53 protein-coding genes, 1 tRNA gene and 2 pseudogenes (1 of these 56 running past the window's edge) are annotated in these 57,671 nt (G+C 45.5%); 29 read left to right on the plus strand and 27 right to left on the minus strand.

The annotated features are described in order from the left end of the window. The 4 genes from BMX44_RS17170 to BMX44_RS02635 form a co-directional block, all read right to left on the minus strand. Nucleotides 1-152 (minus strand): methane monooxygenase/ammonia monooxygenase subunit C (locus BMX44_RS17170; protein WP_281246235.1); only part of this gene is annotated, 152 nt, incomplete at its 3' end. Nucleotides 153-523: 371 nt separating this feature from the next. Then, complete coding sequence (locus BMX44_RS02625) at nucleotides 524-910, minus strand: response regulator (protein ID WP_177167647.1); 387 nt, start codon at nucleotides 908-910, stop codon at nucleotides 524-526. An 807-nt stretch (nucleotides 911-1,717) separates the two neighbouring features. After that, the gene (locus tag BMX44_RS02630; RefSeq protein ID WP_090627706.1) at nucleotides 1,718-2,512 is read right to left on the minus strand and encodes an inositol monophosphatase family protein; all 795 of its coding nucleotides are present in this window, start codon (nucleotides 2,510-2,512) and stop codon (nucleotides 1,718-1,720) included. A gap of 2 nt (nucleotides 2,513-2,514) precedes the next feature. Continuing rightward, complete coding sequence (locus BMX44_RS02635) at nucleotides 2,515-3,072, minus strand: thioredoxin family protein (protein ID WP_090627708.1); 558 nt, start codon at nucleotides 3,070-3,072, stop codon at nucleotides 2,515-2,517. A 174-nt stretch (nucleotides 3,073-3,246) separates the two neighbouring features. Between BMX44_RS02635 and BMX44_RS02640 the strand changes: the two genes are divergently transcribed. The 4 genes from BMX44_RS02640 to BMX44_RS02655 all read left to right on the plus strand — a co-directional run bounded on the left by BMX44_RS02640 (nucleotide 3,247) and on the right by BMX44_RS02655 (nucleotide 6,440). Continuing rightward, entirely contained in the window at nucleotides 3,247-3,990 is a 744-nt protein-coding gene (locus BMX44_RS02640) for a 16S rRNA (uracil(1498)-N(3))-methyltransferase (RefSeq protein ID WP_090627710.1), read from the plus strand. 78 nt (nucleotides 3,991-4,068) lie between these two features. After that, nucleotides 4,069-5,409 carry an amino-acid N-acetyltransferase gene (gene argA, locus BMX44_RS02645; protein WP_090627712.1) on the plus strand — a complete coding sequence of 447 codons (1,341 nt, stop codon included), beginning with the start codon at nucleotides 4,069-4,071 and terminating at the stop codon, nucleotides 5,407-5,409. 96 nt (nucleotides 5,410-5,505) lie between these two features. After that, entirely contained in the window at nucleotides 5,506-5,778 is a 273-nt protein-coding gene (locus BMX44_RS02650) for an oxidative damage protection protein (protein WP_090627714.1), read from the plus strand. A gap of 17 nt (nucleotides 5,779-5,795) precedes the next feature. Further along, nucleotides 5,796-6,440: a CYTH domain-containing protein gene (locus tag BMX44_RS02655; protein WP_090627716.1), complete on the plus strand. Its 645-nt coding sequence runs from the start codon at nucleotides 5,796-5,798 to the stop codon at nucleotides 6,438-6,440. Between the two features lie 119 nt (nucleotides 6,441-6,559). Here the strand turns inward: BMX44_RS02655 and fba are convergent, their stop codons facing one another. The 10 genes from fba to aroA form a co-directional block, all read right to left on the minus strand. Next, the gene (gene fba / locus BMX44_RS02660) at nucleotides 6,560-7,624 is read right to left on the minus strand and encodes a class II fructose-bisphosphate aldolase (RefSeq protein WP_090627719.1); all 1,065 of its coding nucleotides are present in this window, start codon (nucleotides 7,622-7,624) and stop codon (nucleotides 6,560-6,562) included. Between the two features lie 109 nt (nucleotides 7,625-7,733). Further along, entirely contained in the window at nucleotides 7,734-9,197 is a 1,464-nt protein-coding gene (gene pyk / locus BMX44_RS02665; RefSeq protein WP_090627721.1) for a pyruvate kinase, read from the minus strand. Between the two features lie 17 nt (nucleotides 9,198-9,214). Continuing rightward, on the minus strand, nucleotides 9,215-10,393 hold the full coding sequence (locus BMX44_RS02670; protein ID WP_090627723.1) for a phosphoglycerate kinase: 1,179 nt from the start codon (nucleotides 10,391-10,393) through the stop codon (nucleotides 9,215-9,217). A gap of 171 nt (nucleotides 10,394-10,564) precedes the next feature. Further along, on the minus strand, nucleotides 10,565-11,566 hold the full coding sequence (gene gap / locus BMX44_RS02675; protein WP_090627725.1) for a type I glyceraldehyde-3-phosphate dehydrogenase: 1,002 nt from the start codon (nucleotides 11,564-11,566) through the stop codon (nucleotides 10,565-10,567). Between the two features lie 64 nt (nucleotides 11,567-11,630). Next, nucleotides 11,631-13,646 carry a transketolase gene (tkt, locus tag BMX44_RS02680; protein ID WP_090627727.1) on the minus strand — a complete coding sequence of 672 codons (2,016 nt, stop codon included), beginning with the start codon at nucleotides 13,644-13,646 and terminating at the stop codon, nucleotides 11,631-11,633. Between the two features lie 604 nt (nucleotides 13,647-14,250). Continuing rightward, nucleotides 14,251-14,457 (minus strand): LapA family protein, encoded by a 207-nt coding sequence (locus BMX44_RS02685; RefSeq protein ID WP_090627729.1) that lies wholly within the window; start codon nucleotides 14,455-14,457, stop codon nucleotides 14,251-14,253. 120 nt (nucleotides 14,458-14,577) lie between these two features. After that, on the minus strand, nucleotides 14,578-14,862 hold the full coding sequence (locus BMX44_RS02690) for an integration host factor subunit beta (protein WP_090627731.1): 285 nt from the start codon (nucleotides 14,860-14,862) through the stop codon (nucleotides 14,578-14,580). A 9-nt stretch (nucleotides 14,863-14,871) separates the two neighbouring features. Beyond that, complete coding sequence (gene rpsA, locus BMX44_RS02695; protein WP_090627733.1) at nucleotides 14,872-16,581, minus strand: 30S ribosomal protein S1; 1,710 nt, start codon at nucleotides 16,579-16,581, stop codon at nucleotides 14,872-14,874. Nucleotides 16,582-16,706: 125 nt separating this feature from the next. Next, entirely contained in the window at nucleotides 16,707-17,387 is a 681-nt protein-coding gene (gene cmk / locus BMX44_RS17175) for a (d)CMP kinase (RefSeq protein ID WP_245738800.1), read from the minus strand. A 9-nt stretch (nucleotides 17,388-17,396) separates the two neighbouring features. Continuing rightward, entirely contained in the window at nucleotides 17,397-18,710 is a 1,314-nt protein-coding gene (gene aroA / locus BMX44_RS02700) for a 3-phosphoshikimate 1-carboxyvinyltransferase (RefSeq protein WP_245738801.1), read from the minus strand. A 346-nt stretch (nucleotides 18,711-19,056) separates the two neighbouring features. On the opposite strand from aroA, the gene BMX44_RS02705 reads away from it, so the two are divergent. Further along, the gene (locus BMX44_RS02705) at nucleotides 19,057-19,311 is read left to right on the plus strand and encodes a hypothetical protein (RefSeq protein ID WP_245738802.1); all 255 of its coding nucleotides are present in this window, start codon (nucleotides 19,057-19,059) and stop codon (nucleotides 19,309-19,311) included. 119 nt (nucleotides 19,312-19,430) lie between these two features. Here BMX44_RS02705 and BMX44_RS02710 read toward each other — a convergent pair whose 3' ends face one another. From BMX44_RS02710 to BMX44_RS02725, 4 genes are all read right to left on the minus strand, one after another. Then, nucleotides 19,431-21,965, minus strand: a complete 2,535-nt coding sequence (locus BMX44_RS02710) for a DNA topoisomerase III (RefSeq protein ID WP_090627735.1) — start codon at nucleotides 21,963-21,965, stop codon at nucleotides 19,431-19,433. Between the two features lie 145 nt (nucleotides 21,966-22,110). Further along, nucleotides 22,111-22,569 (minus strand): Smg family protein, encoded by a 459-nt coding sequence (locus BMX44_RS02715; RefSeq protein WP_090627737.1) that lies wholly within the window; start codon nucleotides 22,567-22,569, stop codon nucleotides 22,111-22,113. A 164-nt stretch (nucleotides 22,570-22,733) separates the two neighbouring features. Next, nucleotides 22,734-23,834, minus strand: coding sequence for a DNA-processing protein DprA (gene dprA / locus BMX44_RS02720; RefSeq protein ID WP_090627739.1), 1,101 nt, complete (start codon nucleotides 23,832-23,834; stop codon nucleotides 22,734-22,736). A gap of 129 nt (nucleotides 23,835-23,963) precedes the next feature. Then, nucleotides 23,964-25,001 (minus strand): LysM peptidoglycan-binding domain-containing protein, encoded by a 1,038-nt coding sequence (locus BMX44_RS02725; RefSeq protein WP_090627742.1) that lies wholly within the window; start codon nucleotides 24,999-25,001, stop codon nucleotides 23,964-23,966. Nucleotides 25,002-25,103: 102 nt separating this feature from the next. On the opposite strand from BMX44_RS02725, the gene def reads away from it, so the two are divergent. The 6 genes from def (at nucleotide 25,104) to BMX44_RS02755 (ending at nucleotide 31,964) form a co-directional block, all read left to right on the plus strand. Beyond that, a complete protein-coding gene (gene def, locus BMX44_RS02730) occupies nucleotides 25,104-25,607 on the plus strand; it encodes a peptide deformylase (protein WP_090627744.1) in 504 nt (167 codons plus the stop codon). A gap of 81 nt (nucleotides 25,608-25,688) precedes the next feature. Further along, nucleotides 25,689-26,642: a methionyl-tRNA formyltransferase gene (fmt, locus tag BMX44_RS02735; RefSeq protein ID WP_090627746.1), complete on the plus strand. Its 954-nt coding sequence runs from the start codon at nucleotides 25,689-25,691 to the stop codon at nucleotides 26,640-26,642. Continuing rightward, entirely contained in the window at nucleotides 26,639-27,916 is a 1,278-nt protein-coding gene (rsmB, locus tag BMX44_RS02740; RefSeq protein WP_090627748.1) for a 16S rRNA (cytosine(967)-C(5))-methyltransferase RsmB, read from the plus strand. Before fmt ends, rsmB begins: the two co-directional genes overlap by 4 nt. Nucleotides 27,917-27,922: 6 nt before the next feature. Continuing rightward, the gene (locus tag BMX44_RS02745; protein ID WP_245738803.1) at nucleotides 27,923-28,528 is read left to right on the plus strand and encodes a DUF4390 domain-containing protein; all 606 of its coding nucleotides are present in this window, start codon (nucleotides 27,923-27,925) and stop codon (nucleotides 28,526-28,528) included. After that, nucleotides 28,525-30,678: a sensor histidine kinase gene (locus tag BMX44_RS02750; protein WP_090627750.1), complete on the plus strand. Its 2,154-nt coding sequence runs from the start codon at nucleotides 28,525-28,527 to the stop codon at nucleotides 30,676-30,678. The genes BMX44_RS02745 and BMX44_RS02750 overlap by 4 nt, the downstream gene beginning before the upstream one ends. 23 nt (nucleotides 30,679-30,701) lie before the next feature. Beyond that, complete coding sequence (locus BMX44_RS02755; RefSeq protein ID WP_177167657.1) at nucleotides 30,702-31,964, plus strand: sigma-54-dependent transcriptional regulator; 1,263 nt, start codon at nucleotides 30,702-30,704, stop codon at nucleotides 31,962-31,964. Between the two features lie 88 nt (nucleotides 31,965-32,052). On the opposite strand, the gene BMX44_RS02760 is transcribed toward BMX44_RS02755, so the two are convergent. From BMX44_RS02760 to adk, 3 genes are all read right to left on the minus strand, one after another. Continuing rightward, complete coding sequence (locus tag BMX44_RS02760) at nucleotides 32,053-34,110, minus strand: sodium-translocating pyrophosphatase (protein WP_090627754.1); 2,058 nt, start codon at nucleotides 34,108-34,110, stop codon at nucleotides 32,053-32,055. Nucleotides 34,111-34,260: 150 nt separating this feature from the next. Continuing rightward, complete coding sequence (locus tag BMX44_RS02765; protein ID WP_090627756.1) at nucleotides 34,261-35,520, minus strand: 6-phosphofructokinase; 1,260 nt, start codon at nucleotides 35,518-35,520, stop codon at nucleotides 34,261-34,263. Between the two features lie 181 nt (nucleotides 35,521-35,701). After that, the gene (gene adk, locus BMX44_RS02770; RefSeq protein ID WP_090627758.1) at nucleotides 35,702-36,358 is read right to left on the minus strand and encodes an adenylate kinase; all 657 of its coding nucleotides are present in this window, start codon (nucleotides 36,356-36,358) and stop codon (nucleotides 35,702-35,704) included. Between the two features lie 247 nt (nucleotides 36,359-36,605). On the opposite strand from adk, the gene recA reads away from it, so the two are divergent. The 7 genes from recA to BMX44_RS16725 all read left to right on the plus strand — a co-directional run bounded on the left by recA (nucleotide 36,606) and on the right by BMX44_RS16725 (nucleotide 41,616). Beyond that, complete coding sequence (gene recA, locus BMX44_RS02775) at nucleotides 36,606-37,640, plus strand: recombinase RecA (RefSeq protein WP_090627760.1); 1,035 nt, start codon at nucleotides 36,606-36,608, stop codon at nucleotides 37,638-37,640. Next, nucleotides 37,637-38,101, plus strand: coding sequence for a recombination regulator RecX (gene recX, locus BMX44_RS02780; RefSeq protein WP_090627762.1), 465 nt, complete (start codon nucleotides 37,637-37,639; stop codon nucleotides 38,099-38,101). The genes recA and recX overlap by 4 nt, the downstream gene beginning before the upstream one ends. Continuing rightward, nucleotides 38,098-38,454, plus strand: a complete 357-nt coding sequence (locus BMX44_RS02785) for a hypothetical protein (protein WP_090627764.1) — start codon at nucleotides 38,098-38,100, stop codon at nucleotides 38,452-38,454. Before recX ends, BMX44_RS02785 begins: the two co-directional genes overlap by 4 nt. Nucleotides 38,455-38,465: 11 nt before the next feature. Continuing rightward, a complete protein-coding gene (gene alaS, locus BMX44_RS02790) occupies nucleotides 38,466-41,066 on the plus strand; it encodes an alanine--tRNA ligase (RefSeq protein ID WP_090627766.1) in 2,601 nt (866 codons plus the stop codon). 107 nt (nucleotides 41,067-41,173) lie between these two features. Beyond that, nucleotides 41,174-41,320 carry an addiction module protein gene (locus tag BMX44_RS17515; protein WP_425433707.1) on the plus strand — a complete coding sequence of 49 codons (147 nt, stop codon included), beginning with the start codon at nucleotides 41,174-41,176 and terminating at the stop codon, nucleotides 41,318-41,320. Nucleotides 41,321-41,327: 7 nt separating this feature from the next. Further along, the gene (locus BMX44_RS17375) at nucleotides 41,328-41,453 is read left to right on the plus strand and encodes a P-loop NTPase family protein (RefSeq protein WP_281246232.1); all 126 of its coding nucleotides are present in this window, start codon (nucleotides 41,328-41,330) and stop codon (nucleotides 41,451-41,453) included. Continuing rightward, nucleotides 41,446-41,616, plus strand: coding sequence for a hypothetical protein (locus tag BMX44_RS16725; RefSeq protein WP_177167648.1), 171 nt, complete (start codon nucleotides 41,446-41,448; stop codon nucleotides 41,614-41,616). The genes BMX44_RS17375 and BMX44_RS16725 overlap by 8 nt, the downstream gene beginning before the upstream one ends. A gap of 208 nt (nucleotides 41,617-41,824) precedes the next feature. Here the strand turns inward: BMX44_RS16725 and BMX44_RS02800 are convergent, their stop codons facing one another. Together BMX44_RS02800 and BMX44_RS17070 are read right to left on the minus strand one after the other, a co-directional pair. Then, nucleotides 41,825-42,418, minus strand: coding sequence for a class I SAM-dependent DNA methyltransferase (locus tag BMX44_RS02800; RefSeq protein WP_090627767.1), 594 nt, complete (start codon nucleotides 42,416-42,418; stop codon nucleotides 41,825-41,827). 101 nt (nucleotides 42,419-42,519) lie between these two features. After that, a complete protein-coding gene (locus BMX44_RS17070; RefSeq protein WP_218143910.1) occupies nucleotides 42,520-43,371 on the minus strand; it encodes a hypothetical protein in 852 nt (283 codons plus the stop codon). 447 nt (nucleotides 43,372-43,818) lie between these two features. Between BMX44_RS17070 and BMX44_RS02815 the strand changes: the two genes are divergently transcribed. From BMX44_RS02815 to BMX44_RS02820, 3 genes and pseudogenes are all read left to right on the plus strand, one after another. Further along, the gene (locus tag BMX44_RS02815; RefSeq protein WP_143056872.1) at nucleotides 43,819-44,595 is read left to right on the plus strand and encodes an integron integrase; all 777 of its coding nucleotides are present in this window, start codon (nucleotides 43,819-43,821) and stop codon (nucleotides 44,593-44,595) included. A gap of 15 nt (nucleotides 44,596-44,610) precedes the next feature. Next, nucleotides 44,611-44,814 (plus strand): annotated as a pseudogene (locus tag BMX44_RS17520) (tyrosine-type recombinase/integrase); the annotation flags it as partial. A gap of 156 nt (nucleotides 44,815-44,970) precedes the next feature. Next, nucleotides 44,971-45,231 (plus strand): annotated as a pseudogene (locus BMX44_RS02820) (GTP-binding protein); the annotation flags it as partial. A gap of 83 nt (nucleotides 45,232-45,314) precedes the next feature. Here the strand turns inward: BMX44_RS02820 and BMX44_RS16425 are convergent. Continuing rightward, nucleotides 45,315-45,656: a hypothetical protein gene (locus BMX44_RS16425; RefSeq protein WP_143056873.1), complete on the minus strand. Its 342-nt coding sequence runs from the start codon at nucleotides 45,654-45,656 to the stop codon at nucleotides 45,315-45,317. A 129-nt stretch (nucleotides 45,657-45,785) separates the two neighbouring features. Between BMX44_RS16425 and BMX44_RS02835 the strand changes: the two genes are divergently transcribed. Next, the gene (locus BMX44_RS02835) at nucleotides 45,786-46,274 is read left to right on the plus strand and encodes a TIGR00645 family protein (RefSeq protein WP_090628145.1); all 489 of its coding nucleotides are present in this window, start codon (nucleotides 45,786-45,788) and stop codon (nucleotides 46,272-46,274) included. A 351-nt stretch (nucleotides 46,275-46,625) separates the two neighbouring features. Here BMX44_RS02835 and BMX44_RS02840 read toward each other — a convergent pair whose 3' ends face one another. The 3 genes from BMX44_RS02840 to BMX44_RS02850 all read right to left on the minus strand — a co-directional run bounded on the left by BMX44_RS02840 (nucleotide 46,626) and on the right by BMX44_RS02850 (nucleotide 48,805). Then, entirely contained in the window at nucleotides 46,626-47,249 is a 624-nt protein-coding gene (locus tag BMX44_RS02840; RefSeq protein WP_090627776.1) for a PEP-CTERM sorting domain-containing protein, read from the minus strand. Nucleotides 47,250-47,703: 454 nt separating this feature from the next. Then, nucleotides 47,704-48,123, minus strand: a complete 420-nt coding sequence (locus BMX44_RS02845; protein WP_245738804.1) for a nitrosocyanin — start codon at nucleotides 48,121-48,123, stop codon at nucleotides 47,704-47,706. 597 nt (nucleotides 48,124-48,720) lie between these two features. Next, nucleotides 48,721-48,805 (minus strand) — tRNA-Leu (locus tag BMX44_RS02850). Nucleotides 48,806-48,867: 62 nt separating this feature from the next. On the opposite strand from BMX44_RS02850, the gene rnr reads away from it, so the two are divergent. The 7 genes from rnr to gmk all read left to right on the plus strand — a co-directional run. Next, the gene (gene rnr, locus BMX44_RS02855) at nucleotides 48,868-51,084 is read left to right on the plus strand and encodes a ribonuclease R (RefSeq protein ID WP_090627778.1); all 2,217 of its coding nucleotides are present in this window, start codon (nucleotides 48,868-48,870) and stop codon (nucleotides 51,082-51,084) included. 53 nt (nucleotides 51,085-51,137) lie between these two features. Then, nucleotides 51,138-51,893 carry a 23S rRNA (guanosine(2251)-2'-O)-methyltransferase RlmB gene (gene rlmB, locus BMX44_RS02860; RefSeq protein WP_090627780.1) on the plus strand — a complete coding sequence of 252 codons (756 nt, stop codon included), beginning with the start codon at nucleotides 51,138-51,140 and terminating at the stop codon, nucleotides 51,891-51,893. Between the two features lie 115 nt (nucleotides 51,894-52,008). Further along, nucleotides 52,009-53,769, plus strand: a complete 1,761-nt coding sequence (gene argS / locus BMX44_RS02865) for an arginine--tRNA ligase (RefSeq protein WP_090627781.1) — start codon at nucleotides 52,009-52,011, stop codon at nucleotides 53,767-53,769. A 29-nt stretch (nucleotides 53,770-53,798) separates the two neighbouring features. Further along, a complete protein-coding gene (locus BMX44_RS02870; protein WP_090627783.1) occupies nucleotides 53,799-54,485 on the plus strand; it encodes an SPOR domain-containing protein in 687 nt (228 codons plus the stop codon). A gap of 55 nt (nucleotides 54,486-54,540) precedes the next feature. Next, nucleotides 54,541-55,179, plus strand: coding sequence for a thiol:disulfide interchange protein DsbA/DsbL (locus tag BMX44_RS02875; RefSeq protein WP_090627786.1), 639 nt, complete (start codon nucleotides 54,541-54,543; stop codon nucleotides 55,177-55,179). 596 nt (nucleotides 55,180-55,775) lie between these two features. Then, nucleotides 55,776-57,344, plus strand: coding sequence for an HDOD domain-containing protein (locus BMX44_RS02880; protein ID WP_090628150.1), 1,569 nt, complete (start codon nucleotides 55,776-55,778; stop codon nucleotides 57,342-57,344). A 31-nt stretch (nucleotides 57,345-57,375) separates the two neighbouring features. Further along, nucleotides 57,376-57,671, plus strand: the beginning of a protein-coding gene (gmk, locus tag BMX44_RS02885) for a guanylate kinase (protein ID WP_090627788.1). Its footprint extends 328 nt past the window's final position; the window shows 296 of its 624 coding nt (coding positions 1-296); it begins with the start codon at nucleotides 57,376-57,378; the stop codon falls past the right edge of the window.

The following is a 57,671-nucleotide window of genomic DNA, read 5'->3' on the forward strand; positions in this document are numbered from 1 at the left end:
TGCGAATACGCAAATGTACGCTGATACCAGATCCAGAATATCGCTACCGCAAGCATCAGCCCAAGACCTATCTTGTAGTACTTGGAGTCGTACCACAATGACATGTCGTAGTCAGCACTCGCAGCGCCACTCGTTCCCATTGTTGTTGCCATCTTTATTCCTCCTTACTTACTTGTTAATTAATACTACCTTCTCTCGTCTCTAATACTAATTAATTAGTACTGCTCTTTTTACAACAGCTCAAGCGCCTTCCCAGGACACTCTTTATGTTGCGTTCCACAGGCTAGTCGACCTTACACCATAAAGTCAAGTCATTTGTCATAAAATCTCCACTCAAACCATAGGGATTTGGGTTTCGTATAGTATATTCACAAACATAATCATGCCGTTATCATACTCAGCCATTTTCTCAAATTTTATAAATCTGTTTGTGTCGATTCAACTGAATAACTCACGCAGCCCACGTCGCCTGTCCATGTAATTTACAATGATTGTCAGCCTGGTTTTATATATTGTTGCCGAATTACAACGCATGCATTTTGATGGTATGCATTAATTCGTCTTTTGTAAAAGGCTTTACCAAGTATTCATTTGATCCGGCAATACGGCCTTTTGCCTTATCGAACATACCATCCTTGCTCGATAACATAACGACAGGTGTAGATTTAAATCTTGGGTTTTGTTTAATCAATTGGCATGCTTGATAACCGTCAAGCCGAGGCATAACAACATCAATAAAAATAATATCAGGATGATTCTCCACAATTTTAGCCAACGCATCAAAACCATCTGAAGCCAAAATAACTTCACATCCGCAACCATTTAAAAAAATCTCAGCACTACGTCTAATTGTGTTGCTATCATCGACAATAAGAACTTTAATACCTTTCAATGATCCCAGATCATTCACCCGAATACTCCTTCTGCTCTTAAATTGCAAACTACCTATATATAAACAGGCTTGTCACACTTTCAGCGCCACAAAAAAACTCGTATTCTCACTTATACAGTTGCACCACTAGATCGACCATGACGGTAGTATCCTAGCCAACAGTTTCATCTGCTTATAATAGAGTCCAAGGTTCTTATTTGTTTTTGCATCAGCATCAAGCATGATATGGGAAAAACCGAACAGCAACTTCTGCAGACAGGCGATAATACTTGATAGCACTGGCCAGTTTAGCTTTCACTTTGTGTCACATTGACCGAATAAAGTCCTGATTCTTCTGATCCAGCCAGACACGACATGCCAAGCTGATCCCGTAAAAATTAAAGATGAATAAACAAACGGGCGAGCAAGATAGACATCATCCGGATCGTCAGTCTTGGCGTTATAAAAGACCCAGCTCCTCGGTGCCCGCCAGCGGTCTACCGAAATTGTTCATACCTATTTTCGAACCTTGGCTGATCAGACGATAATTCAATCGAAATACAGTCACAGACGTAAAACCTGTCTACTATTCACATTGTTATTCCCTTGGTTGCCAATACCTGCCTTCCACTAGGCTGGCGGCATAGTTTATTTATCTAAAATTGCGTTGAACAATATTGGCAAAATTGAACATTAATTTTGGAAAAGCAACCAATATGATTATTTTCATTCGGATTGTTTTTTTGCGTTTTGTCAGAATAAGTGTGTACATTGAACCAGAATCACTATCCACGTTGAACAACCATAACGCAACACCATGAATGTTAATATCAGCGTCTCATAAATTTATTGATGTTCGCGTACCCACTTACGCCATTGCACAAACAAATTCGCATCCAATGCCGCAATAACAGAACGTCTCCACGGTGAGCCCGCCCAATAATCGTCATGCTCAAAACCAGACATGGCGCCCCCTGCTTCTTCCAGTATCAGACTGCCAGCTGCATAGTCCCATGGTTTCTGACCACCATGTAGATACAAATCAAAAAAACCAGCTGCGGTATAACACCATTCAAGTGCACACGCACCATAATTTCGTTGCGAGGCATACGGCGGGTTTGCTGCAATCTCTATTGCAAGCTTTTTATGCAATCGTTTTAAATCAACATTGGCTATTGCTGTCGATAATGTGGCCGCGTGCTGCTTGATTGGCAAACGTTTATCATTCAGAAATGCTCCACGTCCACGCTCAGCATAAAACATTTCATTCGTCGCAGGATTGTAAATAACACCTAACACGCTTTTACCCTGCCTCATCCAGGCAACTGAAATAGCAAAATAAGGCAACCCATTGAGAAAATTAGACGTACCATCAATAGGATCAATGCTCCACAAACCGTCAGACTCCCCATTGATCCCCTGCAACCATTGCGCGTGCTGTTCTTCCTCTGACATTTCTTCGCCCATTACAGCACCAGGTCTGATTGCGCGAAGCGCGTCAAATAAGGCAGCCTGCGCCGCAACATCAGCGTCAGAATAACTGCTGCCATCTGTTTTTATCCGTCTGGCAACCTGTAAATAGCGCGGCATGACTTCTTCACGCGCAACCTTCCTAACAGCAGCAATGACATCGTTTAGCACGTTTACTCTGTACGCCACTTGATTGAGCAGCCGATACTGGGAATCTGGTCTTCAGGGCCTCTTCCTGTTCTGGCAACCTGTAACATGCCTTCAAACAAATCTCTCCGCACATCTGGCGCAGCAGCTTCTTTGCGCGAAGCATCAAGGCGACCACGATACTGCAGCTCCAGTGCGCCGTTAAAACCAAAAAAATCAGGCGTACACACTGCCCCGTACGCCTTGGCAATTTCTTGTGTCTCATCCCACACATATGGGAATGGATAGTTCAATTCCTTGGCAACGCGCACCATATTATCGAACGAGTCTTCAGGGTAGTCTGCAGGATCGTTCGACATGATCGCAATAGCGTTGATACCATATTGTTTCAATTCGTTGACATCCCGAACCAGTCTATCCTGGATGGCCTTCACATACGGACAATGGTTGCAAATAAACATCACCAGCAATCCTTTTTCACCTTTAGCCGAATCCAAGTTGTGGCGCTTACCGTCAACCCCTAATAAATCAAAATCTAACGCTTTCCAACCAAATTCACATACAGGCGTCTCTAAGCTTGCCATGCTAAACATTCTCCTTAATATCAATTGTACAATTCTAATTCAAACTGCCATATTCTGATTTACCTGCATTATCTGTCAAACCTTTATACAGACGAAACAAATCATATAGCTAATCGTGGTATATTAGCATGAGTACACAAATTGCTTTCGTTACTTATTACATCAATCCGGATTATGCTACCCCGTATTTTTCATACCGGTGATATTTCCGTAGGACAAACTCTTGAACTAGCAACAACTGCAAGCCATCATGCTACCCGAGTACTGCGTACCAGAGTAGGAGATTCTGTTACCCTGTTTAACGGAAAGGGCGGCGAATTCCTAGCACGGATTGTAAGTGCCAAAAAGCTCGTCACCACGGTTACAGTTGACGAATTTATCACAACTGAACGCGAATCTACGCTCACGATTGATCTCGCACAGGCGCTTTGCGTCAATGAGAAAATGGATTTGATCATACAAAAATCCGTTGAGTTAGGCGTCTCTAGCATTCAGCCAATTATTACTACCCGAAGTATTGTACGACTATCCGACGAGCGTGCCAAAAAACGACTAGAGCATTGGCAGCGCGTCATCATCTCGGCCTGCGAACAATGTGGCAGAAATTACGTACCGACAATTTCTCCCTTACTTTCTTTAGTAAAATGGATCGACACCAAAACTACAACCGCATCTGATCATCTGGGTTTCGCACTTTCAGTAACGGGAAATACCACCCTAAAAGATTTGCCTATACCACGATCGACCCCACGCCTGACTTTAGTCGTGGGTCCGGAAGGCGGGTTCACGACAGATGAAGCAGCTATTTTAGAACGTGCAGGCTTTTTGTCTCTGCGTTTAGGAAATCGAATATTGAGAACGGAAACCGCAGCTATGGCAGCAATTGCCGCATTGCAAATGCAATGGGGCGATTTTTAAATATATCTACTCAACATGTCTTGCGCTAAGATTATCTATCCAGATCTCCAACATTAAAGTTCTTAGAACTGATTTTCCATGAAAGTTACTGCAAATTTTGTTGCCTGGTTTCGTTCCGCGGCACCATACATCCATTCCTTCAGAGGAAAAATTTTTGTCATTGGCATCAGTGGCGAAATGGTCACTGATGAAAACTTTATCTTTTTTATTCACGACATAAATTTACTGGCCAGCCTTGGTGTTCGACTGGTATTAGTGCATGGCGCCCGCCCGCAGATCGTTCAACGGTTGAACGAGAATCAATTTAAAATTAATTCAGCAATGGGCATTGACATCACCGATACCGCCTCGTTACAGTTTGCAAAAGAAGCGATCGGTCGTACACATATAGAAATTGAAGCACTGCTTTCCATGGGATTACCTAATTCGCCCATGGCCAATGCAGCCATTCAGGTAGCCAGTGGCAACTTTATTACCGCCTGCCCATTCGGTGTTATCAACGGCGTGGATTTCATGCACACGGGTAAAGTTCGCAAAGTCAATGTTTCTGCTATCCAGAACAGCCTGAATCAAGGTAATGTAATATTAATATCCTCGCTGGGTCATTCACCTACTGGCGAAATTTTTAATTTAACTATGGAAAATGTGGCAACTGAAGTGGCCAGTGCCCTGCATGCTGAAAAACTTATTTTTTTGCTTGATTCGCTTGATCACCATGACGTATCAAGGAAAGATGAAGAACCATCTTTGCCACGAGAACTGACCGTTGCTCAGTGCAGAATGCTTCTTCAGAATGCTGAAAAAACCATATCCGGCTTGAACGCAGAAGTTTTGAAATTGTTATCATACGCCATACAAGCCTGTGAAAAAAACGTTGCTCGCACGCATCTTGTCAGTCGCCACACTGATGGCGCCATTTTGAAAGAATTATTCACCCATTATGGTATTGGCTGCATGGTATCCCGGGAGTCGCTTGAGTCAATCCGCAAAGCACACATTGATGATGTTGGCAGCATTTTACAATTGATCGAGCCACTTGAGACAGAAGGAATATTAGTCAGAAGAAGTCGGGAACTGTTGGAAATAGAGATTTCCCGTTTCATCGTATTTGAACATGACAGCATGATTATTGGTTGCGCTGCGTTATATCCTTTTCACCAGGATGAAATTTGTGAGCTTGCATGCTTAGCTGTTCACCCTGCTTATCGTAATTTAGGCTATGGTAATCGTTTGTTGAAAGCCGTCGAGGAAATTACCATATCTCAAGGCCATGACAAGCTTTTTGTAATGACTACACATGCAACTCATTGGTTTATCGAGCACGGATTTCACGAAGTATCACTGGCAGATCTACCCAAGCTCAAACAGGATTTATACAACTACAAGCGTAAATCCAAGGTATACATGAAATCGCTTTAGCAGCGTAACTAAAACCAAACTTGTATTAACTTATATTTACTCTGACCATCGAAACCACCATAATTACAGGTTTTCAATTTGTTAAGGTGCTAGCAAATGGCAAGAACAGTTTATTGCGTCAAGTTAGGTCAAGAAGCGAAGGGACTGGATTTCCAACCATACCCGGGAGAATTAGGCAAACGCATTTTTGAAAATATCTCTCGAGAAGCATGGGATGAGTGGATCAAGCTTCAGACCATGTTGATAAATGAGAATCGGCTCAATCTTTCCGACAGTAAAGCGCGACAATATCTTGCCGAACAAATGGAGGCCCATTTTTTTGGTCAGGGTATCGAGCAACCAGACGGTTATGTATCGCCGGAAAGCTGAAGCAGTTTTGTCCTGTCATGTCCACAGAAGTCGAACTCAAGCTACGCTTTCCGCAGCGGTTTGCGTCACAGATCAAGCAGTTATCATTATTAAACACTTACAGTATCACTGAGCCATACCAGCAAAACCTGTATAGCGTTTACTATGATACGCCTGATTTCAAATTGAAAAAAAGCCGCATTGCACTCAGGTTGCGTAAAACGGGAGAAAGCTGGATTCAGACAATTAAGAGTGGTGGCACCATTTGCGATGGCCTGCATCAACATCGTGAATGGGAATATCCAACTACTGACTGCAAACTTGATTTCGCACAGCTAACCGATCAAAAGATCAAATATTTTTTTTCTGACCGGAAGCTTTGCCAGTCGTTACAGCCAGTTTTTGTAACTGACTTCGATCGAACCACTTATTTGCTTGGACCAGCAGAAAATTTCAAGCTCGAGTTTTGTATTGATGAAGGGTTTATTACAACAAAACAACCCGATTCAGACCTTTCTGAACCGATCTGCGAGATTGAACTGGAATTGAAATCCGGTAGCAAGGCTCAATTACTCCAGTTTTCAGAGACATTGAAGAAATACTGCCCTTGCCCGCTTATTCCGGAAAACAAAAACAAAGCAATGCGGGGGTATGCTTTACTTCTGAAAAAACCAGGCTCCTAACACACAGCGGAGAACCCAACACATAAGTTATGGATTCTCCGTTATTTTCTCATTTCCACGCAAGATAGAAATATTAGCGTGAAAATATAGACAGTCAAAAAATTTGAACGTTATACTTGTTACTTGATAACAGGATCTAATTCACCCTTAGCATAGCGTGCCGCCATATCATCAAGTTGGATTGACTTAATTTTGCTTGCTTGTCCAGCACAACCAAATGCCTCGAAACGTGCTTTACAAATCGCCTGTGCTGCAACAGTCGCTTCCTTGAGAAACTTACGTGGATCAAAATTACTTTTATCCTGATCCAGATGCCGTCTAATCGCACCTGTCATCGCCAAACGAATATCAGTATCTATATTGACTTTGCGAACGCCATTTTTAATACCTTCCTGGATTTCTTCAACCGGCACACCGTAAGTTTCTTTGATGTCGCCGCCATATTTACGGATTATTTCCAGCCAATCCTGTGGTACGGAACTGGAACCATGCATAACTAAATGAGTATTTGGAATGCGCTGATGTATTTCTTTGATACGATTGATTGCGAGAATATCACCTGTTGGTTTGCGGGTAAATTTGTAAGCACCGTGAGAAGTACCAATTGCAATTGCCAGTGCATCCACACCTGTTTTCTTGACAAAGTCGGCAGCTTCCTCTGGATCTGTCAGCAACTGATCGTGAGACAGTTTTCCTTCAGCGCCGTGCCCGTCTTCTGCTTCACCCATACCGGATTCCAGAGAGCCGAGACAACCCAACTCTCCTTCAACAGAAACTCCCACCGAATGTGCAATATTTACAACCTCAGACGTCACATTGACGTTGTACTCATAGGATGCCGGCGTCTTTGCATCAGCTTCCAAGGAACCATCCATCATAACACTTGAGAAACCACTGCGAATCGCATTAACGCAAACAGAAGGAGACGCACCATGATCTTGATGCATCACAATTGGAATATGCGGATACGCCTCAACAGCCGCTGCAATCAAATGACGTAAAAAAGGCTCACCTGCATATTTCCTGGCGCCGGCAGACCCCTGCATGATAACCGGGCTATCACATTCATCAGCCGCCTGCATGATTGCATGGATTTGCTCGAGGTTGTTTACATTGAACGCGGGCAATCCATAATCGTTCTCCGCGGCATGATCCAATAATTGTCTTAATGATACAAGTGCCATTTATCTCTCCTTCACAAGATTTAAAAATATGTTAATGGTTCAGTCTGTATATCAATTATTAATACTTTTGCATTTGACAAAACGGCCTGGCATGCATAATACCTATCGATTATGCATTTTCCATGACCGCGTCTTCTTCTTTTGTAATACTTTCACCTACTTTGATTATTTTCATCGTATTGGTTCCTCCCGCTTTACCGATTGGTTCACCAATAGTCATTACCATGATATCCCCGTTACGCACGATTCCTCTATTAGATAACTCCTTTTCCGCAAGCTCGAGAATTTCTTCGGGATCATTCAGTCCCTCTCCGAACTCGACCGGGTAAACACCCCTGAACAGCGTCACCTTACGGCGGGTGCTTTCGTGCGGACTTAACGCTACAATAGGTACCTTGGAGCTTCTGCGGGACATGAGTAATGCTGTCTCGCCACTCTGAGTCAATGCGGCAATAGCCCTAATTTTCAGACCTGTTGCTGTAAACATAGTGGCCCGGGCGATTGCTTCTTCTATCGAAGCAGGTGGTCTGACTGGCTGGCGCCTGTCAACATTCACAAGATATTCCTTTTCCGCCTCCAAACACACGCGCGCCATCGCCGCAACCGATTCAATTGGATATTCGCCTGCTGCCGATTCCGCCGAGAGCATGACGGCATCAGTACCATCCAGGACTGCATTCGCCACATCAGAAACTTCCGCACGGGTCGGGATTGGACTTGTTATCATTGATTCCATCATTTGTGTCGCAGTAACAACCACTTTGTTATTGCTTCGCGCTGCACGAATCATTTTTTTTTGAAGCGCGGGTACTGCGGCGTCCCCGACTTCAACAGCAAGATCACCTCTTGCAACCATAATCGCATCAGATGCATCTATAATGTCATCTAATGCCAAAATTGCTTCTGATCGCTCTATCTTTGCCATGATCAGGCTTTTTCCACCAGATGCCAGCATCATTTCGCGAGCATTTCTTATATCATCACCTGAACGTACAAAAGAAACCGCCAGAAAATCAGCATTCATTTCGGCAGCCACTTTAATGTCTTCTATATCTTTTGCCGTCAATGCGGGCGCGCCCAGTCCACCACCCTTGCGATTGATTCCTTTGTTATTTGACAGCACACCACCCTGTTCCACGATGCAAAAAACCTGATTATCCTGGACTTTAGTCACAGTCAAAACAATGCGACCGTCATCCAGCAGCAAGGTTGCTCCGGATTCTACGTCATTAGGTAATTCTTTATAATCAAGACCTACTCTTTCTTGATTACCTAACGCGCAGGCTGCATCCAGGATAAACGGGTCGCCAATTTTCAGTCTGATTCTATTCTGTTCAAATTCACCAATTCGTATTTTTGGTCCTTGCAGATCTACCAGAACCCCCACTGTTCTTCCAAGAGATTGAGCAATTGAGCGCGTCAACTCGGCATGCTTCAGGTGCTGTTCACGAGATCCATGCGAGAAATTGATCCGCACCACATCCACCCCCGCCTGTATCATGCGTTCAAGCACTTTAGGATTCGCACAGCTTGCTGGGCCAAGTGTGGCAACAATTTTTGTTCTGCGGATCATTACAGTAATTTCTGGGATTATCTAGCGCGCTGCTCAAGTATTTCTACAGCCGGCAGTTTTTTACCCTCCAAAAACTCAAGAAACGCCCCACCGGCTGTTGATATATATGACACCTTGTCATATATATTGTATTTTTGAATTGCCGCTATCGTATCGCCACCACCTGCAAGTGTAAATGCATTCGTATCCGCAATAGCCCGTGCAATTTTCTCGGTGCCCGCACCAAATTGGTCAAACTCGAACACGCCGACAGGTCCGTTCCAAACCACGGTACCCGCATTCATAATAATGTCAGCAAGGGTTTGCGCACTTTTAGGACCAATATCAAAGATCATATCATCATCAGCGACGGCTTCTGAATCTTTTAAAATCGCAGGTTCATTTGAATCAAATTTTTTTCCAACCACTACGTCAACTGCAATGGGTATGGATGCGTTTCGTTTGTTCATTTTTTCCATGAGCGATCTGGCCGTGGAGACAAGATCATCTTCACATAATGATTTCCCGATATTTTTTCCAGTCGCTCTTAAAAACGTATTAGCTATACCTCCACCAACGACCAGCTGGTCGACCTTTTCCGATAATGATTCAAGCACGGTCAGCTTTGTAGATACTTTCGACCCGCCCACAATAGCAACCATGGGTCTTGCCGGATCATGAAGCGCTTTCGTCAGGGCTTCAAGCTCTTCAGTCAATAAAATGCCCGCACAGGCGACAGGAGCATACTGAGCTATACCATACGTTGAAGCTTGCGCTCGATGTGCAGTACCAAATGCGTCCATCACAAAAACATCGCACAAGCTTGCATATTTACGAGCCGTTTCGTCTGAATTCTTTTTCTCGCCCTTATTGATACGACAATTTTCCAATACGACCAGCTCGCCTTCTGCGACTTCAAAACCGCCATCCATCCAATCTTTTATCAGGCGTACAGACTTATTTAACCGGGCAGCAATATTATCAGCAACAGGTTTCAAGGAATTCTCTTCAGACCACTCTCCCTCTTCCGGACGCCCTAAATGAGACGTCACCATTACCCTTGCACCAGCATTCAGACAATAATTGATTGTAGCCATCGAGGCAGTAATACGCGCATCTGAAGTTACCTTACCTTCTTTGACAGGCACATTCAGATCAGAACGAATAAAGACACGTTTTCCCTTGAGGTCAAGGTCTACAAGTTTGATAACAGACACGGCGAACTCCAGATTTATCCTAAAATGAATAAAGGATAGCTTTTGCTACCCTTTACTATTATCGATTCACGATCTTAACCGCTTGGCAGATTGGATTCGATAATTTACCGAGTATCCTCAGGCATCATCGATTATCTTTTTTTCTCTGCCAAGTCACGGCATATATATTAATTACTTGCCGGCAATGGTGCGCACCATTTCCAGCAGCTTGGTCGAATAACCCCATTCGTTATCATACCAAGCGACTACTTTTACGAAACTTCCATCTAATGCCATACCCGCCTCCGCATCAAAAATCGATGTACAGCTTTCACCACGGAAATCGGTAGAAACAACCTTTTGATCGGTGTAGCCCAAAACACCTTTCATTTCACCTTCTGAGGCATCTCTCATAGCTTTACAGATATCGTCATAAGATGCATCCTGTTTTAACTCAACCGTCAGATCAACTACAGACACATCAGATGTCGGCACGCGAAACGCCATACCTGTTAATTTTTTGTTTAATTCAGGAATAACGACACCAACCGCTTTGGCTGCACCAGTCGATGAAGGAATAATATTTTCGAGAATACCGCGACCACCACGCCAGTCTTTATTAGACGGGCCATCGACCGTTTTCTGCGTAGCCGTAGCTGCATGAACTGTTGTCATCAAACCACGTTTAATTCCAAATTTATCATGCAAGACCTTGGCAACAGGCGCTAGACAGTTTGTTGTACATGAAGCGTTGGAAACAATGGCTTCGCCATTATATGTCTTATCATTTACACCATATACGAACATGCGTGTATCATCCTTTGAAGGCGCTGACATAATAACTTTCGTAGCGCCAGCAGTCAGATGTTTTTGACAGGTTTCCTGTGTCAGGAAAAGACCCGTTGACTCAACCACAACTTCCGCACCAACTTCATTCCATTTTAATTCGGCAGGATCTTTAATGGCTGTTAGTCGTATTCGCTTGCCATTCACGATCAGTGTATTGTCATCAACCGATACTTCCCCCTGGAATCGTCCATGAACCGAGTCATGCTTAAGCATATAAGCAAGGTAATCCGGTTCTAGCAAATCATTTATCGCAACCACCTCAATATCAGGAAAATTCTGTACCGCTGAACGAAATACCATTCGCCCAATACGACCAAACCCATTAATACCCACCTTTATTGTCATACCTAAAAACTCCTTAATTAAAAGTCTATTATGCGCACATATATAAAGTCTTAATCAAATGCTGTTAAAGCACTTCTTTGACTGTTTTAACAACATTTGCAACAGTAAATCCAAAGTGCTCAAATAATACATTTGCTGGTGCTGACTCGCCAAAGGTATCAATACCGACAACACCACCTTCCAACCCGACGTATTTACGCCAAAAATCCGTCACACCTGCTTCAATCGCCACGCGCACTATATTACGAGGCAATACACTTTCTCGATAAGCTTGGTCTTGACGATCGAATAATTGTGTACATGGCATGGAAACCACTCTTGCGTGTATACCCTCTTTTACCAGTGCTGCCTGCGCCTGCATCGCCAGTCCAACTTCCGAACCAGTTGCAATAAGGACTACCTGGGGCTGTCCGCTTTCAGCTTCTGACAAGACATAGCCTCCTTTGTCAATCAGTTTGATCGTCTCATCATCGCGTTTCTGAAACGGCAGGTTCTGTCTGCTGAATATTAATGTGGATGGTCCGGTCGTTCGTTCTATTGAACGCGCCCATGCAACCGTTGATTCAACGGTATCACAAGGTCGCCACACATCCATATTTGGAATCAAGCGCAGTGTTGCGGTTTGTTCTACAGGTTGATGTGTTGGTCCATCTTCACCGAGGCCGATCGAATCATGTGTAAATACAAATAAATTCCGAATTTTCATCAGCGCAGCCATGCGTAACGCATTGCGCGCATATTCTGAAAACATCAGGAAGGTCGCACCATAAGGAATCAATCCTCCGTGCAATGAAATACCATTCATGATAGCGCTCATGCCAAATTCACGCACGCCGTAGTAAATATAATTCCCGCCCGATTCGTTGCTCACACCTTTTGATCCTGACCATAATGTCAGATTTGAACCAGCCAAATCAGCAGAACCTCCTATGAGCTCGGGCACTATTGGCGCCAAACCCTCTATTGCATTTTGAGAAGCTTTCCGGCTGGCAATAGTTTCCGCTTTACCGTTAACTTCATTAATCACAGCATCAATATGACTTGTCCAATTTGGAGGTAATTCGCCTGCCATGCGCCGCTTGAATTCTGCAGCTTCAGACGAATATTTTTTTGCGTATTCAGCTAATTTTTGATTCCACTCATCTTCGAGTTTTCTGCCTTTTTCCCGCGCATCCCATGCGCTGTATATCTCTTCAGGAATTTCAAAAGGCGGATGATGCCATCCAATATGCGGCCTTGCAGCTTCAATCTCAGCCTCGCCAAGGGCTGCGCCATGGACGGCATGTGTATTTGCCAGATTTGGGGAACCGAGACCAATGACCGTCTTACAACAAATCATGGTTGGTTTATCATTAACCTGTTTAGCAGCTTCTATTGCTGCCTCAATCGCGACAGGATCGTGACCATTCACATCAGGCACAACATGCCAACCGTAAGACTCAAATCGCTTCGGCGTGTCATCAGTGAACCAGCCTTCTACATGACCATCAATCGAGATACCGTTGTCATCGTAGAAGCAGATCAACTTGCCCAGGCCCAACGTACCGGCCAGCGAACAAGCTTCATGGGAAATGCCTTCCATAAGACAACCGTCACCCAGAAAGACATAAGTATAGTGGTTGACAATATCAAATCCCGGTCGATTGAACTCAGCAGCCAGTATCTTTTCTGCAATTGCCATTCCGACGGCATTAGTGATGCCTTGACCTAGTGGTCCCGTCGTTGTCTCAACACCCGGTGTATAACCATATTCCGGATGACCCGGTGTTTTGGAATGGAGTTGACGGAACTTTTTTATTTCTTCCATCGGAAGATCGTACCCGGTCAAGTGCAACAATGCGTAAATCAGCATAGAACCATGACCATTTGACAATACGAAACGGTCACGATCAACCCACTTGGGATTTTCAGGATTATGCCGGAAATGATGTATCCACAATACCTCAGCGATTTCAGCCATCCCCATTGGCATCCCGGGATGACCCGAATTGGCCTTTTGCACGGCATCCATGGCCAATGCCCTTATCGCACTGGTCATGTTCTTAAATACCGGCTCATCAAAATCTTTGAATGTATCCATTGATACGTGCTCCCTTTTAATTATTCCTTTTATATTTATAAATCTCTTAAAACCTGAATTCTTCGTGTAAGAAAAATTAATGCTGGCAATTACTACTGCACAATTCCAAACACCAACATTTGCACACGCCGGCCCATGCAGCCAAAACGAATATTATCGCTTAAGATGATTGATGAGACAACAACTAAAAGCTTAATTTAATGAATTAAATTAAAGCGGCATCTACATCGGAAACCATCAGTAAATTGTGGTCATTAAAAAAGTGCTATCAATACTCATGGAACAAGTATTTCTGCCAGTTCTATGTCGGCGAGTTTAGTAAAATGCAGTTTGGCTGCAAACCTAGTCAAGGTTAACTCGCACGCCGGGTATATCTATCTAATTTACTCATAACAAAACCGGCGTGATGCATTTACAGAAACATGGATTTAGATTTATTAAAGTATCATATGTATTTGAATATGCAGCTTGTTTCACTCCCCATAATTTCTGCGCTGCGTGTTTGACTTACTACTACCTGCCACAAACACTCAAGGCGTCTCCAGCAACCAGAAAGCGAACCGACCATTTTCAGACAGATGTATTTTGGGCAGCAAACAAATTATTATTTATTGATGTTTGTTTTACGCCATGTGGCAAGTAGCGTCAGGACAACGCCCAAGGAAAAAACTATTAATAAAACAACACTTAAAGGCAACTCAAATGATTGATCGTAATAATAATTCAACGTTATATTTTCAGAATTATTCACAGAAAAACAAACCAGCCCTACAAATATGATTAATCGAAAAAGCCAATTTATGATATGCATATTAGTTTAACCCCGACAGGTTTTTTAATCGATTCCTCTTGCATCGTATTTGCACGAAACTTGACTGATTTATCAAGTGTAATCAACCTGCTTATTATCAGGTAGATCACACGACTCACATTAGCTCCTATAATCGACGCGTTCTCTCATTTCCTTACCGGCTTTAAAATGCGGGACATACTTTGCAGGTACATGCACCTTTTCGCCAGATTTTGGATTTCTACCGATTCTGGGGGGCCTGTAATTCAGGTCAAAACTCCCAAATCCACGAATTTCAATTCGCTGACCCTCAGCCAGGCTCTTGGCCATTGCATCGATGATCATTTTGACAGAAAGCTCGGCATCTTTTGCTACGAGTTGCGGGAATCTGGCCGCAAGCCGTGAAATCAATTCAGATTTCGTCATGAATATTCCTTATTGCTCTGTGTTTTTACTATCCATTTTAGCTTTTAGTAAAGCACCCAGGCTTGTTGTTCCTGCATTTGCAGGCGCTTTGATCTTTTGCATTGCACTGGTTTCATCCGATTTGTCTTTCGCTTTGATTGACAAATTGATAGCGCGGTTTTTGCGATCAATATTGACGATCATTGCCTCTACTGTTTCTCCTTCTTTTAAGTGAGTACGAATATCCTCAACTCGGTCACGTGAAATTTCCGAAGCACGCAGATAGCCCTCCACTTCTTCCGTCAAAGTAATTACCGCACCTTTTGCGTCAATTGCTTTCACAGTACCCTCAACAATACTGTTTTTATCATTCACAGCTACAAAGCTGTTGAATGGATCGTCTTCGAGCTGCTTGATACCAAGTGATATTCGTTCACGTTCAACATCGATGGACAGTATTACTGCTTCTACTTCATCACCTTTTTTATAGTTACAGACTGCCTCTTCGCCAGGCTGATTCCACGACAAATCCGACAAATGTACCAGTCCATCTATGTTACCAGGCAGTCCAATAAAAACGCCAAAATCGGTAATAGATTTGATTTGCCCTTTAACTTTGTCTCCTTTTTCGTGATTCATGGCAAACTCTTCCCACGGATTCACTTGACACTGTTTCATGCCCAGAGAAATACGGCGACGCTCTTCATCAATCTCAAGAATCATCACTTCAACCTCATCGCCCAGCTGTACTACTTTAGACGGGTAAACATTCTTGTTTGTCCAATCCATCTCTGATACGTGCACCAATCCTTCAATGCCTTGTTCTATTTCGATGAAAGCTCCGTAATCTGTCAGATTGGTCACTTTTCCGAACAAACGTGTACGCGGTGGATATCGGCGTGACAGTCCCACCCAAGGGTCTTCGGTCAATTGCTTCATACCGAGTGATACGCGGTTTTTCTCTTGATCGAACTTGAGAACTTTTGCAGTCACTTCATCACCGATACTAACTACTTCTGACGGATGTTTGACGCGGCGCCATGCCAAATCCGTAATATGCAGTAAACCGTCTATACCGCCCAAATCAACAAATGCACCATAATCAGTGATATTCTTGACTATACCCTGCACTACCGAACCTTCTTCCAGGCTAGCCAGCAATGACTCGCGATCTGCCCCCTGCGTTTCTTCAAGAACAGCACGCCGTGAAACCACGACGTTATTCCGCTTGCGATCCAATTTAATCACCTTGAACTCCATCTCCTTATTTTCGTAAGGAGTGGTGTCCTTCACAGGGCGGATATCGACCAACGATCCTGGCAAAAAAGCCCGTATGCCATTGATCATAGCAGTCAAACCACCCTTCACTTTACCATTAACCATACCGGTCACAATCTTACCGCTCTCCATGGCTTCTTCAAGTTCATGCCATGCGGTCAGACGCTTGGCCTTGTCGCGAGACAAACGCGTTTCTCCATAACCGTCCTCTAATGTTTCGATCGCCACACTGACAAAATCGCCGGGCTGTACTTCAATCTCCCCTTTGTCATTTTTAAACTCCTCGACAGGAATGTAGCTTTCTGATTTCAAACCAGCATTAACAACAACAATATTATAGTCAACACGAACAACCTCAGCCGTGATGACTTCGCCAGCACGCATTTCCTGGCGCGCAAGACTCTCTTGAAACAGATCTGCAAAACTTTCTGAGGATTTTGTTACGGTGGAAGCAGTAGTCATTATAAAAAATACCTGATGTTTCTCTTCTTTAGACAGAAGATTGGGTTAGTTAATAATATTTGTCTGAAAATCAAGTGCCTGTTACAGGTTCAACAAACCCTGAATAACAAGCGCATGGTATATTTTCAAACACTCTCGTCAGCACAGCATTCCCGGTACCATTCAAGTACACGGTTCTGTGCCTGTAAAATAGAAAGCGAGGTTGTATCTAGCAACCTCGCATCTGCGTTCTGCTGCAAAGGCGCTACTCCACGTTTTGAATCACGCGCATCGCGTTCTTGAATATCCTTTTGCAGTTCAGTTATATTAGCATTTAATCCTTTCTCTATCAACTGCTTATAGCGCCTCTGTGCACGCACCGCTGGACTGGCTGTCAAAAAAATTTTTAACAGAGCATCCGGAAATATTACCGACCCCATATCGCGTCCGTCAGTAACCAGTCCAGGCGGTTGCCTGAAAGCACGTTGTCGCGAGATCAAAGCTTCTCTTACCGCGGGATAAGAAGCAAGTTGCGAAGCCATATTGCCACATTCTTCGGTACGAATTTCTTCAGTAACCTGCTTGTTTTCAAGATAGGTTTCTTCGTCTCTGAAAACAACATCCAAATTTAAGGCAACTAGTGCCAGCTTTTTTTCATCAGTAGACATAACACCGGACTGCAGCGCTTTAATAGCCACTAAACGATACAAAGCCCCGCTGTCCAAATAATGAAAACCAAGCTCCTTGGCCACCAGATGTGCCACCGTGCCCTTACCGGACGCCGAGGGGCCATCAATTGTAATGACTGGAATACTGTTTAAACTCATACTCTCGATTTATTCCTCAAAACGCACAACCCGCTTGAATTGATCAAAATATTCCGGAAAAGTTTTCTTTACACAATCTGGATCATTTATACGCACGGGAACTCCAAAAGCCACCAGAGAAAAACTCATCGCCATACGATGATCATCATATGTATCGATTGCAACACCGGCAGTCAAACTATTTTCAGGCGGTGTTATTCTCAAGTAATCATGACCTTCTTCTATGTCTGCCCCCAGCTTCTGAAGTTCTTTTGACATTGCTGCAAGCCTGTCAGTTTCTTTTAAACGCCAGCTTGCAATATTTTTAAGGGTTGTCACACCTTTTGCGAATAGAGCAGCTACTGCAAGTGTCATCGCCGCATCCGGTATATGATTACAGTCTAAATCTATCGCTCGCAGAGGACGGTGCGCCGTTCCTTTCAACGAACAACTTGCCTCAATCCAGTTCGTGCCCATACGAATACACGCACCCATTTTTTCCAGAGCCTCGGCAAATTTCACATCACCCTGAACACTCTCGCGCCCTACACCCTGAACACGCACAGGACCACCGCCAATCGCGCCTGCAGCGAGAAAATACGATGCAGACGATGCATCCCCTTCGACAGCGATTTCGCCGGGACTACAATAATGCTGAGGTGCCTGCAATACAAAACGCCGCCATGCAGTCTGCTCTACAAGCACACCGAATTTGCGCATTTGCGCTAGCGTCAATGCCACATATGGCTGCGAGATTAATGTACCGGAAACTTCAATGGTTATTTTTCTCCCTGTAATCGGAAGCGCCATTAGCAAACCTGTCAAATATTGACTGGATACACCGCCTTTTACAGTCAAATGAATATCATCATGCCCCAGTACAACCGGATTAATTTGCAGCGGAGGATAACCCGGGTTTTCAAGATAGGTGATATTCGCACCGATTTGACGCAAGGCATCAACCAAATCACCGATTGGTCGTTCGTGCATACGCGCAACACCTGATAACCGGTAGCACCCATTCATCAGAGCCAGCACCGCAACCAGTGGACGATAAGCTGTACCCGCATTACCCAGGTACAAGTTTGCCTCTTTCTCCTTAAAATAACCGCCGGCTCCGATTATGCGATAACTGTTATCACTGGTTTGCGAAATACCCACACCCAGTTTGGTTAACGCTTTCAGCATATAATCAGTGTCATCCGAAACGAGCAAATCTCGGACATGTGTTATTCCGTGCGCCAGCGCAGCAAGTAACAAAATACGATTGGATATGCTCTTGGAGCCAGGTAGCTGAATCGTGCCTTGCGCCATTCTAATGGCCGGCAAATCAAGCCAATTCATGACAATTCATAAATAAAAAGGATGGATAATAACGCATATCGTGTAATAAGCATATTTATATCAATCGGCAAACTATTCAAAGACAATGATAAAGTCAGGATTTTACATGCCATCAATTTTTATATACTCTGGCCCACGCCAGATAAAACGCCACAATACTATTTTTCAACTTACCCTGTTTAAGGTAATCTATTGTTAAATTGCTTTACAATTTACTCTCCAAATCTTGGGAAGTTTATGATTCTAGCATTTGTATACAGCGTCTTGAAAAGCAGCATGCGCCAATACAAACAGCAATAACAGAAACAATAATGTAATAACAACACAACACTTGAAGAGGATTAACATGTTTTACATGGAAGATGCAGAAATTGCTTTAATGTTCTCACTGCTAGCCATTCCTGTTGCTATCTGGCTGCAGCTATGGGTGAAAAGCCGAAGGGAAAGCCGTAGAAACATCTCGGGTGATGAGGAATTTGAAAATACTGGACGCGCCTTTTTCTCCATTATAGTTGAAGGAACAGCCGTCATTGGTGGCCTGATAATGATCATTGTTGCCTCAGGCGGCGTAATCAAATATATTATTAATTTTTATACATAATTCCCATCTACCGAACCCGGCATCCGGATAACATGTATTGCCAAGTGCCGGGTACACGTCTCACGCAGATATCAACAATAATAGCGATTTGGATAGATAAATCCATTATGGTACAACTCCTAAGTTTCTTTACTTGTTCTTGCTGACCGCCCGACTTGCTTTTCTTTGACCTTACCCTTTGTTTTAGCTGCCGTTTCTTTTTCGGCCGTTTTGGATTTTCTCTGCTCAAACTCAAATCCGATTTTACCGTCGGAATTTATGACAAGATACGCCGAAAAGGGTCTGCCTTTTTTGGATATGAATTTTGTAAGCAAATCCGTTTTTCCTGTTCCAAGCAGTTTTGTAACCTGTTCCGGCTCAATCGAGCGCTCCAGAATAATCTTGCCCATTTTAAAGCTACAAGACCTTGAAGCGCCCACCGCATGCTCACATAAATAGTAAATACCATGTTCATAGACATTATGCTGACATAAAGGGCATTTTCCGAGCGATGTTTGATTCGAGAAATCTACAGATTCCTGATCTTCTTCATTATTTCCGAAATCAAACTTCATTTCAAAATCGTCTGTCAGTTTGATATTAGCATTAAACAATCGCCCCATTTTGCTGCGAAATCCTTGCAACGGCCCGACTTCTTTTTGCGTAATTAATGTTTCCATTTCTTCAATCTCGAACTGGCGTCCGGCCAGTATCTTCCAGACCGCAAAATCACATTGCTGACATTTGAACTTTTTGTATGTCTCCTGCACCACCCCTCCACACTTGGGACAAGGCGATTTTAGTGTAGCAAAATCACCTTCTATCGTTTCGCCACGATGGGTTTTTGCCTGTTCGACGATATGCTTCGTCATTCCTGCAATTTTTTCCATAAACGCGCTGCGTTTTAACTCGCCTTTTTCTATCTGTCGTAACTGAAACTCCCAGTTACCTGTTAATTCGGGTGAAATCAGTTCTGGAATTTTAAGGCCTCGCAGCAGTGTAACCAACGAAAAGGCTTTTGCAGTCGGATGCAGCTCACGACCAACCCTTAACAGATAATTTTCCGAAACCAGTCCCTCAATTATTGCGGCCCGTGTCGCGGGTGTACCCAATCCCTTGTCACTCATTGCAGCTCGCAAATCTTCGTCCCCCACCAGTTTGCCTGCACCTTCCATGGCCGACAGCAGCGTCGCTTCTGTAAATCTGGCAGGCGGGCGTGTTTGGTTGGCGATAATAGTGATCTCCGAGGCCGTCACAGGTTTTCCGGGATTGACCGCCACCAACGATGTGTCGTCCTCAGCGTTACCTTGCACCTTCTTACCATATACTGCCTGCCACCCGGGATTTACCATAACTTTTCCCTCGGTTTTGAATGGTTCTTCTTCAACCCGGGTTATCCTCGTGGTTATCAAAAATTCTGCTGCAGGATAGAATATCGCAATAAAACGTTTTGTCACCAAATCATAAAGCTTGGCTTCAGCTTCATTGAGTTTCTTGGGATTGAGCAAGGTTGGAATAATGGCAAAATGATCAGAAATCTTGGCATTATTGAAAATACGCTTATTGGGTTTTATCCAGTCTGCACGCAGTACCTGATTAGCATGCTCCCCATAAGCGGTATCTCCCAAATTAGCCATGGTATCTCTCACAGTCTCAACATAATCCTCTGGCAATGCGCGCGAATCAGTCCGCGGGTAAGTCAGAACTTTATGCTTTTCATAAAGCGCTTGTGCCAGCCCCAGTGTCGCCTTGGCGGAAAACCCAAAACGACCATTGGCATCACGCTGCAGACTGGTCAGATCATACAGTAATGGACATGTTTCTCTGGATGGTTTACTTTCCTCCGTGACAATACCTGCTTTTCCCTCGCACTTGACACTAATTGACTCGGCCTTTTTTCTATCCCAGATACGATCCGGTTTGAGCTCAGCGTTTGTCTTATCTTTCTTGAAAGTCTCATCAAACCATTTACCAAAATAACTGCCATTCTCAGTTGCGAATTCGCCTTGCACCTCCCAGTAGTCTTTTGGCTTGAATTTCTTGATTTTTTCTTCACGCTCGACAAGAATCGCCAGGGTCGGTGTTTGCACACGACCAACTGTCGTTTTGTGGAACCCGCCTTCCTGAGAATTAAAAGCGGTCATGGCTCGCGTACCATTAATACCTACCAGCCAGTCAGATTCAGAACGACTGATCGCCGCTTCGGCCAAAGACTGCACTGCAGAATTTTCCAGAAGGTGTGAGAACCCTTCCCGAATGGCATCAGGGGTCATAGATTGCAGCCAAAGACGTTTAATCGGTTTTTTTGTTCCGGCGTGCCTAACAATATAATTAAAAATCAGTTCGCCTTCGCGACCCGCATCGCAGGCATTGATAATTGTATCCACATCCTTACGCTTGATCAGTTTAGTCAAGAGCTTTAACCGCGCTGCAGTTTTTTCGATAGGATTCAGATCAAAATGCGGGGGTATTACCGGCAGATTTGCAAAACTCCACTTACCTCGTTTAACTTCATATTCCTGAGGGACAACAAGTTCTAACAGATGACCAACCGCCGAAGAAACAATGTACGCATCGCTCTCAAAATAATCAGTATGCTTCGCAAAACCGCCCAGGGCGCGTGTAATATCAGTCGCAACGGAAGGCTTCTCTGCGATAATCAACGATTTACTCATGACTTCCCCCCATGCCGGCGAGAATTAGCCATACTTTTAACAAAAACGTTTTCACGTTCAGATTTGAAATAGCCTTTAGGGAGCAGATACATTACTGAAAAAACAATTTTTTCATACGGAATGACTAACAACATAAAAAGCGTGACTAATGCTTAAAGTGTGTGTCACTCACAATTAATAATTTTTCCAGCACGGCATCATCTGAAAGTTGATTTTGCACCCATAGCTCTGTCAGAACAATTAATTTGATTTTATCCAGACTCGAAGAGTCTTCGTCCATGGCAATGACACGGTCAATCAACAACTCTCGTTGCAACGGATTAATAATTTTGGCGTGCTCAAGAAAGATAATAAAACCGCGTCCTTCAGTATCAATTTTTTCCATTTCATGCGCACTGAAGCAGCGAAATGAATCATTTTCTGCCAAAGAAGCAGGATAATCACCGGTATCTTGACGCGCCAGCTCTGAAAGCCAATCCAGTGCCTGATGTATTTCCTCATCATCAAAGCCGGCCAACACCAGTTTACGCGTCAGTGTTTCAGAATCAGGATAACTTCCTGAATCAAAATAATTTTCAAAGAGATAATACAATATATCAAACATTATTTAATATTAAAAATAATCTATATTTACAGCGACAACACCTTGTGTCACAGCTTGTGCCCTGAGCACGGACCTGTCAATTGTCCGACCTGAAACATAAGCGAAAAATTCAATCATTTATCTTTTTCTTTAATTCTTTACATATCTTACTTACAAAGCTTAACTTATTTAGCAACCCTTTGATAACACCCGCCGGGAAGACTGGCTATCTGGCCATCAAGTTCAAGTGTTAATAGCATGGCGGATACAGACTCAACCGTCAAGCCACTCCGCACACATAATGTGTCCACATCAACCACATCATGCCCCAGGCACTGCAGCAGCCATGTATTTTCATTTGTTAAATCAAGATCTGCAGTATCATTTTTTTCACGCTGCCCTTGATCAATAGCCGGATAATTCAATTCATCCAGAATATCCTGAATACTTTCAACCAGTTTGGCCCCTTCTTTGATGAGTGCGTGACACCCCTTTGACAGCGGAGAATGAATCGAACCTGGTATGGCCAGCACTTCGCGGCCCTGTTCAAGCGCTTGCCGTGCCGTGATCAATGATCCACTGCGCATTGCGGCTTCAACGACAAGACATCCCTGACTCATACCGCTGATAATCCGGTTTCTTCTGGGAAAATTCTTACCAACAGGCGGTGTTCCAAGCGGCAGCTCCGAGATCAGCGCACCATCCCTCGCCAGTTGATGTGCAAGCGAATGATTTCTTGCCGGGTACACAATATCGAGCCCCGTACCTACAACTGCTATACTGCCCGCAGCGCCTCGCAGACCACCGCGATGCGCCGCGGTATCAATCCCCAGCGCCATACCGCTGACTATACAGATTCCTGCATTACTGATGGATTCAGCAAAAGCCTCTGCATTCGACAAACCCTGTGGTGTTGCATTACGGCTTCCAACCACCGCTAAAGATGACTTCTTCAGAAGCTCGCGTCTGCCCTTGAAATACAGTATGGGCGGCGGGTCGATTATATTCAATAATCGAGCAGGATAATCCTGGTCAGCCAAGGTGATAACCGAATTTGTCGCATCTTCAAGCCAGGCTAGTGTTGCAGTCACTTTATTTGAGTCCGGGCCATCTTTGATATGTCTGGCAACCGATTTTTTAACCACACTCTCAAGTGCCTTTACAGGGGCAGACAGAACGGCTTCAGGCGAACCGAATGCAACCAACAGTCTTCTTATGGATTCATCACCAACGCCTTGGATAAGGCAAAGTTGCAGCCAAAATTCAATATCGGTTGCATGTTTCATATCATTGCTTTGCACAGAAAAGCCGTTTCATCTAAATAACGATTGCTTTTAGTATTCCTGCAACAAAGTTCAGCTGTCAAGCCTGATTCAGCAGCCTCAAGAATCCCGATTCAAATAAAGTTATTCAGATCATGGATTCTTAACTGCATCCAGAATTTTGATAGTGCCCGTGCTGCGAACGACAAGCGCGTAAGACAGCTGATCAAATACCCTGAACACAAAAACTAACCCGGTGCGCTCCTCAGGCAATTCAACCATTTTTCCATCCGGCAAGCGCGTTTGGCTTCTGCGAAAGATGGCGAGTACGTGCCCCATTTCCAGGCCATCCCGCATACCCTTATTCAATGTAACAATAGCTCCCCTACTGATTTCGGTGACTCCTCCGTACACAGATATTATACGTCCGGCAATTAAGGAATCAGGTGCATGAGGTGCATAATTATTAAATATAAGCCCGGGCGCTGGAACCAGCCGATCGCCCTTTAGGATTTCCTGTGTAGAATGTGTAATAACTGCGGTACTGATTTCATCAAATACTCTAGCACTGGCGTTACCCAGATACTCCGCTTCAAATCCTATCACTCGATTATTTTGATCGGGATCTTTCAATGCTTTTCCCGACCTAAAGATCTGCCACGCTTTACCCAGATAGTCTGGCATATTGGCAACATACACAGTATTGCCTGTACTTAACACAACCCGATTATCACTGGTGCCCAACATATACGGAGCATTCGCCAAACCATCCTTATCCACCACAAGTGGCTGGCTCAGGAACGGTTCAATAACAGCGGCGGGGATACTGGGTATGGCATTTGATTGAGCTTGATCAGTTCGTATTCGTGGTGATAGCTTTACGGTTCTTTGATCTCCCTTGCCCTGAATAAGCTGCAGGCGATTCCCTTGCAAGGTTTTTTCCAATATGATCGTATCACCCGGGAAAATTTTATGCGGATTCTTTAATTGGGTGCGGTTGAGTCCCCAAATTTCAGGCCAGCGCCACGGCTCTTTCAGAAATCGTGCCGCAATGCCCCACAAAGTATCACCCTCGACCACTTCGTACCGGTACGGTACATCGCTTTTTAACATGCTATTATCTACGGCTTTCGCAGATAAAGCGGTCAGCAGGCTGAGACACATAACCATCGATATAGTAAGCTTTCGCATGAATTACCTCGGAGACAGAAAAGAATTTCAATGAGCACAGAATTACTCGTCAATGATACGGTCTATATAAGCGGTTTGATTTGATAAAATAAATAATTTTTTATGGCTATTCTGAAAATTTTACAGTACCCGGATAATAGGCTTCATACCATAGCTGCCCCCGTTACCGAGGTAAATGATGATACCCGCATGTTGATCCGAAATATGGCCGAAACAATGTACGCCGCCCCCGGCATTGGTTTGGCGGCAACGCAGGTTGACGTGCATGAACGCATCATTGTTATTGATATATCTGAAACACACGACCAGTTACGGGTATTGATAAATCCGGAAATTATTGAGCGAAGTGGCACATTTGAATATGAAGAGGGCTGCTTGTCAGTTCCCGGAATCTTTGGCAAGGTCAAACGTTCCGAATCGGTAACAGTTAAAGCATTGAATGCCGAAGGAGAGCCATTTACGCTTGACGCAACAGGGTTGCTGGCTGTTTGTATTCAACATGAGATGGACCATCTCGAGGGCAAAGTATTCGTAGAATACTGGTCAAAATTCAAGCAATCCAGGGTTTTGACAAAACTAAAAAAAAATCAGCGCAGCGCAATGTAGTATTGCACTTCTACCCTGCTCCGTGTCAATTCTGAAACAGTCCCGATTCTAAATAACAGAAATACAATAACAAACAGTATCATGAAAATTATTTTTGCGGGAACGCCTGTTTTTGCTGCGACTGCGCTGGACGCGTTGATTTCGGCAAATCATGAAATTGCTCTGGTACTCACTCAACCGGACCGGCCTGCAGGTAGAGGAATGAAAATGACCGCCAGCGCTGTTAAGCGCCTGGCCGAAGCACATGGATTGACGATACTGCAACCACCATCACTTAAGGATCCACAGTGGCATGCATCAATCACAGCAGCAAATGCGGATGTAATGGTCGTGGCCGCATATGGACTGATTCTACCTCAGCCTGTGCTATCCATACCGCATGCCGGCTGCTTAAATATTCACGCATCTCTGCTACCCCGCTGGCGCGGTGCGGCACCTATCCAGCGAGCCATCCAGGCAGGCGACAAAGAAACGGGAATTACGATTATGCAAATGGATGCCGGACTGGATACAGGCGACATCCTACTGAAAAAATGCATCCCCATTTTGCCTGAAGATACAGCCCAAACACTGCATGACAAATTGTGTGCGCTCGGCGCACATGCCATTGTCAAAGCGTTGGAATTACTAAAGCAGCAAAAACTTTTACCTGTAAAACAAGATGATTTGCAAGCCAGCTATGCTGCCAAAATCAAAAAAAATGAGAGTCAAATTGACTGGCATTTGCCGGCTGTAGAAATCGAACGACAAATCCGGGCTTTTAATCCGGTACCAGGCGCTCATACAGTCTTACAGGATCATCAAATCAAAATATGGCAGGCAAAAGCAACTTCTGGGCAGTCCGACCAGCCAGGAAAAATCCTTGCAATACATCCAGATGGCATTATAGTTGCTTGCGGGTCAGGAATACTGCGGCTTGAAACTGTTCAAAGATCCGGCGGGAAAAAACTGACCGCAGCTGATTTTTTAGCCGGTTTTAAAATATCCGTGGGTGATCATTTTGATTTTCCGAAAACAGTCACTCATGACACATGACTAATACACTGCTAATCACCGTTACTGTTGTTAATCACGTTTTAACCGGGAACAGCCTAACCCAGGCGCTAAACGAATGCTGGCAAAAACATGCAATATTATCAGGTCAGCAAAGAGGTGCCATCCAAGATTGCAGTTATGGTGTTTTGCGTTTTTACGGACAGCTAACCGAGATTCTGGCGATATTACTGACGAAAAAACCGCAAGATAAAAAAATCTATTGTTTGTTATTGACCGGACTTTATCAGCTGCTCTACAGCAAAACTCCCGCGTACACCATTATCAACCAAACCGTCTCGGCTGCGCACAAACTGACACAAAATAACCGGTTGCATGGGCTGGTCAATGCTGTGCTGCGCAATTTTTTACGGCAAAAGGCTTCTTTGCTGGCACAAGTAGAATCAATAGAAACCGGTCGGTTTTCACATCCACAGTGGTGGATCAACAAATTACGTTCTCAATATCCGCAGCATTACCGTTCGATTCTAAATACCGGCAATCAGCGCCCGCCGATGACTGTACGCGTCAACCAGCGCAAAATCAGTATTGCCGGTTATCAGCACTTGCTCTCGGAGCATGGCATGGAATCCCAGAGGATCTGGCATAACGCATTACTGCTTAAGAAACCGGTCAACGTATCGGCATTGCCCGGTTTTAGCGAAGGCATGGTCTCCGTACAGGATGCCGGTGCACAGCTCGCAGCACCTCTGCTTGATGTTCATCAAGGCATGCGCGTGCTTGACGCCTGCGCTGCACCCGGTGGCAAAAGTACGCATTTACTGGAACTGACCGATATATCATTAACGGCAATGGATCATGATAACGCCCGCCTTGCTCAGGTTGAACAAAATTTCAAACGCATGGGAATGCGCGCATCAAATATCATATGTGGAAATGCGGCTGATCCAGGTTCATGGTGGGATGGAAAAGAATTTGATCGTATTCTCGCCGACGTACCTTGCTCTGCATCAGGTGTTGTATGCCGCCATCCGGATATTAAGTGGCTTCGACGCGAATCCGATCTTGAAAAACTTGTCATGCAACAACAGGCAATCCTGCACGCTTTATGGCAAACTTTATCAAGAAATGGTAAGTTGCTTTATGTTACCTGTTCAGTATTTATGGAAGAAAACAAATGGCTGATCAAACAATTTTTACAGCATCAGAGCGATGCCCGTATTGAGACCATCTCAGGCCCGGATCTGCTGGATGGCCAGTTGCTGCCGAATAGCCTGCACGACGGTTTTTTTTATACTTTATTACAAAAACTGTAGGCTGTCATGAAATGGCATGGTTTCGCAAGCCTGATTATCATTATGATATCAGGAACATGTTTTTTTTATACTGCAAACTCGCATGCCTATGGCAGTATCCAGGTACGTTCATTTAAGCTGGCAGCAGTTGATAGCGGTTATACGGTCAGCATCAATTCCGCCATAGAATTAAACCCGACGCTGGAACAGGCGCTTGAAAAGGGTGTTGTACTGTATTTCGTAAACAAATTCACGCTGGTTGAATCCCGCTGGTACTGGTTCGATAAGGAAGTCGCTCGCATAAAAACACGAACCGGTCTACGGTATCATGCGCTCACGCGCCGATATATTCTCAGCGATCACACCTTCTCGAGAAGTTATACAACACTGCAAGACGCGCTCGTTGCATTGCAGCGACTGCGTGATCACCCACTGACAATCTACCACGAACTAAGATCTAACGTTCAGTACAATGCAACACTCAGGTTATGGCTTGACTTGACACGCATGCCCAAACCTTTCCAGGTTGAGGCGCTCGGCTCCAGCGCCTGGAACTTGAGTTCTGATCGTCTGGAATGGCGAATGGTGTTACCAACCCCTGATCAACCGTTTTCCATATCTGTCCAGCAATGAAGTATGTGTTGATTGTCGGCGCGGCACTTGGAGCAATCATGCTATTTCTGCTGGCGACTGCCGGTGCGAATACCGATTTTTTTGAGCGGCGCTACCAGCTGCTGTTAATTATCAATATCGTCTTTGTTCTGCTCTTTATCATCGTAGTCGGATATCTGTTGTGGCGCTTCATACGACGCCTCAAATCCGGTGTTTTTGGCTCAAGACTGGCTTTACGATTATTGTTAATCTTCTCTTTAATGGCTATTTTACCAGGAGCGCTAGTCTACACGGTGTCTGTTCAGTTCCTGGAGAAAAGCATTGAATCCTGGTTTGATGTCAAGGTTGACCGTGCGCTCGAGAGTGGGCTGCACCTGGGCCAGACTATGCTTGAAAATTTACTGGAGGAATTACAAAAAAAGGCCAGAACAGCAGCACTATCGTTATCTGACCCATCTACATCACAAGTAGCCGCACTCAGCGAACTCACCTTACAGACGCAGATAGAAGAAGCCACCCTATTTAATCAGGAAGGCAAAGTTATTGCATTTTCGAGCGAAAATAACCTGACATTATTTCCTGAAGTCCCTAGCGGGACAGTAATGCGCCACATCAGAACACAAAAAGCTTACAGCGCCATTGAACCAATTGCGGATAAAGGCCTGTACATGCGCGTTCTGGCACCGGTCAATGTATTAAACCTGGATGACGACATCAGGATTCTTCAATTATTACAGCCTGTTCCTGAATTATTGGCGCGCAACGCCGAAAAAGTACAGGAAGGCTATTGGGACTATCAGGAACTCTCGCTATCGCGCCAGGGTCTGACTCGCCTGTATAGCGTTACCCTGACACTGTCATTATTGCTATCACTGTTCTCCGCACTGGCAACCGCTTCTATCTTGAGCGAGAATCTGAGTTCGCCATTAAGTATGCTGGCAGAGGGCACCAAAGCAATTGCGCAAGGCGATTATAGCCGTCGGCATCTGGTACAAAGCCGGGATGAATTAGGCATTCTGACCGAGTCCTTCAATCTGATGACGCAGCAGCTGGAAGAAGCCCGAGCAATAGCCCAGCATAATCAACATGAAGTTGAAAGCGCGCGCGCTCACCTGGAAAGTATTCTTGCAAACCTATCATCCGGCGTCATGGTGTTTGATGAAAATCTGGTGCTGATCAAAGCAAATAGAAGCGCAGAGCAGATACTGCAAACGCCTTTGATCAGCCTGGACGGCGCGGTCATTGATGGCTGTGTGGAAAAAGAACCACAGGTGAGCGCTATGGTCGCAGAAATTCGGGCAGGCTTCAATTCGGGTGAGACAGGTGTGTGGCAGCGACAAATGACGCGCACCAACGATGGCAACAATCAAGTTTTGCACCTGCGCGGCACTCGTCTGCCGGCAATTTCAGGAGGGGGCGTCGTCGTATTCGACGATATTACAAGTCTGCTGCAAGTTCAGCGCGCAGTAGCCTGGAGCGAAATCGCACGGCGACTGGCGCATGAAATCAAGAATCCGTTAACGCCAATTCAGCTGTCTGCAGAACGGCTGGAACATAAGCTGGCGGAGAAACTGAATGAACAGGATACCTTGATTCTGCAGCGTTCAATTGAAACCATCGTCAATCAGGTTGAGGCCCTTAAACGCATGGTCAACGAATTTAATCAATACGCCCGTGCTCCGGCGCTTGAAATGAGCCAACTTGATATCAACCAGCTGGTCAGAGAAATTCTGTCACTTTACGACTCCACCAATGCTACTCGCAGGAAACATGCACACATCCATATTCAGCGCAAGCTTGCTGACAATCTACCAGCTATTCTTGGCGATTCCACGCAATTGCGCCAAGTACTCCACAACCTGTTGCTTAACGCGCAAGACGCTTTAAACGGAACCGAGAAGCCTGTAATTGAAATTGAGACTGAAGCGATGCAAGATAGCATACAGTTAACGATCCGGGATAATGGAGGCGGTTTTTCTGACGAGGTCAAATCACGGGTTTTTGAGCCATATGTAACTACCAAACCCAAAGGCACAGGACTAGGTCTGCCGATTGTCAAAAAAATTGTTGAAGAACATTCGGGAACGATTCGCATCGAAAACCTGAAACCGCAAGGCGCCCAGATCAGTATTACTCTGCCAATATCTGAAAATTTAGCATCACTTAGCTAGAGACTGAGGATAAAATAATAATGATGACAAATAATACAATATTGATTGTTGATGACGAGATCGGAATACGCGAATTGCTATCTGAGATTTTGCGCGATGAAGGCTATCGTGTCGCATTGGCTGAGAATGCTGAACAGGCACGGATATGGCGTAACCAAACACGGCCCGATCTGGTTTTGCTGGATATCTGGATGCCAGACACGGACGGAATAACACTACTAAAAGACTGGGCGAGTAACGGCATGCTGACCATGCCGGTTATTATGATGTCGGGGCATGGCACTATAGATACAGCGGTTGAAGCAACGCGTATTGGTGCTTTCGGATATCTGGAGAAGCCCATCCCTCTCAAGAAACTGCTCAGTACAGTCGGTAAAGCTATGCGCGGGGGTCAAAATAAACAGCATACCGCGCTCTCTCTGGCAAGTCTTGGCAAGGGCGCACTGATTGTCGAGCTCAAAAAGAAATTAGAAAAAGTGGCTAATCTGAAAACACCTTTGCTGCTGATGGGTGAACCCGGCGTGGGTATGGAAATCTGCGCACATTTTCTGCATCGTCCTAATACGCCGTGGGTAGAACCAGACTCACTGACAATTTTAGCTGAAAAACCTCTGGATTTGCTTGAACAGGCAAGAGATGGATTATTATTTTTAAAAGACATCGGCGAAACCAATAAACTGGCACAAAAAGGCCTGCTGCTGCTGCTAAGTAAACTGGACAAATACAATGTTCGTCTGGTCTGTGCCACATCGCAGCCACTAGCCGAACTGGCTGCGCAAAACAATTATAATACCAAACTATATGAATCTCTTAGCGGATTGACCATCGGAGTTCCGTCGCTGCGTGCGCACCGCGAAGACATCCCTGACCTTGCCAACCAGATTTTGTCTGGTTTTGCCGAATCTGGCGAAGTCTCACCGGTACTGCAATTCAGCACAGCTGCTCTTAATTGTCTGCGCAATTATGATTGGCCGGGCAATCTGACACAATTGACAGGCGTCGTACATTCTTTGGCACTAACCTGTACAGGCGATGAAATTACCGCGGATATGGTGCAACAGGCAATGGTCTTCCCGGAATCAACGTCATCACCCTCATCAACACCTGACATTCCATTTGATCTGTCTTTACGGGAAGCACGTGATTTATTCGAGAAAACATACTTTGAAAGACTGATCGAAGAAGAAAACGGCAATATGACGCGAGTCGCCGAACGCGCGGGACTGGAACGCACGCATTTGTACCGGAAGATAAAACTACTTGGCATTAAACTTCGGGGAAATTAAAACCGTCTCTGAATTGTATTCAGAGCTGATTATGAATAAAAAAAGGCACGCCATGATGGCGCGCCTTTTTACCTTACCCAAAAATCAGTTACAGCAACGGAATAATCATTAATGCCACTATATTGATAATTTTAATCAATGGGTTAATTGCCGGTCCGGCTGTATCCTTGTACGGATCACCCACGGTATCACCTGTGACAGAGGCTTTATGCGCTTCGCTGTTCTTGCCCCCAAAATTACCGTCCTCAATATGCTTCTTGGCATTATCCCAAGCACCACCACCGGCTGTCATGGAAATCGCCACAAACAGACCGGTAACAATAGAACCCATGAGCACACCACCGAGCGCCTGAGGCCCAAGCAAAACGCCAACCAGTAACGGAGCGAGCACAGGAAGAAGTGACGGAATCATCATTTCCTTGATAGCCGCTTTAGTCAGCATATCGACCGCGCGCGAATAGTCAGGTTTGGCAGTGCCTTCCATAATTCCATCGATTTCCCTGAACTGACGGCGCACTTCAATCACCACTGAGCTGGCAGCACGTCCAACTGCTTCCATAGACATGGCGCCAAACAGATATGGTATTAGTCCGCCGATAAACAAGCCAATGATGACCATATGATTGGATAAATCAAATGTCAGCATATGACCCGCTTTCTCCAATCCGTGCGTATAATCCGCAAACAACACTAATGCTGCAAGACCGGCAGACCCAATTGCATAACCTTTGGTCACTGCTTTTGTTGTATTGCCGACGGCGTCGAGTGGATCGGTAATCGCACGTACAGACTCAGGCATTTCCGCCATTTCCGCTATACCACCTGCATTATCGGTAATCGGTCCGTAGGCATCAAGCGCCACGATAATACCCGTCATTGACAGCATTGCGGTTGCGGCAATAGCAATGCCGTATAAACCGGCCAGTGAATAAGCCATCAGAATGCTCAGACAGACTGCCAATACTGGCGCCGCGGTTGCGCGCATTGACACACCCAGGCCGGCAATAATATTGGTGGCATGTCCTGTGGTGGAAGCTTCGGCAATATGCTGCACTGGCGGATAATCGGTTGATGTGTAATATTCGGTTATCACGACCATCGCCCCCGTCAGCAGCAAACCAATTGCAGCAGCCAGATAAACACGCATTACCAGCGCGCCACCGGCAACTTCAACACCCGAAACTTCAAGCGACATATCTGCCATAAACCAGACGGTCACAGGTAAATAGGCAAGCAGCGCAATACCGCCGGCAACAATCAATCCGCGATACAATGCTTTCATGATTGTTCCGCCTTCCTGCATTTTGACGTAGTAACAGCCGATAATTGATGCAATGATAGAAACCGCACCCAGCATGAGTGGATAAACCACAGCGCTCATTTCATTATTCAAAAAGAGCAATGCGCCTAACAGCATGGTTGCGATAATCGTCACTGCATAGGTTTCAAACAAATCAGCTGCCATACCCGCGCAATCGCCAACATTATCGCCGACGTTATCGGCAATCACTGCAGGGTTACGTGGATCATCTTCTGGAATGCCAGCTTCAACCTTACCGACCAGATCCGCACCGACGTCAGCGCCCTTGGTAAAAATACCACCGCCCAAACGCGCAAAAATAGAAATCAGCGAACCGCCAAAAGCAAAACCAATTAAAGGTTTAATTACATCGCTGACCGCGGCGTCGGGATCCGCACCATTAAACAACCAGGCGCTATAACCGGCAACGCCCAGCAGTCCCAGACCAACAACCAGCATACCCGTGACCGCACCGCCACGAAATGCGATTGCAAGCGCCTCATTCAAACCGGTGCGGGCTGCTTCTGCTGTGCGCACATTGGAATGGACAGAAACATTCATTCCGAGATATCCGGCCGCTCCGGACAAAATAGCGCCAAGTGCAAAACCGACCGCAGTATCCCACGTTAATACCAGGCCAATAGCCAGAAACAGAACCAACCCCACAATACCGATAGTTGTATATTGACGATTGAGATACGCCGAGGCGCCTTCCTGTATTGCAGAGGCAATTTCCTGCATGCGTGAATTACCGGTAGACTGGGTGTAAATCCCTCTGATCCATATGCCGCTGTATATCAGGGCTAGAATCCCACTACCAATTGCGATAATTAAACCGTTAGACATAAAGAACTCCACTTAAAGTCAGACCATTTAAAATCATACGTAGAATTTCGGCCTAATAATTCCACATAATTAAATACTTGTTCAAAACCCCAGGGAAAAAGGCCCATATTTTATATGCACTTGTTGTTTATATGCACCTTTTTTAGCCGCCTAGATTTCAAACCCTTCCAGTTTCTTTGCAACTGACGCATTTTTTAGCCGCACGTAATCTGGCAAACCGTTTTTGTAGGGTGGATAATCTTCACCTTCAATGAGTGGCAGAAGATACTCACGACAAGCTTCAGTGATACCGAACCCATCTTCACTGATATATTCAGCCGGCATCATTTTTTCAACATTTGCGACATTTGCAAGTTCGGCCATACCAACCTTCCAGCTGTAAGGCGTGTTGGAAACACGCTCAATTGTTGGCATAACAGAGTTGTGGCCGGCAATCGCGTACTCGACAGCTGCCTTACCCATAGCATAGGCCTGGTCAACATCTGTTTTGGATGCAATATGACGAGCAGCACGCTGCAGATAATCAGCCACGCCCCAGTGATATTTCAGCCCCAGACCGTCTTTGATGATATTGGCCACAACCGGTGCAACACCACCCAGCTGCGCATGACCGAAAGCATCCCGTAACCCCTGATCAGACAGAAACTTGCCATCCTCGCCTTTAACACCTTCAGAGACGACCACAGAGCAATAACCGAATTTCTTGACATAACCGTCTACTTTGGCGAGAAATTTCGCTTTATCAAACGTTATCTCCGGAAATAGAATTACGATCGGTATTTCACAGTCCTTGCTCGAAGCCAGACCGCCTGCCGCTGCAATCCATCCGGCATGACGGCCCATTACTTCCAGCACGAAAACCTTGGTGGAAGTTTTGGCCATACTGGCCACATCAAAACTGGCTTCGCGCGTTGAAACCGCAATATATTTGGCAACCGAACCAAAGCCAGGACAGCAGTCGGTAATCGGCAAGTCATTATCAACGGTTTTCGGCACATGTATTGCCTGAATCGGAAACCCCAACGTGTCAGAAATTTGCGAAACCTTGAGGCAGGTGTCTGCTGAATCACCACCACCGTTATAAAAAAAGTATCCGATATTATGCGCCTTGAACACCTCGATTAAACGCTCGTATTCACGGCGGTTCTGCTCTATGCTTTTTAGCTTGTACCGACATGAACCGAAACCGCCCGATGGGGTATGGCGCAGCGCTGCAATCGCTTCTGCCGAATCGGCGCTGGTATCGATCAAATCCTCGGTCAATGCACCGATAATGCCGTTGCGACCAGCATATACATTCCCGATTTTGTCGGGATGCTGGCGCGCGGCTTCAATAACACCGGCTGCCGAAGCATTAATCACAGCCGTCACGCCACCAGATTGAGCATAAAATGCATTTTTTATGGACATAACATTATTTCTCCTGATTGATCAAATCGTAAGCAAAACCCTACTGCCAAAAGATACAATCCTTTAATTTAAAACTACAGAGTATATAAAAGCCCTATGCAATCACTATGACTCTTATATTGCTACTGTGCTGTTTTTTTGAAAGCGATACGATAAAACTATGACGTCAAACGTGCGGCATTCAGAGTGTTAATGCTGCCAGAATCCTGTCACGAATTTCTTCAACACTCCCGATACCGGAGACCTTGACATAACGGGGAGCATCATCAATGCCTTTTTCGGACCAGTTGGAATAATAAGTAATCAACGGCTCTGTCTGCTCATGATAAACAGCCAGCCTTTTCCGAACAGTTTCTTCCTTATCGTCATCCCGTTGTATCAGTGGCTCACCGGTTATATCGTCGAGATTTTCAGCTTTCGGCGGATTGAAAATGACATGATAAGTGCGACCTGAGGCCGGATGAACTCTGCGACCAGACATGCGCCGAATAATCTCGTCATCCGGAACGTCAATTTCAACCACACAATCAATCCGTACGCCCGCTGCCTTCATGGCATCTGCCTGTGGGATAGTACGGGGAAAGCCGTCAAATAAAAAACCATTGGCACAATCCGGCTTGGCGATACGCTCCTTGACCAGATTGATAATGATATCATCTGATACCAGGCCGCCGGCATCCATGATTTTTTTTGCCATCATGCCCAGTTCGGTGCCTGCTTTAACGGCGCTTCGCAGCATATCCCCCGTCGAAATCTGCGGAATGCCAAAATGTTCCTTGATATAATTGGCTTGCGTGCCTTTGCCGGCACCTGGACCGCCCAGTAATATGACTCGGATAGCTGTTCTCCTTATTTCTTTCTATTGTCAGTATGTTCTGCGATAAATGCGTATCATTGACAGCTGAAAAGCAATTCACTAGCTGTCACAAAATTTCCGGTCGACATTATAGCTTAGGCTGGCAAGATACTCGAGACTTGTTTTATTCCAGGATCAAAAAAATTAAATAAAAGCTGCTTGAAAACAACAAGCTTCATCAATCAGACCTGAATATGCGATAATCTTCCGATTCACTACAGGAAAAAAAATGGACGAAAACAGAAGCAAAGCGCTCGCTGTAGCGCTGTCCCAGATTGAAAAACAGTTTGGCAAAGGCTCAATTATGCGAATGGGCGACAACGATGTCGCCAACGATATACAGGTGGTTTCTACCGGATCACTTAGCCTTGACATTGCTCTGGGCGTTGGTGGTTTGCCGCGCGGTCGCGTCATAGAAATATATGGCCCGGAATCGTCAGGTAAAACAACACTTACCCTGCAAGTGATCGCCGAAATGCAGAAACTCGGAGGAACAGCGGCATTTATCGACGCGGAACATGCACTGGATCCACACTATGCCAAGAAAATAGGCGTCAACGTTCAGGAGCTTCTGATTTCACAACCGGACAATGGCGAGCAGGCGCTGGAAATCGCGGACATGCTGGTCCGTTCCGGTTCAATCGATATTGTCGTTATTGATTCTGTCGCTGCGCTTACGCCACGAGCTGAAATTGAGGGTGAAATGGGTGATCCGCAAATGGGTTTACAGGCCAGGCTGATGTCTCAAGCACTCAGAAAGCTGACCGCCAACATTAAACGCAGCAACACCATGGTAATTTTCATCAATCAGATCCGCATGAAAATCGGTGTCATTTTCGGTAACCCAGAGACCACGACGGGCGGCAACGCACTGAAATTCTACGCTTCCGTCCGGCTTGAAATACGTCGCACCGGCGCTATCAAAAAAGGAGAAGAAACCATTGGTAACGAAACACGCGTGAAGGTGGTCAAGAACAAGGTCGCACCGCCCTTCAAGCAGGCTGAATTTGATATTCTATACGGCGAGGGGATTTCCCGTGAAAGCGAGATTATCGAACTGGGCGTGCAGCATAAATTAATCGATAAAGCCGGAGCCTGGTATTCCTACAACGGCGACAAAATCGGCCAGGGTAAAGACAACGTACGTGAATATCTCAAGGAGCACCACGAAACCGCGCAGGACATCGAACAGAAAATCCGTGAGGCGGTTGGTATTTTCAGTCCCGACAATTCATCCCGGACACCTAAAGACAAAGAACAATGAAAGTGTCGGACAGCAATTCACTGCGGCTTGAAACACGCGCGTTACGCTATCTGGCCAGACGCGAGCATTCCCGGTACGAACTGGAAAAAAAGCTGTCTGCTCATGAACAATCAGCCCAGGTGTTGTCCGAAGTGCTCGACCGGCTCGAGCAGCAGGGTTATTTATCCACCGAACGATTTGCCGAACAGACCAGCCGGACACGACGATCACGATTCGGCAGCCAGCGTATCGTACACGAGCTCAAAGAAAAGGGCGTCGACGCAACACACATTGCCAGGCTATTGCCCGACCTTATGGCAACGGATCTAGAAACTGCCTGGCAAGTCTGGCAAAAAAAATTCGGCACACCACCCCGTGATATCAAAGAACGGGGCAGGCAAATGCGTTTTCTGACAGGCCGGGGCTTTTCACCGGAGATTATCCGCAAGGTATTGCTACAGGCTGAAAAGGATGCACAATGAAATCTACTATTGCTGTAATCACAATCGGTTTTTCTCTTCTGCTGTTGATACTGGTCGCGCCTGTGTATGCCAGCAGCATCACGGCAATACAGGAAATCAATACCTCACCGGCCCGCTTTGACGGCAAGACGGTAACACTCAGAGGCGTCACCAAAGATCCAACACGCATTCCTGTCATTGACCTAAAAGCCTATGTTCTGGAAGATGATACCGGCGAGATTATCATACTCACAAGCGACAATCTGCCTGAGATGGGCAAAACAACTACAGTGCGTGTCTGTATTGATCATCTTGCGGTTATCAAGGGCGAAGCACTGGGCACGACGGTTGTAGAATTGCAACGATACGAATAAATACAAAACCGATGAGAAGCAGCGAAATACGACAAAAATTCCTGGATTTTTTTAAGACACACGGTCATACCATTATTGCATCCAGTCCGCTGGTACCCGCTAACGACCCAACCTTGCTGTTCACCAACGCAGGGATGGTTCAGTTCAAGGATGTATTCCTGGGCCAGGACCAGAGAAATTACACGCGCGCCGCCAGTTCACAACGTTGCGTACGCGCCGGCGGCAAGCACAACGATCTGGAAAATGTCGGCTATACGGCACGGCACCATACTTTCTTTGAAATGCTCGGCAACTTTAGTTTTGGCGATTATTTCAAACGCAACGCGATTCAATTTGCCTGGGAGTTTCTGACCGTCACTCTTACAATCCCGCAGGAAAAACTCTGGATCACTGTCTACGCCGAGGATGACGAAGCCGCCGACATCTGGCTCAACGAAATCGGCATCAGTCCCGAGCGGCTCGTACGTATCGACACCATGGACAATTTCTGGCAGATGGGTGATACCGGCCCCTGCGGACCCTGCTCCGAAATCTTTTACGATCATGGTCCCGATGTCGCAGGCGGCCCGCCCGGTTCCGCCGATGCGGAAGGCGACCGCTACATCGAAATCTGGAACCTGGTCTTCATGCAGTTTAACCGTGACAGCGGCGGCGAATTGCATCCGCTGCCCAAACCATCGGTCGACACCGGCATGGGACTCGAACGCATTTCCGCCGTCATGCAGCAGGTGCACAGCAACTACGACATCGATTTGTTTCAGGATTTGATCAAAGCTGCCGCACATGTCACAAACACGCAGAATCTTGAAGACAACTCGCTCAAAGTCATCGCCGATCATATCCGCGCGTGCGCTTTTCTGATCACTGACGGTGTAATACCTGGCAGCGAAGGCCGCGGGTATGTATTACGGCGCATCATCCGCCGCGCAATTCGACACGGATACCGCCTGGGCCAGAATAAGCCGTTTTTTTACCGCCTGGTAACTGATCTGTGTAATGTCATGGGCGAAGCCTACCCTGAACTGCCCGCAGCAAAAGAACGGGTTGCCGGCGTTCTGCGACAGGAGGAAGAACGGTTTGCCGAAACGCTGGAGCACGGCATGCAGGTGCTGGATAACGCGATCAGCAAAAAAATCAGCGTGCTTGATGGCGAAACAGCTTTTCGCCTGTATGATACCTTTGGCTTTCCACTCGACCTGACCGCTGACATCGCCCGCGAACGCGGCATCAGCATAGACAACGAAGGATTTGAGAGATCCATGGCACGGCAGCGTGAACAGGCACGCGCTGCCAACAAATTCACCATGAACGAAGAAGGCCTAACCTATAACGGCAACCAGACTGTTTTTCACGGTTATGACGCGCTGCAGCATGAAGGAAAAATTTTAGCGATCTACAAAGAAGGCACACCGGTCGATTTTATAGAAGCAGGCGATGAAGCAGTCATTGTGCTGGATCATACGCCTTTTTACGCTGAATCGGGCGGCCAGGTCGGCGACAGCGGAAAGCTATTGGCAGGCAACGGTACATTTAATGTAACAAATACGCAAAAAATACAAGCGAATGTTTTCGGCCACAAAGGCGTTTTGAGCAGCGGACGAGTAGTTATTGGCGACAAAGTACTTGCTGACGTTGATTCATTAGCGCGCGTTCGGACTACGCGCAACCATTCTGCAACGCATCTAATGCACAAAGCACTACGGGAGGTATTGGGCGATCATGTACAGCAAAAAGGTTCACTGGTAGATCATGAGAGAACACGTTTCGATTTTTCCCATAACGAACCAATGACTGAGCAGCAAATTCGCTTGGTGGAAAAGAAGGTAAATGAAGAAATCCTTATCAATACAGAGTGCCAGGCACGCATCATGGCGATTGAAGAAGCACAAAAATCCGGCGCAATGATGCTTTTCGGTGAAAAATATGGTGACGAAGTACGCGTACTGGATATTGGTTCTTCACGCGAATTGTGTGGCGGAACTCACGTGAAGCGTACTGGCGATATCGGATTGTTTAAGATCATTTCCGAGAGTGGTGTGGCTGCAGGAGTACGGCGCGTTGAGGCCTGCACAGGTGATCGCGCACTGGGTTATGTAGAAACACTGGAAGACGATCGAAGAGCAAGTGCGGCAATGCTGAAAGTTCCATTACATCAGGGTGGTGCAATACCAATGGCTGTTCACCATTTGCAACAGGACAAAAAAGCACTTGAGAAAGAACTCTCCACACTGAAAACGAAACTTGCCGGCTCTCAAAGTAATGACCTGGTATCGCAAGCACAAGACATCAAAGGCGTCAAAGTACTCACTGCAAACCTCGAAGGCGCCAACGCAAAATCGCTGCGCGAAACACTGGACAAACTCAAAGATAAACTCGAGACCTGCATCATTGTGCTGGCTACTGTTGAGGCTGAAAAAATCGCCTTGATTGCTGGCGTAAGTAACAATCTTACCAAGCAGATCAAAGCCGGCGAACTCGTCAACTTCGTTGCCCGGCAGGTAGGCGGCAAAGGTGGCGGCAGGCCAGACATGGCGCAGGCGGGCGGCACGCAGCCGGATGGATTGCCTGCGGCATTGCAGAGTGTAAATGGTTGGATAGAAAATAAGTTATAGAAGGCATTAAAGGACTGTAAGACTGTGTAGATAAGCCCATGAAATCAATCACAGCATCAGATATCGCTGAAATGCCGTTAGAGCAACGCATTTAACTGCTTGAAGATATTTGGGATTCAATCGCGGAAATCCCTGAAGCTGTAGAAATACCAACATGGCATAAGCAGGAATTGGAGAAAAGACTCGCGGCCTATCATGCAAACCCTGCTGAAGGATCGCCGTGGCAGGATGTTAAAAAACAAATTTTAGGATAAACGCACTGTGCTCACACTTCGGAAAGAAGCCGAGCAGGATTTAAAAGAAGCCTATGAATGGTACGAAGCACAGCGTCAGAATCTCGGCATTGAATTCATTGATGAAATAGATGCAGTCATTAACAATGATTGAAGAAACCCCGCAACGATATAAAAAGGTTTACAAAAACATCAGGCGCGCATTATGCAAACGTTACCCTTTTGCTGTGTTTTTCATGGCTACAAACCAATATATTGTTGTAATTGGCGTTCTTCATCAAAGGCTGCAGCCACGGGTTTGGCAAGCAAGAAAATAAGCGATAAATTCCTGGAATTACAGAAATGTGCAACCGGATCGGTTGCCTGCTGCGTTGGGAAGTGTTACGAGTTGGATAAAGAGGAAAATTTGAATGTTGTTTTGCAAGACACGACCCCATTTGCACGTGGCTTCCGTATTTCTATGCCTAACGCCGCCATAATTTGCCGCCTGAAGCGCAGCGTAAGGCGGTCAAATTGATGGCCTTGTTAAGGCTTAGTGGCGATAGTATAAACATGTTTTTCAGGATACTGATCCAGTTCAAGGTGCATAATTGACAAACCATTATTGATAAGTAACTGCATATTTTCGTTAATACCAATAGAGCTGTAATAAAAAGTGTCATTGTGCCATTGATCAGTGTGTTCTCCCTGAGCATTACCAAATGTATATATTAATACACCATCTTTCGCCAAAAGCTGGCACAGTTTGGATATAACAGGTTTTTGCATAACAAATGGCAAGTGAAAAATGCTATCCCAGGCGACGATAAAATTAAACTTCTCTTCTGTTTCCCATGAACAAATATCTTGATGCATAAAATGATGCTCTGGGTGATTGCTGCTAGCCAACTTAACCATTTCTTGCGACACATCTAGCCCTGTAACCGAAAAGCCTCGATCTTGTAATATACGCACAAATCTGCCGCCTGCTCCGCAGCCTACATCAAGTGCTTTTCCGCCGCCGGAAGTAAATTCAACAGCTCGTTCAAATTGATTTACACCATAAGCAGACCGCACGTGTTGGTCATGCCACCACTGAGCAATTTTGTCGTACTTTGTTCCTAACTCTGATGGTTCCATTTGAGAGCCTTAACGCCCCGAATCAGCCGCAAAATTGCAAGCGAAGCGCGGCAATTTTGTCGGACTGCATGCGATTGTTATGTGTGAGATGGCTTGCACTATCAAAATGGAATTTCATCACATTCCACGTCTATGGGAATCTCATAATCATAGTTGCCTTCATGAGTTGCTAATCTCAAAACAGATCTTCCAGTTACTCGATAGCTATCTTTCAATTCTTCGCCATCATATGCGTGAGCAAGATACTTTGAGCCTTTGAACTGGAGCTGCGCCCAAGCTTTTTTGTGAAGTTTTCGAATTGGTGGGCTTATGAAATGCCTTAAGCTGAATTCTGGAATATCTGACTCGGTATTTGGGCAACGTTTCCCCTCTTGTTGCAGAGTCCATCCTTTGCTTGAGTAAAAGTAGATTGCTTCAATCTCTGGGGAAGCATTTGATGAGTCATTATTTAGATCGATTCGAAAATCCACATCTGCTTTTGCCGTATATTTGGATTTTTCGAGATTACCAAACACGCTACTGAGCTTCACCTTAACTCTGCTGTTTCGAATATTCTCTATTTGAGATTTCGCCCACTCTAACTCGTTAGTTAAAGTCCCCCTGAGGCTCGTTATCGATCCGTTATACACAATATGTCGATGGTGCTTAAGGTCGAAAGGGATATCCTCTGTTTCTTTTGTAATCAGGATGCAAAGTTTATCTTTGGCGTGGGCATAACCTACTTCGTAAAACACGTTTGCGTTCTGGCCAGTCATGTCTGCAATGATGATGTCGGCAATCTCAATCTGGCGATATATGCGCTCTAAGATGCCTTCCTGGTAAATTTGTTCATCTACACGCTCGGCCTTGATGTCCATAGCACTTGCCGTTTCCTTAATCCCCATTTTATAGACGTCTTCAAACTCATCATTGAATGGCATGAGAACAAACGCAAATATTGGATCATCTGACATTACTTTTCCTCACGCATAACGTTTAAATTAAGAGACACCCTGCAGGGGCAAAGCCGTGAACGAAGTGAACGGTGTTCTCTCCAATGCTGCGTTCTCTGATATTGAATGCGGGGCAATATCCAAATCATTGTTCAACACAAATATCGGACAATTAACCCGAAATATCTTGCTTTTCATACGGAGCGCTGCTTGTGTGTCCGCATCAATACCTGCGGTATTATGCGTGCGCGCAAATTGCGCTCCGCACATTAGCAGTTTTTCCAAGTTGTATAAACCCGCTACTTTTCTTATAAACTGAAAGAATTTTGTCATTCGTAGCGCTCAATGTTAGGGAACGCAATATATACGACATTTTGCCTAATAATCTTGCGGGAAATGTCGTATAACTATGGTAATCATTAATCAGCATATTGTATTCAAACTTAAATCCTCTATTTAAAAAGACAAATGGCACAAGAAAATACGACAATGCCGCCGCCTAAAAAACTACTTGATCAGGTAAGAGAAAAAATAAGATACAAGCACTACAGTTTGAGCACGGAAAAAACTTATGTTTCATGGATTAAACACTATATTATTTTCAATGACAAGCGTCATCCTGTTGAAATGGGTGCTATTGAAGTGGAACGTTTTTTGACTTATCTGGCCAATGAGCGCCATGTATCCAGTTCCACACAAAACCAGGCATTATCGGCAATTCTATTTCTATACCGTGAAGTTATCGGATCGGATTTGCCGTGGCTGGATGGATTTGAACGGTCAAAAAAACCCAAGCGTTTACCGGTTGTGTTAACGCCTTTGGAAATTCAGGCACTTTTGCGTGAAGCTGCATCCGCACCTGGTCCGGTTGGCCTGATTATCAAGCTATTATATGGTACAGGCATGCGGCTTATGGAAGCAGTAAGATTGCGTGTCAAGGATGTCGAATTGACACGCGGTGAAATCATCGTGCGTGATGGCAAGGGTGGCAAGGATCGGGTGACGATGCTGCCTGATAGCTTATTGGATGCCATGCGTCGTCAGCTTGAAATACGACGGGAATGGCATGAACAGGATATCAAACTGGGCAGGGTGGATGTCTGGCTGCCGGACGCGCTGGCTGTTAAATATCCCAATGCACCCAGGGAGTGGAGCTGGCAATATGTGTTTGCCGCCCGGAAATATTCGATAGATCCGCGCAGCCAAGCTGAGCGCCGTCATCATGTCGATGAAAAACAGGTATAGCGCTATGTCAAGAAAGCTGCACTGGCTGCGGATATAGTCAAGCCAACATCACCGCATACACTACGCCACAGTTTTGCAACGCATATCCTGCAAGCCGGTTACGATATCCGCACAGTACAGGAATTGCTGGGGCATAACGATATTTCAACGACAATGATATATACACATGTTTTGAACAAGGGCGGCAAAGCAGTTGTCAGTCCGCTCGATAGATTATAGCGTTGCGTGCCAAACAAGCCGCTTGTTTTCTCCAACAGAATCCCTGTATTATGATTTATGTCTGAAATAACGGCCTGTTGCAATGACTTTGTCATTCACTGGCTGGTATAATGCCGCCCCAATGAACCGTCTGTAACAAAATATTTTTGAGGAATTATTGTATGGCCCGCATATCCGTATGCGATTATTGTCCACGTTGATCATGGCAAAACCACGCTGGTTGACAAGCTTTTGCACCAGGCAGTGACTTTTGCGGCGCACCAGCAGGTCTTCGAACGCATCATGGATTCAAACGATATCGACCGTGGACGTAGTATTACGATTTTGTCCAAGAACTGCGCGATTGATTACGAAGGAGTTCATATCAATATTGTTGATACGCCGGGGCATGCGGATTTTCGCGGGGAGGTCGAACGTGGAAGTAATGGTGTCAGGTCGCGAACCAAGAATTATATACATAGCGCCCAACCCTGAACCTTACTGAACCGGTAACATTAAATCTACCAACCACCGCCGCCTCCGCTGCCCGATGATGAGCCCGGCGCTGTTGACGACGATGCGACCGATGTAGTCAGCGAATTGCTCAAAGTGAATGAGAAATTTGAGAAATGATGCGAATCCCGGCTTGAGCCGTGATACCAGTGCGGGGAATAGCCGGCGAACTCGTCAACTTTGTTGTCCGGCAGGTTGGCGGCAGGCCGGACATGGCGAAGGCCGGACATGGCGAAGGCCGGACATGGCGAAGGCCGGTGGCACGCAACCGGATCAATTGACCGCAGCACTGGACAGTGTAGCAGTCTGGGTAGAGCGAAAGATGTAGCTGCTGCTTGCAGCGATTTCATACCATGCTTCTGTGAATGCCAACGACCAAAATGCGCTGTATTTCACAGAACAGCTGATTTCATGATTCGGGTATCAACGGCTAATATTGATGATGTTTGATCCTTGATTCACACCATTCGGAGGACAATTTGGAACGTTTTATAGAGCGCACGATGTATGCTGCCCGTTGGTTATTAGCACCGGTATATCTGGGTCTCAGCATTGCCATCCTGTTTCTGGGTTTAAAATTTTTTCAGGAAGTTCTCCATGTTCTTCCAATCATCTTCAGCATGTCAGAATCAGATCTGGTATTGGTTATTCTGGCACTCGTGGATCTGGCACTGGTAGGCGGCCTGTTAGTCATGGTTATGTTCTCCGGCTACGAAAACTTTGTTTCTAAAATGGATATCACCGAAAACAGTGACCGGTTGGGTTGGCTGGGCAAGATGGATTCCAGTTCATTAAAAAACAAGGTTGCCGCTTCCATCGTCGCAATTTCTTCCATCCACTTGCTACAGGTCTTCATGTCTGCCCAGACCGTTCCCAACGACAAAATCATGTGGTACATTCTTTTACACCTGACCTTTGTCATTTCAGCTTTTGCGATGGGCTACCTCGACAAGATAACCAAACACTGAACTGAACGAATATTAGCCGCGCAGGCACATCATTGTTTTATTAAAACGTTCTGCAACATTCTGGTTCAGATTCTATTGGTCGTGCCTCTGGTTTTGCCATCACAACCCGTATTCGGACAAAAACAACACTGTCAGATTTACCGACATCGTCACCGTCCGACCCCCACCTGCCTGTTTCAAGACGGGGTTTGAAGGTCGAAGCACGCAGGCCAACCCGCTATGCCTGAGAAATGAAATCTGTCGATCGACGCTATAATAATCAGAAATTATCAGTAAAAACAGATGCAAAAATTTATTTCAGCCAAAACTGCCGTTTTATTATACTGGTCTGCTCTCACAGTCCTTGTCAGTCTATTTCTGACGCCTTCTAAAGCTGATACCCGCTAGGCCAAGACCCAACAGGGCCAATGTACCCGGTTCAGCAATCCCGACAGGCGGGACAGACGTATCGGGCAAAACGGCAGAGCCTACGTGGTTATTGTTTCTGGCATCAAGACCAAATACCGTGTGTAACAAAGCACCACTCATATCGTATAATTCGACGTTGTAAATATCTCGAAACAGCCCAAAATTATCGTCTCTTCCATATATCGAAATTGAATCAAGTTCGGTCGCCGAAGCCAGAGTCACCGTTAATGCCTCTGTAGGAGCAAACGTAGCCGAATGAAAGATGTTTGGAAAACCTTGAGGTGCGATTCCATCAATCGCAAAATCCGGGGAACTTCCTGGCGTTGTCGTGTAAACAGACCCCGCTGCAGTAGCGCCAAGAGAAGACAAAGCAGCATCGCCGCCGCCTGTTTGATTTGCTTCTACTTCAGAAACCTGCAACCAGGCGTCGGTTGTATTGAGATTAGCGGAAAAAACCTTGATTTCCTTGACACCGATTAAACCGGCATATGCTCCTGACACAGTGCAAAAAATCATTCCTGAAGCTATTGCCGCGCTTAGCAATGTTCTTGTCATTTTTTTACTCATTTGTCTCCCCCTTTTTAGGTGCCATAACTTTACAACGCCTGTAGTCGCGCATCTTAGCTGAATTAGTTACATCGATTGCAGAACTGCGCATGCAGGCACACTCATAATCATGATGAGCAAAATTCATGCCAATCAATAATTTATTTTTAATAACAATTGATTACGATAAGAAGCGCACAAACTGCATATCAAACTGTAAAGAATTTCGACGGCTTTCATACCTTTTCAGAAAACTGTAAAAATCCAGGAGGCCAAAGATAAATGCTTATAAAAGAACAGTTCACAAGCCCGCTTTTTCTCACGAATCAGGGACAGGCCGAGATTTCAGCGACAATAAATATCAAGCAAAACTCAATCCTTGAAAAAAGAAATGGCCGGTTTCAACCGGCCATTTCAATTTCATAGCAAATCTCAGTTTGCTGTACTGCAATAACAGCACAGTCTCCCGATTACGTTAGTCTATAACATTCAACGTGCCAGGGAGGTGGATATTTTTAGGATGAAGCTGGCACCAGATGGTGAAAGCGCCGGCTTTATCGGCTGTGAAAGAAACTGTTTTGGTTTCACCAGCTTTAATCACTTCCTGAATGCCATATTCATCGATCGAAAAACCTTCGCTGATCGGCGATTTGTTTTCAATCGTGATTTTTACTTTCGAACCTTTGTGAACGGCAATTGCTTCAGGCTCATTCAATACATTAAACGCACGGATATTTTTCACCGTCACGCCTTCTACATTCAATTCTGGAATGTTGGTATCATAGGCATTCATAATGATTTTAAACGTTTTTTCCCCGCCGGCATACGCAGTTCCCGCAACCGTCAACAACGCGAGTACAAAACTCATACAAATGATCCGGGTAAATCTCATCATGTTAAATTCCTCCATTTAAAATAAACATACGCCAGCACACCGCATACACCTGGCTCTTGTGATGCCGTTGTGCCAACAACTTAACGAAAGCTGTTCATCAGAACATATTCTGCCGATTGACAGCCTTGCGTTATTCGTATCATATCCAAATTTTGTTACAAATTTATAGATATGTTTCTGATATGCGTTTTTGTTCTTCAAATCCCCTTCAGAAATCCTGAAATCGCCCAGATTTATCTATATTGAACAGTTAGGGTTGAGTCAATTTGGATATGTTATCCGTTATGCTGTATTCTTCAGTTAATGCGGCGAACTACACAGCAGCTACAGCCTACTCGGGCATGAACGCAATACAGAATCCAAAACATTCGCGCCCCATCTATTGAGTAATGGCAGATTAGTCAGTTTTTAGAGTTTTCTGGCAAATATATTCCGGCATTACAAGAAAAACAGACAGAAAGAACGGAATTTTTGCGAAATAAGTGTACGAATGAAACCAGTGTATAACGCCACAACCATTGCAAGGATTTTTTCAGAAATCTGTTCAATACCATGAGCTTTTGGAACATTTCGTGTATATCTGGATCATTGTTTTCATGGTGCCCAGAAGAGGACTCGAACCTCCACACCCGAAGGAACATGGACCTGAACCATGCGCGTCTACCAATTCCGCCATCTGGGCAACTTCGTATATGATTATTATCAGACCGAAAAGAGTGCAACATTCTATAGGAAATCACTATTTTGTCAATTAAAGAACACCGCAAGCTGAGAAAGCAAGATCCATATCTCGATCGCGAAAAGACGCGCTATACCCACCCGCTGCCGAGCCGGGAATTTATTCTTCAGATACTAAAACAAAACGGTATCCCTACGGCAGAAAACCAATTGCAAAAACTGCTTGGTATTAAACGCCATGAGCAGGATGCCTTTACACGCAGACTGGCTGCCATGCTCAGGGAAGGACAGATTTTCCGAAATCGTAAAGGCGATCTTTGCGTCATGGAGAAACTGGATTTGATCAAGGGAACAGTTCAGGGACACGCAGATGGTTACGGTTTTCTGATTCCTGATGACGGCAGCGCTGACTTGTTTTTATCGGCCAAGGAAATGCACAAGATACTGCATGGTGACCATGTTCTGGTCCGCCAAACTGGTCTGGACAAACGCGGCAGGCGCGAAGCCGTTGTTGTTGAAGTGCTTGAGCGGGTCAATCATCGACTGGTCGGACGCCTGTATATGGATCATGGCATTATGCATGTTGTAGCGGAAAATAAACGAATCAGTCAGGATATTCTGATCCCGGGCGACTCGTCCCTTAACGCCAGTGCCGGACAGGTTGTCATGGTTGAAATAATCCAACAGCCCAGCAAGCAAGCACAACCGATTGGACGAATCGTCGAAATTCTTGGCGATTATATCGATGCTGGAATGGAAATAGAAATTGCATTACGCAAGCATGATCTGCCGCATGTTTTTTCGGATGAAATCGAAAAACTGTCGACCAAGCTGCCGGCCCGCGTACTGCGAAAAGATTATGCAGAACGACGAGACCTGCGTCATCTACCCCTGGTAACCATTGACGGCGAAACGGCGCGCGATTTTGACGATGCGGTTTATTGCGAGCGCGATGATCACGGATTCACCTTGTACGTTGCGATTGCAGACGTTTCACAATACGTACACCCTGACGATGCATTTGACCGGGAAGCGCTAACACGCGGCAATTCGGTGTATTTCCCACAACGCGTCATTCCTATGCTACCCGAAGTGCTGTCAAACGGGCTTTGTTCACTGAACCCCAAAAAGAACCGTTTGTGCATGGTATGTGAAATCCGTTTCGATGCGCATGGCGAGCAACAGCATTATGTGTTTTATCCGGCGCTGATGAAATCGCATGCGCGCCTGACCTACACCAGAGTTGCTGCCATGCTGACTCATCCAAAAAGCAAGGAAGCCAAACAACATGCAAAACTGTTGCCTGATCTGAAAAACCTGCATGCTCTGTTCAAAGTATTACTGAAAGCGCGTAAAAAACGTGGTGCTATTGATTTTGAAACCACAGAAACACAAATGTTATTTAATGCGCAGGGCAAGATTGATAAGATCGAACCAATTCAGCGTAACGACGCTCACCGTTTAATAGAAGAATGCATGCTCGCGGCCAATGTGTGCGCTGCCGATTTTTTGCAGCAGCATGGTCACCCAGTCCTGTATCGTATTCACGAAAGACCAGCTGCCGACAAACTTGAAGCGCTTCGAGACTTTTTAAAGGAATTCGGCGTACAGCTTGGCGGAAAAAACAAACCGAAAGCGAGTGATTATGCAAAAACCCTCAGCAAAATAAAAAACAGGCCGGACATACATCTTTTGCAGACCGTCATGCTGCGTTCTTTACCGCAGGCGCAGTACAGCCCCGATAATTGTGGCCATTTCGGTCTGGCATACGATGCCTATACGCACTTTACTTCACCCATCAGGCGTTATCCGGATTTACTGACACATCGGGCCATCAAGGCGGTACTGCGCGGCGAGCAATATACGCCCGGTGACTGGCAAGAACTCGGAAGCTATTGTTCACAGACGGAACGGCGGGCCGATGAAGCCACGCGGGATGTAGAGACCTGGCTGAAATGTTTTTTCATGCAGGACAGGATCGGTGAATGTTTTGATGGGATTATCAGCAGTGTCACCGGTTTTGGTCTGTTTGTGGCGCTCGAAGAGATGTATGTAGAGGGACTGATTCATATATCAGAACTGCCCAGCGACTATTTTCACTTTGATCCGGCCCGTCACTGTTTGTTAGGTGAACGTACCGGCAGACAATTCCGCATAGGCGACCGCCTGAGTGTCAAACTGGTGCGAGTTAATCTGGAAACCAGTAAAATTGACTTCATTCTGAATGAATTCAAAAAAAATACTGTACCCAGAAAAAACAAATCGAAGCATAAGACACGATAGCACCATCGATTTCATAGTAACCTCTCATAATTGCAACAATGTTCACGTAATAAATGTCAACCACACGCATCATTTTTGGGTTTCATGCCGTTATCAGTCGGTTAAGACAACATCCGGACAGCGTCCGGGAGATCTATGTTGACGCCGGACGCAACGATCAACGTATTCGCAATCTGGCGTCTTTGGCCGAATCCAGACAGGTGCGGCTGATTTTCTGTGAACACGATCGGCTAGAGAAAATGGCGGGAGGAAATCGGCATCATAGTGTGGCGGCCGTAGTCGATCAGGCAATCTTGGCATCCAACATTGATGATGTTCTGGATACATTAAACGGTCCGGCCAGACTACTGATACTGGATGGCATACAGGATCCGCATAACCTGGGAGCATGTCTGCGCGTAGCGGACGCTTTTGGTGTGCATGCCGTCATCGCGCCGAAAGACCGTGCAGTCGGATTGACTGCGACTGTTTACCAGGTATCCAGTGGAGCAGCCGATACTGTGCCTTATATTCCCGTTACCAATCTGGCGCGGACGATGCGACAGATTAAAGCGCGCGATATCTGGATTGTCGGAACAGCAGACGATGCGGAGCATGATTTGCATGATTTTTCAATCCATAGTTCGGTCGCCTGGGTATTCGGTTCCGAAGAGAAAGGGATGAGGCGACTGACGCGGGAAACTTGTGATCAGCTAGTACGCATCCCCATGCAAGGCGGCGTCGAAAGCCTTAATGTATCGGTCAGTGCGGGTATTTGTTTGTTCGAAACATTTCGCCAACATACGGGAAAAATAAATAACGGAAATTGAAGCCGGACAAAAAACAAAATCATGCAACGGCGCAGACAACCGAAGGCAGAGTATATTAAAATATCACCCTGATTAAACCTTAATAAAAATAAAGGAATAGAAACATTCCATCACTATGGACACAGCAGCGCCCCCGAATTTCAAAGACCACATATCTCAACTGATGCTTCATGCTGTTGAACAGATCACAACCGGCAGTGGGAAACAATCCGGTATAGAGATAGTCCGGACCCGGCAAACCGATCACGGCGACTATTCCTGCAATCTCGCCATGCAACTGGCCAAACCGCTCCGAAAAAATCCCCGTGAAATTGCCGCACTTTTGATTGCAGCATTACCGCCATCACCGTACCTGGAAAAGGTGGAAGTCGCCGGTGCGGGGTTTATCAATTTTTTTATCAAGACAGCCGCTAAACAGGCCTGTCTTGATAATATCTTACAACGGAGCAGTGCATATGGCACCAGCGATTTCGGCAAGAAGAGAGAGATTCAGGTTGAATTTGTTTCTGCAAATCCAACCGGACCGCTTCATGTCGGGCATGGGCGAGGAGCCGCTTTTGGCGCGAGCCTTGCGAATGTGCTTTCAGCAGCCGGTTTCACTGTAACACGCGAGTATTATGTCAATGACGCCGGGCGCCAGATGGATATTCTGGCGGTCTCAACTTGGTTGCGTTATCTGGAGCTAAACGACATACACATACCATTTCCAGATAATGCTTACCAGGGCGACTATGTCAAAGTCATGGCACGGCTGATCCATGAAGCGCATGCCGACCGGTACGTGCATCATCCGGAGAAACTGCTGCAGGGCTTCCCTGCTTCGGCATACGAAACAGCGATAAATACAGACGACTTGCTGGACCGACTCATCGCCAACGCCAAGGCTATTCTTGACCAGGATTACGCCTACATACATAATTTTGTACTGACCGAACAACTGGGAGACTGCCGCAACGATTTGATGGAATTCGGCGTGTCGTTCGACACTTGGTTTTCTGAACAATCACTTTTCGATAACGGTCTGGTAGCACAAGCTGTTCGTGAACTGGAAGAAAAGAAACACCTTTATCGTCAGGATGGTGCCGTCTGGTTTCGCTCCACTGAATTCGGTGATGAGAAAGATCGCGTAGTACAACGAGAAAACGGTCAGTACACCTATTTTGCTTCGGATATCGCATATCATCTCAACAAATTTGAACGCGGCTTTGAAACGATTATCAATGTATGGGGAGCCGATCACCATGGTTATATTCCGCGGGTAAAAGCAGCATTGCAGGCATTGGCGCTGGATGCAGACAGGCTTAACATCGCTCTGGTACAGTTTGCCGTACTATATAGAAATGGCAAAAAAGCATCCATGTCGACACGATCGGGCGATTTCGTCACACTTCGGGAACTGCGTCAGGAAGTCGGCAATGACGCTGCACGATTTTTCTACGTGATGCGTAAAAGCGATCAACACCTCGATTTCGATCTTGATTTAGCTAAATCACAAAGTAACGACAATCCAGTCTACTATATTCAATATGCCCATGCCCGCATCTGCAGTGTGCTGGAACAGTGGGGTGGCGATATAGCGAGACTAACGAATGCAGATACAAACCTGCTGGCCAACGCATCCGAACTGGCGTTGCTGCAACGACTGATTGATTTTCCCGATATCATCATTGCAGCCGCGGAGGAATTCTCACCCCATCTGATTGCGTTCTATTTGAGAGAACTGGCCAGCGAATTTCATAGTTACTATAATTCTACGCATTTCCTGGTAACAAATATTCCTCTTATGGAAGCTCGCCTTGTGTTGATTACAGCAATCCGGCAAGTATTGAGAAATGGACTGGCATTACTGGGTGTCGGCGCTCCGGAAAAGATGTAGGTTGTTTTTAAAAAGGACAAAACAGATTTATGAGCCGTGACTATAAATCCCGCAAATCCGCATCATCCAGAAGCGGCAAGGGCGCCCTGTTGCTGGGTATCTTTATCGGTTATACACTGGGCATTATCAGCGCCATTGGCATCTGGTTTTATCTGGAACAGGCACCCAGCCCCTTTTTAACGGAACATCAGATAAGCGAACATCGCGGCGTACATGACGATCCCGACAACAGTAAAGGACAGGATGAGACAATCGAAGCACGCTCGGAAAATACTGCGAAAGTGGATGAAAAATTGCAGTTTGACTTCTATAACATTTTGCCAGGCGATGACGAATCCACCTTGCTAGACGAGCCACCTCTGGTAACTCAAGAGCAACCACAGATCATTGAAAAACCTAAACCTGCCCCTACTCCACCCGTTTCGTTGCCGCAACCGATTCCAGCCAGGGAAAAACAGATTCAACCAGCTCAGGCTATTACAGAAACCTATTATCTTCAGGTTGGTTCGTTTCGCAGCAATGCTGATGCAGATAATCTCAAGGCAAGGCTTGCGATGTTGGGCGTGTTTGCGTCGGTGCAATCTGCCGATTTGTCCGAAAAGGGGATCTGGTATCGGGTACGGGTTGGTCCTTTCACTCAAAAATCCCGCGTCGATCAGATGCATCACACCTTGCGGGAAAACGGCATAGAAGCACAGTTTATCAAAACCCAGTAATACATACGGATTGATTTCTTATCAATTTACTTCACATATCAAGGTGAGCAAGCATATGAACAGACTGATTACCGTGTTGAACGTTTTTTTTGGAATCATATTATTGAGTACGAGCGGTGTTCATGCCGAGATTGTAGCCGGACGCGATTACAAGATATTACAAAACCCTCAACCCACACAGAACAATGAACGTATCGAGGTAATTGAATTTTTCTGGTACGGCTGTCCGCACTGCAACAGTCTGCATCCACATATAAAGACCTGGCTGAAAAACAAACCGGACGATGTCGACTTTCGCTATGTGCCTGCTATTTTCAGAAACAACTGGATACCGGGCGCCAAAACGTTTTACACCATCGTAGCAATGAATGAACTCGAAACAATGCACGACAGAGTGTATGACGCCATTCACCGTGACAAAATCGATCTCAGTGACGAATCCGTCCTGTTTAATTGGATCGATCGACAAGGCATTGATAAGGATAAATTTATCAATATTTACCAATCTTTTACCATACAGAACCAGGTTGCCCGCACAAATCAAATGATGCGACAGTACCAGTTGACCGGCGTTCCGGCATTTGTCGTTGAAGGACAATATCTAACCAGCGGCAAAAAGGGTGGAACACCACAAGACACCATGCAAACACTGAATGCAGTTATAGATATGGTGCGAAACACAAAGACACCCTAAAGCTTTTCTTGACACAAGATACAGACTGGATGCCGCGCACAAATCCAGTATTACAACCCTTTTGGAAAAGCAAAATTATCAATGCCTCATCAAAAAATATTTTGATGAGGCTGTTTCCGAAGCATGAAACCTGATTATCCGAACACCAGCGCGAAAAAAATGCCTGCAGTAACTATGAAGGAAATGTATTACACTCATCTATTGGTACTGCCTGCTTGAGCTGAATCAACCCTGCCGGAATCATACCGGTTGAAAAGCCACATTCATCGTTTTCATCAACTCGTTGCTTGAAATTTTATGCCAGTGTCATGGCCCACAACACAGAGAATCATCAGTAGCAACTATTTTGGAAAAAATAGTATAAGGTGATTTTGCCGTCATTTTCCGGCTTATTTGACCGATAGGTTCGGAGCTGTATCGTATATAAAGATACTGGCATAATTTTGGCGTATCTGTAACGCATGCTGAGACGCCAGCCTTTATTAATCACTGGTTTGTCAGATCTTAATTCCAATGGGCATGACATAATAGCAACAATGGCAGCAAAACTGAATTTTGCAGAAAATTTATCGAGCGAGACTTCCTCTAATTTAAAAATGATTGAAAACGAAAGCTATAGCGGTAGAGCGAATACGTTAGAGGATGATTTATTAGCAACTATTCGCAGTGACCAGGACCTGCCCGCTTTAGGGGCTTCGATAGCACAGATCATTCAATTATCTTCTTCTGACGATGAGTCCATACGCAAACTGACCTACTTTGTACTATCAGACGTTTCTCTGACCCAGAAAATACTCCGGCTTTCCAATTCGGTATCCTTTCGCACTGTATCCAACAAGGCAATAACGAGTGTCAGTAAAGCTATTTTTCTACTGGGATTTAATACAGTCAAGACATGTGCACTGGCGGTACTGCTTGTTGACGGAATGTCGGAAAAGAAAGCCAAACATGTCCGCCATGAACTGATATATGCGCTGGCAACCAGTATGGTAGGCCGCGAGCTTGCCCGGCGCAGCCGCTTCAGTGATGCAGAGGAGGTCGCAGTTGCTGCACTATTTAAAAATATCGGTCGTTTATTGCTGGCTGTATATTATCCTGAACTCTATCAGGAAATAACGGCCTTGATCCAACAAGGCTCTCACACACCTTCACAGGCTTACAGGCAGATACTTCGATTTGATCTGGATAATTTCGCCGGGAAAGTCATGCAGGAATGGGAAATTCCCGAACGTATTATCAACACGTTAACAGTTAGACCGGTAGATATTTTTCAACCACCCAAAAGCAAACTTGAATGGATGCAGCAGGTCGTTGAGTTCAGCCACAAAACTGTTCCCCTGATACTTAGTCAAGAAGAATCACTTAACACTAATTTGGCAAATACACTGTTGCATCGTTTCGGTAAGGCACTTGACCTCAACAAGGTCAAGTTGAATGCATTAATAACACATGCGTCCAACGAAACAAAAGCGTTTGAAATTAATGTCGGTTTAAGTTCCTCCGATCAAAACAGGGAAATCAGGAGAAGTCCGGATACGCTTGAATTAAACCTTGAAACTGAAGAACACTTGCTCAAAGAACTGACGTTTGCGCTTGAACAAAATGAAGAGACCTCGGACATACAGCGTTACCCCAGTGGTAAACCGTATAATGCAGCCAAGCTGCTACTGACCGGAATTCAGGATGCCACAGAAGTTATGGCCTCGGGCAGATACCAGTTGAGCGACCTGATTACATTGATTCTGGAAACCTTTTATAATAGCCTAGGGTTTCGTTTCATAACGCTATGCTTACGCGATCAGGAAAGAGGCCTTTACCGTGCACGCAGCTCGCTTGGCAGCAACTATCTGGGACTCCAGAAAGCATTTACATTCCCGCTCGCAGCATCTACTGATTTATTCCACTTAGCAATGAAACAAAATGTAGATTTGATTATTTCAGACGCATCCATTGGTAAAGTACGTAATCTGCAGCCGCAATGGCATTTGGATTTATTGCCGGACGCGCGCAGTTTTATTGTGCTGCCTCTGGTGTTGAATGAAAAAAGGATCGGATTATTTTATGCAGACCGTCTGCTTGAAGCGCCCGAAGGTGTATCATCAGAAGAAATGCGACTCATCAAAACACTGAAAGCTCAGGTGATTACGGCGTTGCATACGAGATAAGCTTTCTCTGAAACAGGAATAACATACGATTATGGCCACGTCTACAAATTCAGGTTGTTTGTTTATTATTAGCGCACCCTCAGGTACAGGAAAAACAAGTTTGATCAGAGCGTTATTAAAAAGAGATACGCACCTCAAACTATCGATTTCGTATACCTCACGTCCACGGCGCCCTGCAGAAGTTGAAGGACGTGATTACCACTTTATCAGCGAAGATATTTTTAAACAGATGCAGATACGTGGAGAATTTCTTGAGTGCGCCGAGGTCTATGGCAACCTGTATGGCACCTCAAAAAAATGGATTGACGCAGCTATAGCAGCAGGACA

The sequence above is a fragment of the Nitrosomonas marina genome (assembly GCF_900110145.1).
GTDB classification, from domain to species: Bacteria; Pseudomonadota; Gammaproteobacteria; order Burkholderiales; family Nitrosomonadaceae; genus Nitrosomonas; species Nitrosomonas marina.

Bases quoted from the DNA above. Each gene is read 5' to 3' on its own strand.
- BMX44_RS16725 (WP_177167648.1), top strand. From the start codon at position 41,446: ATGATTGAAGAAACCCCGCAACGATATAAAAAGGTTTACAAAAACATC.
- BMX44_RS02715 (WP_090627737.1), bottom strand. From the start codon at position 22,569: ATGTTTGATATATTGTATTATCTCTTTGAAAATTATTTTGATTCAGGA.
- cmk (WP_245738800.1), bottom strand. From the start codon at position 17,387: ATGAGTTTAAACAGTATTCCAGTCATTACAATTGATGGCCCCTCGGCG.
- BMX44_RS02650 (WP_090627714.1), top strand. From the start codon at position 5,506: ATGGCAAGAACAGTTTATTGCGTCAAGTTAGGTCAAGAAGCGAAGGGA.
- fmt (WP_090627746.1), top strand. From the start codon at position 25,689: ATGAAAATTATTTTTGCGGGAACGCCTGTTTTTGCTGCGACTGCGCTG.
- BMX44_RS02845 (WP_245738804.1), bottom strand. From the start codon at position 48,123: ATGATGAGATTTACCCGGATCATTTGTATGAGTTTTGTACTCGCGTTG.
- BMX44_RS02635 (WP_090627708.1), bottom strand. From the start codon at position 3,072: ATGGCAAGCTTAGAGACGCCTGTATGTGAATTTGGTTGGAAAGCGTTA.
- BMX44_RS02750 (WP_090627750.1), top strand. From the start codon at position 28,525: ATGAAGTATGTGTTGATTGTCGGCGCGGCACTTGGAGCAATCATGCTA.
- BMX44_RS02725 (WP_090627742.1), bottom strand. From the start codon at position 25,001: ATGCGAAAGCTTACTATATCGATGGTTATGTGTCTCAGCCTGCTGACC.
- BMX44_RS02655 (WP_090627716.1), top strand. From the start codon at position 5,796: ATGTCCACAGAAGTCGAACTCAAGCTACGCTTTCCGCAGCGGTTTGCG.
- BMX44_RS02840 (WP_090627776.1), bottom strand. From the start codon at position 47,249: ATGAGTAAAAAAATGACAAGAACATTGCTAAGCGCGGCAATAGCTTCA.
- BMX44_RS02745 (WP_245738803.1), top strand. From the start codon at position 27,923: ATGAAATGGCATGGTTTCGCAAGCCTGATTATCATTATGATATCAGGA.
- BMX44_RS02870 (WP_090627783.1), top strand. From the start codon at position 53,799: ATGAGCCGTGACTATAAATCCCGCAAATCCGCATCATCCAGAAGCGGC.
- BMX44_RS02685 (WP_090627729.1), bottom strand. From the start codon at position 14,457: ATGCATATCATAAATTGGCTTTTTCGATTAATCATATTTGTAGGGCTG.
- BMX44_RS16425 (WP_143056873.1), bottom strand. From the start codon at position 45,656: ATGAAATCGCTGCAAGCAGCAGCTACATCTTTCGCTCTACCCAGACTG.
- dprA (WP_090627739.1), bottom strand. From the start codon at position 23,834: ATGAAACATGCAACCGATATTGAATTTTGGCTGCAACTTTGCCTTATC.
- BMX44_RS02815 (WP_143056872.1), top strand. From the start codon at position 43,819: ATGGCACAAGAAAATACGACAATGCCGCCGCCTAAAAAACTACTTGAT.
- rlmB (WP_090627780.1), top strand. From the start codon at position 51,138: ATGTCAACCACACGCATCATTTTTGGGTTTCATGCCGTTATCAGTCGG.
- rpsA (WP_090627733.1), bottom strand. From the start codon at position 16,581: ATGACTACTGCTTCCACCGTAACAAAATCCTCAGAAAGTTTTGCAGAT.
- fba (WP_090627719.1), bottom strand. From the start codon at position 7,624: ATGGCACTTGTATCATTAAGACAATTATTGGATCATGCCGCGGAGAAC.
- BMX44_RS02705 (WP_245738802.1), top strand. From the start codon at position 19,057: ATGTTTTACATGGAAGATGCAGAAATTGCTTTAATGTTCTCACTGCTA.
- recA (WP_090627760.1), top strand. From the start codon at position 36,606: ATGGACGAAAACAGAAGCAAAGCGCTCGCTGTAGCGCTGTCCCAGATT.
- BMX44_RS02760 (WP_090627754.1), bottom strand. From the start codon at position 34,110: ATGTCTAACGGTTTAATTATCGCAATTGGTAGTGGGATTCTAGCCCTG.
- BMX44_RS02875 (WP_090627786.1), top strand. From the start codon at position 54,541: ATGAACAGACTGATTACCGTGTTGAACGTTTTTTTTGGAATCATATTA.
- alaS (WP_090627766.1), top strand. From the start codon at position 38,466: ATGAGAAGCAGCGAAATACGACAAAAATTCCTGGATTTTTTTAAGACA.
- tkt (WP_090627727.1), bottom strand. From the start codon at position 13,646: ATGGATACATTCAAAGATTTTGATGAGCCGGTATTTAAGAACATGACC.
- BMX44_RS02640 (WP_090627710.1), top strand. From the start codon at position 3,247: ATGCTACCCCGTATTTTTCATACCGGTGATATTTCCGTAGGACAAACT.
- BMX44_RS02710 (WP_090627735.1), bottom strand. From the start codon at position 21,965: ATGAGTAAATCGTTGATTATCGCAGAGAAGCCTTCCGTTGCGACTGAT.
- BMX44_RS02785 (WP_090627764.1), top strand. From the start codon at position 38,098: ATGAAATCTACTATTGCTGTAATCACAATCGGTTTTTCTCTTCTGCTG.
- def (WP_090627744.1), top strand. From the start codon at position 25,104: ATGGCTATTCTGAAAATTTTACAGTACCCGGATAATAGGCTTCATACC.
- aroA (WP_245738801.1), bottom strand. From the start codon at position 18,710: ATGAATTGGCTTGATTTGCCGGCCATTAGAATGGCGCAAGGCACGATT.
- BMX44_RS02880 (WP_090628150.1), top strand. From the start codon at position 55,776: ATGATTGAAAACGAAAGCTATAGCGGTAGAGCGAATACGTTAGAGGAT.
- argS (WP_090627781.1), top strand. From the start codon at position 52,009: ATGGACACAGCAGCGCCCCCGAATTTCAAAGACCACATATCTCAACTG.
- BMX44_RS02690 (WP_090627731.1), bottom strand. From the start codon at position 14,862: ATGACGAAATCTGAATTGATTTCACGGCTTGCGGCCAGATTCCCGCAA.
- BMX44_RS02755 (WP_177167657.1), top strand. From the start codon at position 30,702: ATGACAAATAATACAATATTGATTGTTGATGACGAGATCGGAATACGC.
- gap (WP_090627725.1), bottom strand. From the start codon at position 11,566: ATGACAATAAAGGTGGGTATTAATGGGTTTGGTCGTATTGGGCGAATG.
- argA (WP_090627712.1), top strand. From the start codon at position 4,069: ATGAAAGTTACTGCAAATTTTGTTGCCTGGTTTCGTTCCGCGGCACCA.
- BMX44_RS02765 (WP_090627756.1), bottom strand. From the start codon at position 35,520: ATGTCCATAAAAAATGCATTTTATGCTCAATCTGGTGGCGTGACGGCT.
- BMX44_RS02800 (WP_090627767.1), bottom strand. From the start codon at position 42,418: ATGGAACCATCAGAGTTAGGAACAAAGTACGACAAAATTGCTCAGTGG.
- BMX44_RS17070 (WP_218143910.1), bottom strand. From the start codon at position 43,371: ATGTCAGATGATCCAATATTTGCGTTTGTTCTCATGCCATTCAATGAT.
- recX (WP_090627762.1), top strand. From the start codon at position 37,637: ATGAAAGTGTCGGACAGCAATTCACTGCGGCTTGAAACACGCGCGTTA.
- pyk (WP_090627721.1), bottom strand. From the start codon at position 9,197: ATGATCCGCAGAACAAAAATTGTTGCCACACTTGGCCCAGCAAGCTGT.
- rsmB (WP_090627748.1), top strand. From the start codon at position 26,639: ATGACTAATACACTGCTAATCACCGTTACTGTTGTTAATCACGTTTTA.